Below are 57671 nucleotides of genomic sequence, written 5' to 3' on the forward strand. Positions count from 1 at the left end.
CGGAGGCATTTATGGATCACGATTTTGCGATCATCGGCGCCGGTGCTGCGGGTATTGCGACAGCATGCCGGCTGGCGGCAGCTCGCCGTTCAGTGATTTTGATCGAGGCCAGTGACCGTCCGGGCGGCCGTGCTCGAACTGGCAGGAATGCCACTGGATATGGGTTGCGGCTGGCTGCATAGCGCAGGCCACTTGTGCGGGCGATCTGGTAGACTTGGCGGATGGAGGTGAGTTTCCTGGTCAGCGGGTTCCTTGGCGTTGTCACGCGCAGGAGCGGGCCGCCTCTGTCCTTGAGCAGCAAGAGCCAAATGGGGTTGAGAAACGAGGAATCCTAGGCCAGCACGAAGACGGGCTCGGCGCCTTCGCGTATCTTCTTGCGATATTGTGCCATGCTGCAAGCCGGCAGGTTTTCCAGTCAACCGCCGTCGGCACGGCGGCCGATTTTCTGGATCGGTTCGGCACAATCGACGGATTCAACCAGCATGATGCGCCCCCGTTGCCATCGATCTGTCTGTAGCGGTTGCCGGTTCCCTTGAATTCACCCCAACCGGCATGACAAATTATCGAGATCACAAACGAGGTTTTGATCAGGCGAAGCTCTTCGCGGGCTGGTTCTCGGCGTGGTGCTGTTTTAGGCGGCGACTGAGATGGAGCGTGCCGGTCGCGATGACGGCGAAGGCCAGCGTGATCAGGCCGAAGCTGACGGTGAGGCTCGAGGTCTGCGCCACGAAGCCCAAAAGCGCGGGACCGAGCAGCAAGCCGCTGTAGCCCATGGTTGTGACGATCGCCATCGCACGGCCCGTCGCGTGCGCGCCGATATGACCGGCAGAGGCAAACACGGCGGGGATCATGTTGGCGACGCCCAAACCGCAGAATGCAAGCACGATGAGCGTCACCGTGACGTTGTTTGCCAAGAGCATGGCCAGGATCGACACGGCGCAGACTATGCCGCCGAATTTCAAAAGGTTCGCATGGCCGATCCGCTTGGTCGCAAAGTCGCCGCACAGGCGGCCGATCGCCATGGCGGCGGCAAAGGTGGCAAAGGCATAGGCCCCCTGGCTTTCGGATGCATGGAGGATGTCCACCATGTAGATCGCCGTCCAGTCCAGCATCCCGCCCTCCGCAAGAAAGGCGAGAAAGCCGATCGCGCCAAACATATAAATGAGCCGCCTTTGCGAGAGACTGAAAGAAGCATTTTGAGCGGCCACCGGTGCAGCGTTTGCGGATGATGCCTGTGTGGCCGCTCCATCGACGATCAACAGCGTCGAGAATGCCGTCAGGAGCACCACGAGACCGCCGCCGCCCAGGCATTCCAACAGTGTGCCGCCATAGGCCACCGCCTTGCCGACGAAAAAAGCGCCGATGATGTTGCCGATGCTGAACATCGCGTGGAAGGAGGACATCAGATGATGTCCCGTCGCGCGCTCGATCGCGGATGCTTCGGTGTTCATCGACACGTCCAGAGTCCCGAAAGCTGCGCCCGCCACGAACACCACGGCGCCGAGGAGCCAGATGTTGCCGATAAAGGGGATGATCGCGACGGCGATGCCGAAAGTGACGCTGGAGACCAGACTGACCCGATGAATGTTTTTCGACCGGTCGAGATATCGCCCGGCGTTGACCATCAGAACGATGGCCCCGAGCGCGAAGCACAGGAGGAGGGTTCCCAGTTCCCCCTTGTCGAGGTCCATTTTGGCCGACAACAGCGGCAGGTTCGATGCCCAGGCGCCGATGCCGATGCCAGCAGCCAGGAAGAAAAGGCTGGATCGCAGTCGCTTCGAACTAAGGATGCCACCGAGGCCGAGACGATTGTCTTTCATGTTCGCGAAAGCCCTTTGTATCGAAATGCACGGATGCCAGGCTGCGTGTGATTGCCGGGCCGAATGTGAGCAGCGCCACGGCCGCCGCCATCTGCGATGAATAGTACGCGGGGTTTTGAACGCAAGATCGCACCTTGCGGAATAGTGAAGCAGACTGACGCACCCAACTGAATAGCCGATGTGAATGTGGTCCGGTTCCGGCAGTTCAACGGACGGTTTTTGCGGCCAGCCCATCTGACTTGGGTAATCCCGGCTGGTTTTCATGAATCAATCCCACAGTAGCGTATTCGTGCATATTGATGCATAAAAACGCATACTCAGACAACCAGCCACAAAAGATTGCCATGACCTCTGTCCGACGCCTTGCCTACAGCACGCTTTTCCCGGTCACGAGGGAGCTGGAACTCTCTGTCGAAATGGTCGCATTCCTCGAAAACGGCGGACAGGCAATCCTCTCCGGCGAAGACGGAACCGAGGATGCGACCGGTATCATCCGTCCCGACCGGATCCGTCGCGAAACGGCTGATGCCTGGCGCGCGGTAACCAACCGTGCCCGCCGGATCGCCGGGCCCGCCGTGCTGGCCCTCGACGCGGATATCTCCGCCGTTCACCGTCTACACCGGCTGACAGCCGCCTTGCCGACTCGGCAACCGCTCCCTTGATGTGATCGTCGTCGAGGCGCTGATCGCAGGTGCTGAACTCCTGCTAGTCTCGCCGGCGGCGGTGCCGCATCTTGACAGGCTGGCACGGGCCATCGAGACGGCGGTCGAGGACGGACGCCTGCCTCTCGCGCGACTGCAGGCCGCGTCGGCTGCCATCGATCGTGTTTCAAGCTAGATATGGCTGCAGGTTCAAGGAATGAAAGGCCCGCCGGATCGCTCCGGCGAGGCCTTTCGAGTTAAAGGCACCCGTTTTTCGTCAGTGTCCAGTGGCGTTTTTCCGAACGCGTGCAGCTGCATCCGCCAGGCGTTCGGCCGACAGCGCGCCGGCCTGCGAGGCCGCAACGAGACCGTCGCTGAGGGCGTCGAGATGCGGACCACCGGCAACAAGCAGGAGATCCGCGCCAGCATTGAGCGAGGCAATCGCCGTTTCCAGCAAGGATTGGCCGCGCAACGTTGCGGGTGAATCGAGGTCGTCGCTGACAATCAAGCCCTTGAAGTCGAACCGCTCTTTCAGAAGTGCAATGATGGTAGCCGATGTACTGGCGGCGTTCCTCGCGTCAATCGCGGCAACCGGTGCCGGTCCGGTCATGACCGCCTTCGTGCCGGCCGCAATCGCCGCCGTGAAGGGCAGCGCGTTCGCCAGGATATGGTCGCGGGTTGTCTGCAAGGAGACATCGACCAGCGCCGGGTCGCCATCGAGATTGTTGAAGCCCGGAAAGTGCTTCGTGACCGCCGTGATCCCTGCCCTCTGGACGCCTTTGATATAGCCGGAGACCAGCCGCGCCACCGTTTCCGCGTCCGGACCCATTGTCCGGCCCTGCAGCCAAGAATTCCGGCCATCGATCACGTCCGCGATCGGCGCGAGGAACATCGAGACGCCCAGTTTGCGGGCCGCATCAGCCGTGGCGAAGCAGTGGTCGGCAAGCGCGTCATCCGAAAGCCGGGTGGCATCCTCCAATTCCGGGAGATTGGGAGCGAGGCCCTGCAGGCGTTGGATACCGCCCATTTCCTGGTCGACGGCGACAATCAGGTCCGGGCAGCTTGCCTTCAACTTTTCGATGACCGCCTGGAAGACAGCGGGCGTTTCAGCGGCCAACCGCTCCTGCGACATGGCCCGCGCCACATATTCGTCTCGCGTTTCCCCGATCAGGACGGAGCAGCCACCCTTTTCCAGGAACGGCTCCATCACATCTCCAAAATCGAGGCCGTCGAATGCGGGCAAGAGGATAGCCCTGGCGTCCTGGTCCAGCGAATAGGTCATCATCATCTCCTAGAGACAAAAATCTTTGTCAGCTCAGCTCGACATCGACGCCAAGTTCCTCAATGCGCTTCAAGATGGCGTTGTCGTGATTGCTGGTGAACAGCGTCGACACCACGGAAACCGGCGCGACTTCATAGGTCGCGATCTGGCCGAGCTTTTCGGCTGTGGCCAGCAACAAGGTCTTGTTGGAGGCCTTGATCATCGTCGCCTTCAGATAGGCGTCGTCAAAATCATCGGCGCGAACCATCAGGTTGTTGTCGACGCCACAGGTTCCGAGGATGCAGTAATCAGCTTTCAGGGCACGAATAGCCTCGATGGCGCCGGCGCCGGTCGCATTGCGGGTCAGCCGCCCAAGCCGCCCGCCGATCATGATGACCTCGGCAAGCGGATGATCGAGCGCTGCGGCCGCCACATCTACGGCCGTCGTGATGATGCGCACGGACAGCGTCGGCGGCAGGCTGCGCAGGAAATGGATGACGGTGGTGCTGGAATCGACCAGCAACGTCGCTCCCTCGGGGATCGCTGCGGCGGCGGCCCGGCCGATCAGCTGCTTTTCACCGGCACCGACGGTTTCCCGGCGATGGAAGTCGAGGGCCGGCGTCACGAGGCGCGACGCACCGCCGTGGAAGCGTTGAACCAGCCCGGCCTCGGAAAGGTCGCGCAAGTCGCGGCGGATCGAATCCTCCGAAACCCCGAATTCCTGCGCCAGCGTCGCAGCAACCACGCGGCCGGTCGCGTTGACCTTCTCGACGATGATGGACTGCCGCTCCTCGGGCGAGAGGGACGCGAACTCCTGTTTCTCGGTCGTCATGCCTCCACCTCTTCACTCTGCGACAGAAGGCCCATGGCGGCCAACCGCTGCTCCAACGCCTCGGCCGTCCGGAAAAGCTCCGTCTGGAACCCGAGCGATGCCGCAGCCGCGATGTTTGCGGGATTGTCGTCGATGAACAGGCAGTCCTCGGCCGGAGCCCCTGCCCGTTCCAGGAACAGCTTGAAAATAGCAATCCCCGGCTTCACGAGCTTCTCCCGGCCGGAGACGACCAGAATGTCGAAGGAATCAAGAAAAGGAAAGCGCTCCAGCGCCCGCGGAAAGGTTTCGGCCGACCAGTTGGAAATCGCATGCACCGGGACGCCGGCTGTTTTCAATCGCTCCAGGATCTTGGCCGTGCCGGGTATTTCTCCGCCCAGCATCTCATGCCACCGGTGCCAGTAGGCCTCAATCAGATTGGCTCTTTCCGGATGATGTCCGGCGAGATCGGCGATGCCGTCCGCAAAAGGCACTCCGGCGTCGAACTGTTCGTTCCACGCACCCGTGCAGATCTCTTTCAGGAACTGCGAAACACTCGCCTCATCCGGCAGCAACTTTCGATAGAGATAAGCAGGATCCCAGTCGATCAGAACCCCACCGATATCAAAGACGACCACGCGCGCGCTCATTCCAGCCTCATCTTGCTTGCTATAAATTTCTTATGCACGAATGCGCCCAATCGTGCAACTAAAACCGCATATTCATGCAATATTTATGAGACGCGGCAGAATTACACACAACTGAGGCTAAACGCGCCATCGTTGACCATGGCTCGGCTCCTTTTGGCGATTTGATTTTGGACAGTTGCAACCATCCACGACAGCTTGGCCTCGCCCACGCCAGGGCAATGCTTTACCTCCCGCCCGTTGCGGGAGGTACATAATTCCGCCGGTCTTGCACCCGGAGGAATTCGGCCGCGCGTTCGCCGATCATGATGCAGACGGAGTTCGGATTGCCGGAGATCAATGTCGGCATGACCGACGCGTCGGCGATACGCAGCCCGTCGACGCCCCTCACCCGCAGCTGTGGATCGACGACGGCCATGTCGTCCTGGCCCATTCGGCATGTCCCGGACGGATGCAGGGCAGCATGCGCCGTCCGCTGGCAAAACGTCCTGATATCCGCGCGCGAATTGAGATTTGGCGCTGGCGCGTGTCTTGTTTCGACAAAGGACACGATGGCAGGCTGCGCCATGATGTCGAGCGCGGCCATCGTGCCTTCGGTGATCGCATCCAGATCGTGCGGATCGGAGAAATAGCGCGGCGCGACGCGTGGATTGGCAAGGGGATCGGCGCTGGCAAGCGTGACTTCGCCGCGGGAACGCGGCCGGATCTGTCCAAGGTTGACCGTGCAGCCATTGCCTCCGGGAACCGCATCCACGCCCTCTTCGATACCGGCGCCGACCACCATAAAATATTGGATATCTGGCACCTTCTCGTCTTTGTTGCCCCACCAGAAGGCGCCGCCTTCGATCAGGTTGGATGACGCCGGGCCGTTGCGGAACAGAGCATAATTCAGGCCCGCAGCCGCCTTCCAGTGCAACTTCTTGTACTTGTCGTAGCTGTGGGGACCATTGAGTTGATAGACCAGAGAAATCTCGGTGTGGTCCTGAAGGTTCTGCCCGACGCCGGGCATGTCGGCATGGACGGTCAGGCCCTGCCGCCTGATCTGCTCCGCGGGGCCGAGCCCCGACAGCATCATCACCTTCGGGGTCGCTATCGCACCGGCGGACAGGACGACTTCCTGCTGTGCCCGATAGACGATCTTGCGCGTGCTCTTGGCGCATTCGACGCCGACCGCGCGTCCCTTCTCGATGATGACGCGCGTCACCGTGCAGCCGGTTTCGATGCGCAGGTTGCTGCGCTTGCTCGCCCCGCTGAGATAGGCAACGGCTGCCGAGCTGCGGCGACCGTCACGGGCGGTGATCTGGTACAGGCCGCAGCCCGTCGGATCGCCGGAATTGAAGTCCGGATTATAGGGAAGACCCGCCTGCTGGCAGGCCTGAAGCCAGGCTCGTGTCAGGGGATGGATATAGTCGACGTCGGAAACGCCGAGCGGGCCACCGACACCGTGGACATCGTTGCTGAACCGGTTGTTGTCCTCGGCACGTTTGAAATAGGGCAGCACGTCGGCATAGCCCCAGCCATCGGCGCCCATCGCTGCCCACTGCTCGTAGTCCGACGGGACCCCCCGGATGTAGATCATCGCGTTGACCGAGCTGCCGCCACCGAGAACCCGCGCCTGCACCATGGTCGGTGTTTCCGTACGCTCTTGCTCCGCCATCGGCTCCCAGGGAATGCGCTTCAGCAGCGGTCCCTGGGCGGTCTTGTAGTAGGCGCCGGGGATGTGAATGTACGGGCTGCGATCGCGCGGCCCCTCCTCCAGCAGCAGCACGCTGACAGCTGAATCTTCCGAAAGCCGGGACGCCACCACGCAGCCGGTGGAGCCGCCGCCGATAACGATATAGTCGAACGTATTCAGTTCAGCCGATTGAGCGGGACGAATGCCAAGGCGTGCCGATCCGAGGTTGCGAAAGGTCATCATGCTTGCCTCGCGATGGAGGCGCCGGCCTTGATTGCAAGCGCTGAAACAGTCAATGCCGGATTGACGGCCGCCGAGGTCGGCAGGACCGACGCGTCGGTGATGTAGAGATTCTCAACATCGTGGCTGCGGCAATCGAGATCGACCACGGAGGTCTTTGGATCACTGTCCATGCGTGCCGTGCCACACTGATGCGACGTCGTCTTGCGGCCGAACGTATGCGTCAGCACGATGGGGAACCCAGCTTTGCGCATGACGGCGCGGGTCTTGGCGATCAGGGCTTTGTGTGCACGCATATTCGATCTGATCCAGTGCATGACAATGCGATCATCGCGCACCGTGACCCGGCTCTGCGGGTTCGGCAGGTCCTCGCTCGTCAGGAACCAGCCGTAGGCATGCCGCGCAATCAGGCTGGTGAGCCAGCCCGGTGCCGGCACCGGAAAATTCGCCTTCAGGATATTGCCGGTGATATGCCCGAGCAGCTGGACGTTCCCGAGTGGAAAACCGTGCTCGTTGTTTTCGTTGTAGAAATCGTTGAAGGCAATGGTCTTCTGATAGACGCTGCTGTTGCGCCTGAATGGATCGATGGCGAGCATCGCCGTCGTATTGTGGTTCATGAAGTTGCGGCCCAGCTGGTCGGAACTGTTGCCCAGACCGGTGGGATGCGCCGTGCTGGTCGAGCGCAGAAGCAGTGCCGCCGACTGCACGGCGCCGGCGGCGACAGCGAAGCGGCCAGCTGAAATGCGCTGCTCGACGCCATCCTTGATGTAGACCGCGGCGACGACCCGTCGGCCGCTTTCGTTAATGTCCAGCCGCGTGACGCGGGCACCCGTCACCATGCGGACATTCGGATAGTCGAGAGCGCTCTTCAAAGGCCCAACTTCCGCATCGATCTTGCCCTCGCCCGTGTTGGGAAATGCGTCCCAGCCGGTGGGAGCACGACCAAGCCAGGTATCGAGATCAATCGCCAGCGGAAGCGAGGACGGGTGAATGCCGACCTTTTCCAGCCGCTTGCGCACGGCGGCGATCGCCGGTTCGTCCGGGACGGGGGAGTAAGCATAAGGCTTGGCATGCGCCGGCTCGGTCGGGTCCTGCTGCGTCGAGCCGCGAACCCGGAAAATCGCTTCCGCCCGGTCATACCAGGGCGAAAGTTCGTCATAGGACATCGGCCATCCCGGCGAGGCACCGTCCATATGCGGCCGGGCTGAAAAATCCTCGCGTCGGTAGCGGTACATCACCGCTCCAAAAAACTTGGAATTGCCGCCGACATAATAGTAGTTGCCGGGCAGGAAACTCTCTCCATCGGTTCCCAGCCATTCCTCCGACGAGCGGTAAAAGCCCTTCTGGAAGATAGCGACATCGTCGCGGGCCTCCGGTGTATCCGTCAGGTGCTCGCCCCGTTCCAGGATGACAATGTGCAGCCCCGATGGCGCCAGGCTGTGCGCGAGCGACGCGCCGCCGACGCCCGAACCGATAATTACAATGTCCGCTGTCTCGGCCATGGTGTCACCTCAATCGATCCGGGTTTCAGTATCGGCATCGAAGATGACGACCTTGGACGTGTCGACCGACAGGATTGCCTCAGATCCGGCACTCGCCTGCTTGGGCGGCAGCCGCGCCGTTACCTCGACACCGCCACAGTTGAAGACAACCAGCGTATCGGGGCCGGTCGGCTCGACGACATCGATGTCGACGGCGAGCGCCGATCCCTGATGGCCGGTGGCAATGGAGAAGTTCTCGGGGCGGATGCCGACGAGCATCTTCTTGCCCGCAAATTTCCGGGCAGCGTCCAGGGATACCGGAATGCCAGAAATGCGTGCCGGCTGGCGGTGGGCGATACCGACAACAGCGCTAACGGTCGAGCCCTGGACTTCGAGCACACCAGGGATGATGTTCATCGACGGTGATCCGACGAACTTGGCGACATAGACATTCGCCGGACGGTCATACACCGCCTGCGGTTCGTCCAGCTGCTGCACCACGCCGTCCTTCATGACGGCCACGCGGGTCGCCAGCGTCATCGCCTCGATCTGGTCATGCGTGACATAGACGATCGTCGTTCGGAGCCGGGCGTGCAGGCGCTTGATTTCCGTGCGCATGTCGACGCGCAGCTTGGCGTCGAGATTGGAGAGCGGTTCGTCGAACAGGAACAGTTTCGGCTGGCGCACGATCGCCCGGCCCATGGCCACGCGCTGGCGCTGGCCGCCCGAGAGCTGCGCCGGCTTGCGATCGAGCAGATGCGACATCTGCAGCAGGTCGGCCGCCGTCTTCACCGCCTTGTCCCGATCGGCCGGTGTGACGCCACGGATCTTCATCCCGAACTCGATGTTCTGGCGCACCGTCATCGTCGGATAGAGCGCGTAGGATTGAAACACCATGGCGATGTCGCGATCCTTCGGCGAGAGGTTGTTGACCACCTTGCCAGCGATGCGGATCTCGCCGCCAGTGATCGTATCGAGACCCGCGATCATGTTGAGAAGCGTGGACTTGCCACAGCCGGATGGACCCAGCAGGACCAGAAAGTCGCCGGCACCGATGGAGATCGAAACCTCCTTCAGGACCTCGTGGATGCCGTAGGATTTACGGACGCGATCGATTTCGAGTGTAGACATGTCTTAGCCTTTCACAGCACCAGCAGTCAGCCCACGCACGAAGTAGCGGCCGGCAACGACATAAACGATGAGGGTGGGGAGAGCGGCGATCATGGCTGCCGCCATGTCGACGTTGTACTGCTTGCGTCCCATGGAGACGTTGACGATATTGTTCAGTGCCACCGTGATCGGCGCGTTTTCGCCGGCAGTGAAGGAGGCGCCGAACAGGAAGTCGTTCCATATCTGGGTGAACTGCCAGATGCAGGACACAACGATGATCGGCAGCGCCGTCGGCAAGATGATCGACACGAATATCCGAACAAATCCCGCGCCGTCGATCTGTGCCGCCTTGACTAGCTCGTCAGGGATGCTGATGAAATAGTTGCGGAAGAACAGCGTGGTAAAGGCGATCCCGTAGACAGTATGGACGAGAACCAGGCCGGGAATTGTGCCCGCCAGGCCGAGCATTCCAAGTGTTTGCGCCATCGGCAGGATGACCGCCTGAAATGGCAGGAAGCAGCCGAACAGCAGTAGCCCGAAAATCACGTTGGAACCGGGAAACCGCCATTTGGTAATCACGTAGCCGTTGATCGCGCCGATGCCGGTCGACAACAGGACTGCCGGGATCGTCATCAGCAACGAATTGATGAAATAGGGTTTCAGGCCCCGGCAGGCCGTTCCGTTGCAGGCCTCGGACCAGGCGGTCTGCCAAGCCTCGAAGGTGATCTGCTTCGGCAAGCCGATGAAGGATCCGGCGTAGATTTCATCGAGGTGCTTTACCGACGTGGTGATCATCACCCATAGCGGCATCAGATAGAACGCGGCCATGAACAGCAGGCCGCCATAGATGATCGCACGACCCAACAGCTGTTGCCGTTGATGAGACAGGGCTTTAGTGGCCATCGCCGGTCTCCCTCAATTCAGAGTACAGGTAAGGGACGATGATGGCCGCGACCGTCATCAGCATCATCATCGCGCTTGCAGCCCCTACCCCCATCTGGTCACGCCGGAACGTGGCGGAATACATGAAGGTCGACGGCATTTCGGTTGCGGAGCCAGGACCGGTGTTTGTCAGGGCGAGAATGAGATCGAAGCTCTTGATGGCAATGTAGCTGAGCAGAACAATCACGCTCAGAAATGCGGGGCGCAGCATCGGAATGACAATCTGTCTGTAGATTAGGGGCAGACTTGCCCCTTCGATCTGGGCGGCCTTGATCACCGAATTGTCGATACCGCGCAGGCCGGCGAGAAAGAGCGCCATGGCAAAGCCGGTGGATTGCCATACGGCCGCGATCACAACGCAATAGATTGCGAAGCTTGGGCGCGCGATCCAGTCGAAGACGAAGCTGGTCCAACCGAGGTCATGGACCACTTTTTGAACGCCAAGAGCCGGGTTGAGTATCCATTTCCAGGCCGTGCCGGTGACGATGAAGGAGAGCGCCATCGGGTACAGGAAGATCGCCCGCAACGCCCCTTCACTACGTATCTTCTGGTCAAGCAGAATGGCCATCAGCAGGCCGAGCGCGGTCGTGATGCCCAGGAACAGCACCGAGAAAATGACGAGGTTGAAAACCGCCGTGTGCCAACGCGGCGTCGACCACAGCCGGACATACTGGCTCAGACCGACAAAGTCGTATTTCGGCACGATCGTCGAGGATGACAGCGAGATCCAGCCCGTCCAGCAGATGAACAGGTAGACCGCGACTAACACCATGAGAAGGCTAGGAGCCAGGACAAGCCGCGGCAGCCATTTTGCAATACGATCCGAAAGTGAAATGGATCCAGTCATTTAACTCGCCTCTTGGCCAATTTGCTTCGGTTGAGGAGGAAAGCGGTGCTGCCGGGCACACCCGAGACGGTCCCCGGCAACGACACGCTTGGCTCAACGTGCGTTGTTGATGCCGTCAACCAGTGCCTGGACCGCGTCTTCAGCACTCATGTCGGTGACGAAGAACTTGCCGACGACATCCTGGAACACGCCGGAAAACCGCGGCTCGACGGCAAAGCCATCCGTCAGCGATCCGTAGATCGCGTTGTTCTTGATGGCTTCGACGCGATCCGAGAAGCTGCGCTTGGCGCAATCGTCGAAGGCATCCATGGAGACATCGAGGCGTGCCGGGATCGAGCCCTTGATCAGGTTGAAGTTCTTCTGCACGTCCGGATCCATGATCGCTTCGGCGACCGCATCCTGGCCCTTGACGATATCGGTATTGTTGATCGTGAATCCACCGAACGTATCGAAGACGAACTTGTAGTTCGGAGTGGCTGTCGGGGTCGGGAAGCAGAGGAAATCGACGCCGGGCTTCATGCCCTTGGCGAGGAATTCGCCCTTTGCCCAATCGCCCATCACCTGCATCGCGGCTTGGCCGTTGGCAACCATGTTGGTGGCGGCGGACCAGTCACGACCGGTAAATCCGGCGTCGTGCATTCCCCGCAGCTTGCCGAGTGTCTCGAAGGTCTTGATCATCTCGGGGCTGGACAGCGCGGTCTCGTCGAGATCGATGGCAGCCTTCTTGTAGAAATCGGGACCGTTCACGTCGATCAGGATCGACTCGAACAGTTCCTCAATCTGCCAGCTTTCATCGCTCATCGCGATCGGGGTGACCCCGATGGCTTTCAGCTTCTCGCCGCTGGCGATCAGTTCATCCCAGCTGGCGGGGATCGAAATCCCGGCCTTGTCGAAGATCGCCTTGTTTGCCCATACCCAGTTTTGGCGGTGCATGTTGATCGGCGTCGAGAAGAAATTGGCGTCCTGCTCGAGGAATTGCAGCATGACGGGCGGCAGGTCCGCCTTCCAGCCGTTCTTGGTGTACAGGTCGTTCAGGGAGCGCAGCGCGCCCTCCTTTGCCCAGCCCAAGCCCTCAAAGCCCAGAAACTGCATGACGGCAGGAGGATTGCCTGCAGCAACGCGCGTACGCAGTGCCTGCTGGGCGTTTGCGCCATTGGCGCCGCCCACCGCGCTGTCCTGCCACTCGAACCCCATCGTCGCGAGTTTGTCGGTGATAACCTTCAAAGCCTTCACTTCGCTTGCCGAAGTCCAGACGTGAAGCCCTTCGATCTTCGTTTCGGCCACAGCCTGTCCCACCAATGGCAGTGCCGTCGCGGTGGCCATCAAAATCAACTTGAACTTGTTCATTGCTTGTCCTCTCTGGTGACGTCTAGTGCCCGGTCGCGTTTCGCTGTTATCGGGCGGTGGCAATCAGCTTGCGTCTGCCGGCATGGCGTAGCCGACGTTTTTTCTCCCGTAGCGGCGGACGCGAATGTTTGCCTGCTCGGCATGTCCGGCGAAGCCCTCCATGAGGCAGAGCCGGGAACTGTAAGCGCCGATCAAAGCCGACGCTTCGTCAGTCATGATGCGTTGGTAGGTGCAGGTCTTCAGGAATTTCCCGACCCAGAGCCCGCCGGTGTAGCGGGCGGCCTTGTTGGTCGGCAGCGTGTGGTTGGTGCCGATGACCTTATCCCCGAAGGCGACATTGGTGCGGGCGCCAAGGAAGAGCGCGCCGTAATTCCGCATGTTGGTGAGGAAGTAATCCGGATCCCGGGTCATGACCTGGACATGCTCGGAGGCGACGCGGTCGGCTTCGCATACCATCTCGTCGACCGTGTCGCAGAGGATGATCTCGCCGAAATCCTCCCATGCCTTGCCGGCAATTTCGGCCGTCGGCAGGATGGTCAGTAGCCGCTTGATCTCGTTGAGCGTGTCGCGCGCCAGCCTTTCCGAATTGGTGATCAGGACGGCCGGCGAATTGATCCCATGCTCGGCCTGCCCCAGAAGATCGGTGGCGACGATTTCGCCGTCGACACTGTCATCGGCAATTACCAGCGTCTCCGTCGGTCCGGCGAACAGATCGATGCCGACCTTGCCGAACAGCAGACGCTTGGCTTCCGCCACATAGGCATTGCCCGGCCCCGCAAGCATATCCACCGCATCGATAGTCTCCGTCCCGTAGGCCATTGCGGCGATCGCCTGGACGCCGCCGAGGCAATAAATTTCGTCGGCACCGGCCAGCGCCTGAGCGGCGACAATCTTCTGGGAGATCTGCCCCTTGAATGGCGGTGCGCAGGTAATGATGCGCTCGCAGCCAGCAACCCGTGCCGTCAGCACGGTCATGTGTGCCGACGCCAGCAACGGATATTTGCCGCCTGGGACATAGCAGCCGACATTCTGGATTGGGACATTGCGATGACCGAGCACGATGCCCGGCAAGGTCTCGATCTCCAGATCCTTCAGGCTGGCCTTCTGGGCCTCCGCAAACTTGCGCACCTGATCTTGGGCGAAGTCGAGGTCTTCCCGTTCGAGTTTGGTGAGCGCATTGATCGAATCGTCAATTTCGCTCTTCGTCAGGCGATAGGAGTCGCGGTCAAGCTTGTCGAACTGGACGGAAAGCTCGCGGACGGCCCTGTCGCCGCCGCTTTCCACCTTGGCGAGGAGCACCTCGACGGCCTTGGTGACCGATCCGTCATTGCTGTCAGCAGATGCAGCCTGGGCTGTTTTGATGTGCCGTATCATGGGTATGACTCTTCGCTTGCGGAAGCGACGCGCTCCGCACTCCAAGGGGATAGAAAGGATGAGCTAGGAGCCGGCTGAAACCGGCTCTCAGTTAGAGATGCTGCTCAAGCACACGCATCTCGGCATAGGCGGCCTGTTCTTTTTCGTAATAGGCCGGCGACGGGAAGTCCCACCAACCGGTGGCAAACGGACCCGCCGCGTCGCGCGAGACCATAACCTCGACCAAGGCCGGACCACCGCACTCGAGCGCGGCCTTCAGGTTGCTTTCCAAATCTTCGTCCCTCTCGACCTTCCAGGCCTGCAGGCCGAAGGCGCGGGCGGATGCCGCGATATCCGCCGAATAGGGTGCGCCATTGCCGGCATGATGGCTGAACTCGGAGGCGATATGACGCCCCATGAACTTGCGCTGGCCGCCGCGGATCGACATGTAGCCCTGATTGTTCAAGACCAGGAAGACAACATTAATGCCGTTCATCACGGCCGTGCCCATTTCAGGCAGTGACATCATGAAATCACCATCGCCGACGATCGCAACGACCTGGCGATCAGGTTTTGCCAGCTTGGCGCCCATGGCCGCCGGTACCGCCCAGCCCATCGGCGAATAGGAGCCCGAGGTCAGATGCGTGCGCGGCTCATAGATCGGGAAGCTCTGCTTGACGGACCCTTGCGTGTTGCCCGAACCAACGACGACGATGCCGTCGCGATCGAGAACCTTGCGCAGTGCGATGAGTGGCCGCTGCGAGGTGAAGGGCGTTTCGCGGCTGTTCTCGCGCGGCTCGACCTGGGCGCGCCAATCGGCTTTCACTTTCTGGACATCGGCAAGGAAGGTTTCGCGTCGTGCGAGCATCTTCTTGGAGTCGGCATCGGAGAGAAGCGACAGGATCGCTTCGAGCGTGGCCTTGGCATCGGCGACGATGCCGACCTCAGTTTCGTAGTTCTTGCCGATTTCACGCGGGTCGAGATCGATATGGATCAGCTTGGCGGACGGAATGGAGAAGGACACGCCCTTGGCGTAGGACGAAGCCGACCAGTCGGTGAAGCGGCAGCCGACGGAGACGACGACATCGGCTGACGCGGTGATCTTGTTGCCGCAGGTCGTACCGGTCTGGCCGACCGCGCCGATAAACAGCTCGTGATCCTCTGAGATCGCTCCCTTGCCGTTCCAGGTGATGGAAACGGCGGCGCCGAGCTTTTCCGCCAGGCTAGTCAATGCCGCCGATGCGCCAGCCGTGATCGCGCCACCACCGGCGACGATCACCGGGCGTTCGGCAGCAAGAAGGACCTTCAGCGCTGCTTCGATGGCCGTGGGGTCCGGATAGGCGACGCCAACCGGCAGACGCTTGCCGAGCGGATGGATGGTGACATCCGCCGCCTCGACCTGAACATCCATCGGGACTTCGACATGAACCGGACCCGGTCGGCCCGTCAGCATTTCGCTGAAAGCACGGTGCATGATGCTTGGGAGGGTCTGCACCGAATTGGCCTGCCAGGCACGCTTGGTCACCTGCTCGGTGATGCGCGGGAAGGCATTGTCCTGCTGGCGCTCCAGCTCCTGCATGGTGCCGTGGCCGTGCATGTAGGTTTGGGGCGAGCCGGAGACGTAAAAAAGCGAGGTCGAATCCGTATAGGCGGTGGCAAGACCGATGATCGTGTTGGCAGCACCCGGGCCGACCGAGGTCGAGCAAGCCATCGGCTTGCCGCAAGCGCGGTAGTAGCCATCAGCCATGTGGATGGCGCTCTGCTCGTGCATTACCTGGATGAAGGGGATCTCGGATCCCTCTTGCAGGAAGGCGTCGAACAGTGACCAGATGCCATGACCAGGCACGCCGGCGACATATTCAACGCCATAATCCTTGAGCGCTTTCGCAACGACTTGGCCACCTGTCAGTTTCATTTGATCGACCCTCTAAGCTTGTTATGATTGCGGTGGATGCAGATCACTTGCCTGCTCCCTACGGTGATGATGTCATTCTTCGGCGGATCGCCATGCGCATCAAGTTCGCAGGTGCGCAATCACTGAAGCAACATGACGCATGTTTCGGATCACATCGCATCATCTGCGGGTGCCAACCGCCGAAATCGGCCGACCTTATGAATCGATGGCAATGATTATGAGCGATGCCAAATGGACGTCGGCTCATTAAATGGGACCTGGCTCGGACCTCCAGCCTTCGCAGTCTGAATGTTGCACTGCGTCACTTTGCGAATAAATAAATTCGCGCGCGCACTGTCTTGCTTCTATGCCTTGTGGCTTTCTGCGATCGGATACAATTGCAGGCTACAGGAGTGCCGACGTGCAGAATCTGACGAGAGATCTGGCCTTTGCGGATGATTTCATTTCCGCCAAACTGGTTGAAAATGTTGTCGACTATGACGTCGAGGACGCCGTCGTGGTCAACATCAGCCCGTCGATCATGGTGACGGGAGCCGAGCATCCGGCGATTGTCCCTGCATGGAAATCCACATGGCTGAAAGGCGGACGCATCCGTTCCGCCGAGCGTGCCGCAATCATCAAGGTCGTCAACCCGACCAATCTCGGCGGCTGCATGTTCCGCGGGTGGGACTGGCTTGGCAACCGCATTCGCAGCTTTCCCCGCGATACGCCGCTCTATATCTCGGCGCGAGATGAAATCGGCACCGTCAGGCTTGATCCCAGGGTTTTCACCAACGAGCGGGTACACCCGGAAGCGCCGCAGAGCTTCACGCTGAAGCTGAACCTCTGGTGGTCGCCAGGCGATACGGATTGCTTCATCCACAACGAGCACCCTTTCCTTGAAACGCATACGCAGATTCACGGCTCGGGTCGGATGCAGAAGTTCAAGCAGCGCGACCCGGCAACGCTCTACGAAGACGTCGTCATGCCGATCGGCTATTCGCACGATCCCTTCTGCCGCGTCACGGGCGAGAACCAGTGGACCTATCCCTGGCACCGCTATTACGCCGACAGCGACAGTGTCTGGCTTGCCGTCGAACTGCACCCTTGACTTGGACTGCGGTGGCGGCTGAGCCTCAGCTCATCTGGATCATATCGGAGCCGTCGCCAAGATACTGAAGCGCCTCGCGCGGGATCGCGGGGTCGTTGCGGTCCATCACGGTCAGATCCTTCAGATGGTCGCGGCGCAGCAGGCCCGGCCCCCGGTAATGCAGGACGACCTTGGTCGAATAGGGCTGGCGAAACACAGTGGCGGCGATGCCGCTGGAGATACCGAACATGAATTTCTTCGAATTGCGCTTCACCTGGGCATAGACGCCGAAGGTCAGTTCGTTGGACTGGATGCCCTCGAAATCTGCCGTAAACAGGCGGTCGGCGACCGGAAAGCAGAAGCCGTAATATTTGAAGACATATTCCGTTTTCCTCGGATCATCGAAGCTCGGGAACCTTTCAACGTAATAGTGCTGAAGGAACTCCTTGTTCTGATAGATGCAAAGCGCCGAGCGAAGCACGAACCCCTTGTAGATCGACGAAAACTGATAGCGGTCATAGACACCGACGATGTCATTGTGGTCGGAATTGTTTTCGACGATCATGTTGGACACGAAACGCGAGAATTCCGGCAGTTGCCGCGCCGTTGCCATCGCATGGAAGAAATTGCCGTCGACAAGGGTTCGAAACTCGTCGGGATCGGCAAACAGGATAGGTACGCTCAGGCCGAAATAGTTGGCGATGATCCGCAGGTTCGTTGCCGACGGGACATGCGCGCCGGAGAGATATTTGTTGAACTGCTGCCGGTTGACGTTGATCTTGCGGCAGACGGCCGCGACCGAACCATGCCGCTCGCAGAGTATTCTTAGGTTCATCGCCAGAGATGCGCCGTCCCGTCCCAGATGTTCCATGCGTTCCCCACGACTGAAGTTTTAAAAATGAATCAATATAACTGAAGCAATGTGAAGCTGACACTACTTCACTTTGCAAAGGACTTCAATCGTCTGCGAAATTGTGCCGCTACCTAGAACCGGTCAATCTGCCGGTATCGAGTGGAGAGGATCGCGCGGTGAATTTCAGGGGAGCAATGGGATGGTTGATGATGGGGACAGGCTCCATTGCGGCCGAGCACATGGTTGCGGCGATCCGCTCCGTCGGTCACGCGCCGCTCTGGGTGGTCAGCCGCAACAGGGAATATGCCCGGTTCTTCTCCGAGGATCTGGATATCCCGAAAACATCCGTCGAGGCGCGACAGGCGCTGCGCGATCCGCTCGTAAACTTCGTCTACATCAGCGCTCTTCGCGAGCGGCGAAAACACTACATCTCGACCGCTGCCAAGGCGGGTAAACATATCCTCTGCGACGGGCCGATCGCCACAAGCAGCCGCGTTGCCGGCACCTTGGCCGCGCAATGCAAAGATGCGGGTGTCGCCCTTGTCGTGAACCAGCCGGCCCGCGCCTCGACCATCCACCAGACCATGCGCCGACTGCTTGCCGAAGGTGAGATCGGCACGCTCCAGTCCCTGTTGATCATTCGCGGCGCCCCATTTCGGCCCTCGCCCACTCGCCGAACCGAACAGACGACGGAACGCGGCGACCTTCATCTCGACCTGACCGCCGAGGACATCGACCTTGCCCGGTTTCTGACCGGCCAGGAGCCGCTCGGGGTTTCTACCCTGCGGCTCGACGTGACGGATGCGGATGTCGATCAGGTTTCTTATGCCATCGGCATGTCCGCAGGCGCCCTGTTCCAGGCCTATGAAAGCTTTGCCATCGCCGAGATCGAAAGCGTCGTCATGCTGGCCGGCGATCACGGCGCACTGACTGCTCATGGAACATTGAACGGCAAGGGATCCGGCACGTTGATCCGGCGCCTGAACGGCCGCAACGAATTGATCCCGGTGCGCGAGAGGGACCAGCATTTCGCAACGGTCGAAGGCTTCCTCGCCACGCTTCAACGACAAGCCAAATGGATGTGCCGGGGAGACGACAGCGTCATCGCGCTTCGCACTGTGGAAGCCATTGTGTCCGCATCCCGCAAACGCCGAACCGTCTGACACGCGTCCCACGAAATCGAAAGAGACCCGAACCATGGCAAGCACATCCAACCAGATGATCTTCCATTCGATGGCGTCCAGATGGAACACGCTATCGATCGATATCGATATTGCCAGGAGCCTCGGTTTCGACGGTCTCGAGACCTCCGGCACGAAAATCGCCGCCTTTCTCGATGCCGGCTTTACCCACCAGGATTTGAAGGCGCGGCTCGGCGACCTCTTCCTGCCAGGGATCGGCTTCCTGATTGACGTGGAACGGCAGGGCGAACAGCGCGACGACATGTTGCGGGAAGCCGAGAGGCTTTGCCAATTGGCTGTTGCAGCCGGCGCAAAGGGCATCGAAGCGATCACCGGGCCGCTTGACCTCCGGGTGTTTGAAGCCGGATCAGCCGCGCGCCATCCCATGCTTTACCGGGGTCTTATCGATTTATCCCGTGATAAACAGACGACGCTGACTGCCGACAACCTGCGAGCCGTCGCCGATATCGCCGCCAGTTACGGGCTCATCGTTTACCTCGAAGCCCTCTCCTGGACGCCGCTGAACACGATGGACGACCAGTTGCGCGTCATCGGGCTCTGCAAGCGCGATAATGTGAAACTCGTCATCGACTTCTGGCATTCCTACACATCCGGCGACACGCCAGAACGGATTTCCCACCTGGATCGCGACCTGATCTACGGCGTCCATCTCTGCGATTCCCTGCCCTTCACCGGCGGCATCCCGAACGAAGCCATCCTGCGCGATGTCCCGACCGGCTCCGGTGCCCTTGATCTGCAAAGCTGGGTGGATGCGGTGAAGGCGACCGGATTTACCGGTTGGTGGAGTTGCGAACTCTTCTGCAATCGCCAGCATCAGGACAACAGCTACTGCGTGGCCAAGGACCTGAAATCCCTGATGGAGCGGCTTATTCTGAGTTGAAGCCTAGGACGATGCCTCGGTTCGCGTCAATTTTCTTATTACTACGAAAACGGCCCTCCCCACCGTCGCATATTGACTATTGGCTCGCTGACCATATCGCAACGGGGATTTCGTGTCCCAAGACACACGCATAATTCAAGCGCAGAAGAGGAAGAATTCGATGCATTGCTCGTCCATGACCGCACCAGGCGCGTCCGCACTTTCTAGCAATCGCGGTTTCCACGGGGAAAGCAGGGTCCGGATCGGGAACGGGCAACGATCTCTTGTCGGTGTTCTCAATTTGCCGGCTGGTTTTAAAAACCCTCCAGTTGTCCTCTTGCTGCATGGCTTCACCGGCCAGAAAGATGAATTTCCGATTGCAGCAATCGATGCTGGGCTTTTTGCGCATACTGCAAAGCGCTTGGCCCAGGATGGCATCGGTAGTCTTCGCATTGATTTCCACGGCTCGGGAGAAAGCAATGATTGTTGGGAGGAAACAACACTAACCGGGCAGATACGAGACGCTGCCGTAGCGTTTGACTACTTACGGGCCTTGGCGTCAGTGAACGGTAGCAAGGTTGGCATACTTGGCTACAGTCAAGGCGGTCTCATCGGCGCGCATCTAGCCGCGATGCGCCCAGAATCCTCGGTCGTTGTCCTTTGGTCGCCTATCACGGACCCATTACCCACATACGGTATAATCATGGGACGCGAGACAGTCGAAAATGCCCTTTTAGAATCCGACGATCGTGTTGTTGGTGCCAAATTGTGCTGGGGCGGCGAGACAAAGCTAAAATGCGCCTTTTTCAAAGAACTGCCGCGCTTAAGCCCAATCCCGGCGATTGGCAAGTATACTGGCCCCCTCAGGGTGATCGTTGGCTTGCGGGAAACGATCGTCACCCCTCAGCCTGCCGCAGGCCAAAGCCTCCTCGACTGTCACAACGGAATACATGACTTGGTCGAGATCGACTCGGATCATGACTGGAACGCGAGCACCACTATCAAAACCATCGACGATTTGTTGATTCCTAAAACAGTCGACTGGTTTAAATCTCATTTCTAAGCGGTGAGCATCATTGTCGCGCGGATCACGTCGCGCCTTGCTCATCGCCAACGAAGTACAGGGACAAAAGCAGGAGTATGCCGACAAAGACGGCCCACGGCAGCAGTTCCTGCGGGGAGATTGGCAACGGGCATGGTGCGGAGTGGACGACGATGTGGGTCATCGGAAGATTCCTTTGTGAGACATGAAAACTCCTGACATCAGACCAGATGCGAAGCACGCCGTTTATCGAAACCGTCCGATGGCGCGCATTGCCCCCGTTCGGCTTCAGCTTGTACCAGTCGGGCGGCAGCCCAAGGACCGGCCGCGGATAGCAGGAGCAGAGCGTACAGACGATGAGGTTGTGGACCTTCGGCGTGTTCTCCAGCACGACAAACTCGGTGGAGTCGTCCGTTTCCGGATGGAGCGGTGATCGCTCGGCTAGCCTACGTCTATAAGTCGTCTGTTGAGAACGATGCCGTGTTCCCAGCGCCGCAATCCTTCGTGGCCGGCGACCCGACAAACGTGCAGATCAGCGTGAAGACTCGAAAAGGTTTGGCGATAGCGGCGGCTGGGGTTACGGGCAATTCGAAAAGGGAATTGCAAACCAAAGCGAACCACTTCTGAAGTCCGGTTTGGCGTGCCACACGAAACTGGATCGCTCGAAGGGCTTCGGGTTCAGCCACTAAGCGGCGCCCTTGTGAGGCTTCTCCCGGAATACACGAATACGCAACTGACAATTTACCCCGTCTATCCCACCCGGAAATTCTGGATGCCCAAAGTGCCGCACTCGAGGCGGCCATCACGGCATCTTCGAAATGCATGAGGGCCAAATCATACGCAGAATGATCCTATACGAACAGATCTTGATGATGATCCGGACGATCGGCGGAGTGAACCTACTGCGTCTACCTAGCCGTGCCCTGCGTCAATGAGTTCATTGCAAAGCGCAAAGGTTGGACCTACATGCGATTCAGTCAACGCGGTACCTCCCTCCCCATTTTCCGCGTTGGCTGTTCCCCCTCTGGAGGTTTTATTAGCCTTCACAATTAGGCCGGGCTTTTTGGTCCGGCTCTTTTTGTCTGTCCCGGCACCGCTCCTATCCAAAGCCCCTCGACCTAGTTTCGATATCGATGGTCAGCAAAAATTCGTGTAAATTATTGTCTGTTCTTCTATTCCCTTGCGCCATCTCGCGGCTATAATATCGCTTAAAGTTTACAGACCGAGCCCGGCAACAACATAAAACAGCGCTGCAATAAATGCCGCTGCCGGCATGGTGATCAGCCAGGCCATGACGATATTTCCCGCCAGTCCCCAGCGTACCGCCGAGACGCGCCGCGCCGCGCCAACACCGATAATCGCCCCGGTGATGGTGTGGGTCGTCGAGACCGGAATACCGAGCCATGTCGCTGCGAAAAGCGTAATTGCACCCCCGGTTTCGGCACAGAAACCCTGCATCGGATTGAGCCTGGTGATTTTGGATCCCATGGTATGCACGATGCACCAGCCTCCGAAAAGTGTGCCAAGCGCCATCGCCGATTGACACGCAACGACGACCCAGAATGGCACACTGAATTCTGTCCCGAGATATCCCTGCGAGAACAACAGCACCGCGATGATGCCCATGGTCTTCTGCGCGTCATTGCCGCCATGACCGAGGGAATACAGCGAGGCGGAAATAAATTGCAGGCCGCGAAATGAGCGGTCGACGGCAAAAGGAGTTTGCCGGACAAAAATCCAGGAAACACACAGGATAAGCAAAAGCGCGAGGAAGAACCCGATCATCGGCGACATGAAGATGGCAGCGACTGTTTTCAGCAGCCCGGTCCAGACGATCGCATCAAAACCCGTCCTCACCAGTCCCGCACCGACAAGACCACCAACGAGCGCGTGCGACGAACTCGATGGCATGCCGAATAACCAGGTCACGATGTTCCAGACAATCGCTCCCATCAGCGCGGCAAAGATCAGTCGGGGCGTAACGATTGTGGGATCGATAATCCCGGTCCCCAATGTCTCGGCAACGTGCAAACCGAAGAACAGGAAGGCGATAAAATTGAAGAAGGCAGCCCACAGCACGGCATATTGCGGGCGGAGCACCCGCGTGGAGACGATAGTCGCGATCGAATTGGCCGCATCGTGCAGGCCATTGAGAAAATCAAAGATTAAGGCAATCGCGATCAGACTCACCAGCAGGGAAAAGCTGAGCGCTGAATCCATCAAACGTTCTCTATCACGATGCCGCTGATTTCGTCTGCAACGTCCTCAAAGCGGTCGACCACCTTTTCGAGTTCACCGTAAATCTCGCTGCCGATAAAGTAAGCCATGGGATCGGATTTGCCATAGAGTTTGAAGAGGTCCTTCAGCCCCTCATCGTGCAGATCATCAGCTCGACCTTCGACGCGCACGACTTCTTCCGAAATGGCACTCAGACGGGCCGAATGCGATCCCACGCGATTGAGAAGTGGAATTGCTTCTGCGATCAATCTGGCGGCTTCTACGATGAGCAGGCCCATTTCTCGCATGCGAGCATCAAAGCTCGTTTGCTCGAAAAGCTGGATGGTCTTGACTGTCCTGTGCATCGTGTCGATGGCATCGTCCATCGACTGAATCAGATCCTTGATGTCTCCGCGGTCGAATGGCGTAATGAAGCTGCGTCGCACGGCAAGCAACACTTGGCGCGTGATCTCATCGGCTTCATTTTCAAGTTCGATGATGCGATTACAATGATCGTCAAGCTCGCCCTCGCCCGCCAGGAGATTTTTCAGAGATTCCGCTGCCTCGACGACGACGCGCGAATGCTGTGCAAAAAGATCAAAGAAGCGGTCCTCGCGAGGCAACAAAGCGCGAAACCATTTCAGCATGACGTGCACATTCTCATTAGCGCGCTTCCAATCAGCTGGCGACTTAGCTCGTCATACCTGGATCAACCTGCCACTTCAACTGGGCCGACTGTCTGAGTTTAACAAGGACTACGGATCCGTAACGGCATCTCTGGAACTAAAAGTGCCGAAAAATGATTAGACGGATAAAGAGAATCTGACGATAGTTAACCTTTCGCCGGGTGTTACCAACCAAGGAAAGAGATGTCGTCGAAACGAGAACAGCGTAGTGTCCAAGGCCCGGAGAAGAGGGGCCCATGCCGCAGGTCGCCGCCCTACCCTATCGCATCGGGGATGGCGGACAGGTCGAGATTCTCCTCGTTACGACCCGGCGCACCAAACGCTATATTTTCCCTAAGGGATGGCGAATGAAAGGGCGCAGCGACGCCGAGGCGGCCGCACAGGAGGCCCAGGAAGAAGCTGGCGTTCTCGGCACGATCTCAAAGCATCCTATCGGGCAATACTTCTACTGGAAAGAGCTCTCCAGAATGTCGATTCAAATTCGGGTTTCCGTTTATACCCTGGCGGTTGTCGAGCAATTGTGGCAATGGCCTGAACAGGACGAACGCACGAGAATATGGGTGCATCCTGACCGGGCAGCAGTCATGATCAGCGATCGGGCTCTCATTCCATTCATCAAAGAGGTGCAACGGTTTTCACAAGTATTGGTGAACTCAAATGAAATCGCTTAGATACTCGTTATCGCCTCAGCGCACCAAAGGAGTCTCATATCGACGATCTTCTGCCCTTCAACTTCGCCAAAACCGCCACTGCCTGATCAGACCAGATGCCGTTTTCAATTCAGGGGCGATCAGTCGAAATCGCAGGCGTGAACGTGCGGGGATATGCAGCATCGGTGAGGGTCAATGGACCAAGCACGCTGCTCCAATGGCTATGGCGAAACATGAAGCCATCCGGCCTACCGTCAGGGTCTCCTTTAAAAAGAACTTTCCCAGTAGGGCCGCAAAGAGGACACTGGTTTCCCGCAAAGCGGAGACTACACCCATAGCATCATACTGCATGGCCCCTATTACGATTCCGTAGCCAAACAAGGAAACGACTCCCCCGGTCATGGCCACAACGGTTTGGCCCCTGGCGTAAGTTGGGGCCTTCGACGTAACATAAAAGAAAAACATGCTCGCCGTATACGAAACACTGTTGCCGAGAGCCGCACGTCGATCCCATCAACGACAGTATACGCTCCGATTAGAACGCCAGTTGTTAGAGCTGCAGGCAGAAAATCTTTGCGCACGGACAGCGCGACAAGCTACACCACCATGCTGCGGATGTTCGTTTGCGCTGAACGCTAAGCAGGTCGATAGACAGAGCTAAATCTTTGAGGACGGATCCGGCTTCGCTATGCCCCCTACCTAATGTCTCAAGCCGTCATCACGACACGCCCGAACGGGCGCCCCTCGATCAGATAGCGGACGGCATCCGGCGCCTGGGAGAGCGGGAACGTCTTGGCGACGGTAGGCTGGAGCTTTTTTTCGGCCAGGTAGTCCCGGAGTTTCGCCTGGGCCGCGCCCAGCTTTTCCGGAGTGAACAGTCTCATCGTAAAGCCTCGGATCGTGGCAGCCTTCCAGATGATGTCGGTCACGTCGACTTCCGCCTCGCGGCCTCCGGCATAGCCGACAACGGCGAGCAGTCCGCCTTGGTCGAGTGACCCGACGGAGTCTTTTGTGAGCTTACCGCTTACGCCGTCGACAACGACGTCCACGCCTTTGCCGTCGGTAATGCGCATCACTCCCTCCTTCATGCTCTCCACCGAGAGATCGATGACGTGCTCGTATCCCGCTGTCCTGGCCTGCTCGGCCTTGGCCGTGGTGCTGGCCGTGGAGATCGCCTTCGACGCTCCGAACACCTTAGCGAGTTGCACTGCTTCCATGCCAACTGCACCTCCGACACCCGGAGCAAGGATGGTCTGGCCTTCCTTGAAATGGGTGAATTCAGTGAGTACCAGGTAGGCGGTCAGATATCCCGCGCCTGCCAGGAGGGCAGCAGCGTGCGCGTCGTCAACATGGTCCGGTACCTTGGCCAGTCCGGCTGCGGGAGACGTATTCGCACCAGGTGCCATCGGCGACGAGACCAAAGCAACGTCCGGTCACGAACACCCGGTCACCCACTGCGAATTCTGCGGATTTGGATTCGGCAACAATGCCCGCACCCGTCTGGCCACCAATTCGCGGCAGGTTTTCAGGAGTTGCCGCATAGAAGTGGCCGGATCGGAATGTGTTGTCGAGAGGATTTATACCGAAAGCCATCATTTCAACGAGAACCTCGCCGTCAGCGGCCCCGGGCTTCGGCAGGTCCACTATCCGGTTCTGATGGTAGTCACCGTAAGCCTGGTACTGGACTGCTTTCATGTCGTATTTCCTTCTGTTGGAATAAGTTTGGTTGAAGCCTTCAGGCCGACTTCCGGGCGAAAAAAAGCCTTGGCTGCGTGAGCGGCGCCCCACAGGGATCCGGGATTGATCCGATCGGGGTAAAGCTCGATCATTTGGTCATACAGTTCCTGTGCGGTGGCCGTCTGGCTATCGAGCCGATCGAAGGTCTCGATGTATTTCCGGGTAGCGACGAGATGCGCCGCTGCATGGTCTGGATCCAGCGGACCATGACCAACAACGACATGGCGCGGCTGGAGCGCGGAGATTTTGTCGATGGCGGCAATCCACTCCAGGCGTCCAGCATGATCGGACTCGCCAAGATACGGATGTGTGCCGTTGTAGGCAGCATCTCCCGCAACGACGAGACCTATCGATGGCACGAACAAACTGGTCGTGTGATCGGTGTCCGTGTGGCCGACCTCGATGGGAACGAGCTTGTCACCTTCCAGCTCGAACCCATCGGGGCCGACTTCTTCGGCGGCGACAAGCGTTTCAGGGATCTGGCCTGGAAATCGCTTCTCCCAGTTCTCAGCAACGAATTCGGGCGTAATGATCTTGCGCATCAGCGCGACGACCTGCGGCAGGGCGATCGCGCGGGCGGTTGGAAACCGTTTCAGAAGCAGTGCAAGCCCAAAAAAATGATCAGGATGGGCATGGGTGACGTAGATCCAGCGCAGGGTCTTGTGACGCGCCTCTATCCAGTCCGCGAGTTCGCTGTTTTGCTGGTCGCTGAGCAATGTGTCAACGAGAACTGCATCGCTGTCACCGTAGATGAATGTGACCGCGTTCGATACCCATTTGAGCTCGTCTTTGCCGGGCGGAACTCCTTGGGTTGCGCTCGCGCGCTTGCGGATAAACACTTCCCATTTCAGAGGTCGGGCACTCTTGTTTTTCGCCATGATTGCACTCCGACAAACAGTTTAAGTTTGCAACCAGATTAGCTTTACGCGTTTGGTTTAAATTTGCAACTCGTTTCTTTCGTGCTATTGTCTGTGAAATCGCAGGGGCGGCCGCCGCCCTCGTGTTGAAAGGAACGGACATCTTGAAAGGAAAGCGCACAAGTTTCGGGAAGAGCGCATGCGCCATAGCGCGCTCTGTGGGCGAAATCGGAGACTGGTGGTCTCTGCTGATCGTTCGCAACGCTTTCTATGGCACGCGTCGATTCAGCGATTTCCAGAAAAGACTAGGTCTAGCAAAGAACATTCTTGCAGCCCGCCTCAAGAAGCTGGTGGACGAACGAATCCTTGAGATGGTCCCAGCTTCGGATGGAAGCGCTTATCAGGAATATGTGCTGACCGAAAAAGGCAGGGATCTGCATGTGATCATTATCGCTCTCTGGCAGTGGGGGCAGAAGCACACATTCGAACCTGGGGAACTCAAGGCAAGCATCGTGGACAGCAAGCGGCACGAGGTGCTGCCGCATCTGGTACTCAAGGCGGTGGACGGACGTGAACTCGACGGCTACGGATTCGAGTGGCAACGCTACGATGGAACGCAGTAGGCCGGCTTCTTCCCAGGCCTCTATTGCAGCTGCCTCTCGGGGTTTGCGCCCCTGACGCGAAGCGCGCAATGGAACTTTTCGGGTACGTTGCCAGTCGCCTCTATCTCTGACGAAAATACGGCCGGCTCATGATGTGTAGCAAAGCAATTGGTGTCGCCATCAGCGCCGCGCCAAGGTGCAAAGCTTGAGAAAGATTGGGGCGGTGTATCCGGCGTCGTGGGCTACGATTCAAATGTCGAGGAATTTGCCGGCAAGCTCCGGCTGGACGTCACGATCAACGACACGTTCTCGGTCTTCATCATGGGCGGCTATCAGTCCGGCTATGACAATGACTTCGATCCCGCGACAGGCGATGTCGATCAATTTAACCGTAATTGGTTTGGTACTTGGGAGGGCGATTGGGCTGCGTGGGGTGGTTTCACCGCGAAGGTCGCCGAAAAGGCAACGCTCAATGGCCAGGCGGCATGGGAAGACGAAGGTACCTATGCTTTTGCACTTAACGTCGAATATGAACTCGTCCCCGGTTTCGTAATCACACCGGAGCTCAATTACACCAAATTCGATGGCGCTCGCGAAGCCTTCTCCATTGCCAATGGCGGCGACGACGACGCTTTCGGCGGCACCATCCGCTTCCAGAGAAATTTCTGAGCCTACGTACGGTAGACTGCTTCATTTTCACAGGTCCAGCGACTTCAAGTCAAGCGCAGGCTTTTGGGGGCTGATCCAACGGTGGCAACCCGACTTGCTCATTTGAAGACCGCGGCGCCAACATTCCGCCCGGAAGGCTGGGACCCATCAGGGGATTGGTTCTCCAGTACTGATCGTTTGCGCACCGAATATGAGAGTGCTCAATTTGCGCAAGTTCATTGGGAGGAGGAGGCGGTCCCGCTCTAGCGCAGACGGATGCCTGCTTCCGTTACTGACGCTTGCCACGCTGCTGCCAGATCAGGGCAGGAGACAGCGAACGGTGGCTATCCCGTGGTGGTACTCCAAAACCCGTTAGTCTGGAATCGGCCGCCAAGCGGCAATTGCCTGCTTTTTGAAACCGGTTGCAAAGCTGTGCGTCGCTCGTATGGGTACATAGTAGTGGTACACAAGCGCGGTCGTTCCGCGATGAAATTATTGTTTTCATTACATAAATTCCGATACGGTTAGTCCCCGCAGTAGTCTCTCGCCCGTGCCCGAATTCTAACAAACGTCGGTGAAGCCCCTCAGTCCGATTGATCGCTATGGCTACAGTTTCGTGCTAAATTAAAGCATATACGGGGTCTGGGCGGACATCTGGGAAGGGAGATTCCCAATGCTTACTCTCGATCGGCGAGATTTTCTACAAACAACAGCCGTAGCTGCATTTACTGCCGCCGCTACCGCCTACAGTAGCTTTGACGATGCGCGTGCGGCTACTCCGGGATCTTCTGCGGAAGCTCCGGGATTCTATCGGTTCGCCCTTGGTGACTTTCAAATTGCTTTACTCTGCGACGGGGTGTTCGTCTCACCCACCGACAGCTTTGCAACAAATGTCAGACCGGAAGAAAAGAAACCATATTTCGACGCCCATTACCTTGCGCCTGACATGGTCCAGCTCCAGGCTAGCCCCCTCCTAATTGACGCCGGGCAGAAGCGCATTCTGGTCGACACAGGCCTTGCTTCGGGCACGGATTGGGCAGCATGGGCCGGGCGATTGACCAAAACTCTTACAGCAGCCGGCATCGGCGCGCACCCTATTGGCACGGTCGCGCAATTGGGAGTTCTTCAATTGTGAGCATTGGTATCGCGTTGTAGGCAAATTAGATGGATTGCCTACAACATATCAAAGGAGTATTGCGATTGTTGTAGGCAATTAATGAAAGCTGCCTACAACAAGCACATTACCCGCGCCTCGGTCGACAAGCTCTTTGAAGGCCGGCAGACGGGCAGCCAGATTTCCAGAGAATTGATTCAACTGGTAACTCGCGAGGGAAAACAAGCATTGCGCACTTTCTCAACCGGGTCTGGAACTGACTCATGGGAGATGCGGACACTCATTTGAATGTCCCGCAGAATAGGCTTAAAAGCGCTCTGTCCTGACCTTCTCTTCGAGCCCCGGTGTGGGCGGCGTTTTCAAGTAGCACTCGTCGGCCAAGTGTCAATGACAGAACGTTATACCGTAAAGCGGGAGAATTAGCCTAGCGCCGTCAGCAACGCCAAAGTATGGCGAGCAATCATCAGTTCCTCATCAGTCTTCACGACATATATTTCGATGCGACTGGTTTGCGCGGCGATCGAGGTCGCACCTGCCGCATTAGCATCCGGATCAAGCACGGCCCCAAACAATGCGAGCCTTTCCACGATACGCGAACGCATGGTGGGAGAGTTCTCGCCGATACCCGCCGTGAACACGAAACCGTCAAGCCCTCTCAGCGCCGCGGCCAGCCAGCCCGAATGCAAAGCGACCCGATAAGCAAAATAGTCGAGTGCAAAGCGTGCCTGCGGATCAGAACTCTCCTGCAAGTCGCGCACATCGTTGCTGATGCCCGAGAGGCCTTTCAGGCCGCACTCGCCATAGAGCAACTTCTGAATTTGGTCGGCGGTCATCTGCTTCTCTTGGAGAAGATAGAGTATAACACCAGGGTCGAGCTGGCCAGGGCGTGTGCCCATCGGCAAACCGTCGAGCGCAGTAAAGCCCATCGTGCTTTCAACACTGCGGCCGGCCGAAAGCGCGCACATGGATGCGCCGCTACCCAGGTGAGCGACGATGACGCGCCCAAGTGCGATCTTGGGTGCCAGTTGCGGCAGACAGCTCGCGACAAATTCGTATGACAGACCGTGGAAACCATACCTCCGCACGCCCTCGTCGTAAAGCGAAACTGGAAGTGCGTAATGATCTGCAAGCGCGTCGTGGTCATGATGGAATGCTGTGTCGAAGCAGGCAACCTGAGGGAGCTCTGGGGAGTGGGCGAAAAGGGCGCGGATCGGCGCGAGGTTATTCGGCTGGTGAAGTGGAGCCAGAGAAACATACCGCTCGAGCTCGGCGATCACATCCCTGTCGACCAGCACTGGACTATTAAACCGAGGACCACCGTGCACGACCCGATGCCCTATGGCGACAGGTTCGAGTTTCTGCGTTTCGCGCAGCCAGGTCGCTCCAATGCCGAGCGCTGCCGCGACGTCGCTCATGCGATCCGGCGCATAAGGCTGATCGACCAGGAGCGTGCCGTCAGAAGTCGTCGCCCGTAACTTCGGTCGTACACCGATACCATCCATCTGCCCTTTAATCAGCCGCTTGAGACCGCTTTTTTCAGACGTCTCGAACACCTGGAACTTTACGCTTGAGGAGCCGGCGTTAACGACCAGAATTGTGTCCACTGGACTACGTCCCCGGTAACGCAGTTGTGGTGCGTCGGGCATGCGCACAAAGCACAGCGACCGCACAGGAGGCCATGCGCGCCCGGACCGAATCGGCGCGCGAGGTCAAAATGACGGGCGCGCGTGCGCCCAGAACGAGTCCGGCCGCGTCGGCTTTGGCGAGGAAAATGAGATTTTTGGCGAGCATATTGCCAGCCTCGAGATCGGGCACCACGAGGATTTGCGCACGGCCTGCCACCTCGGATGTGATCCCCTTGATTCTCGCTGCCTCCGGGTCAATCGCGTTGTCGAAGGCGAGTGGCCCATCGAGGATGCCACCAGTAATCTGCCCACGGTCAGCCATTTTGCAAAGCGCAGCCGCTTCTATTGTCGACGGGATCTTGCTGGTGACGGTCTCGACGGCGGAGAGTATGGCAACCCTTGGCGTGCCGCGACCAATCTGCAACCACAAATCAATCGCATTTTGGACGATGTCTCGTTTGACATCGAGATCGGGGGAAATGTTGATCGCGGCGTCGGTGATAACGAGCGTCTCCGCGTAGGTCGGCACATCCATGATGAACACATGACTGATTCGCCGTGCGGTGCGTAGGCCTGTCTTGCTAGACGTCACCTCGCGCATCAGTTCGTCCGTGTGCAGGCTGCCCTTCATTAACACCTCACCTTTAGATTCGTGGATGAGTTCGACAGCTTTGGCTGCGGCGGCTTCACCGTGCGGAGCGTCAACAATCGGGTATTTGGCAATCTGGAGATTGAACGCGCTGGCGACCTCAGTAATCTTCTTAGTCGGGCCAACCAGGATTGGCTCGATGATTCCGATTTCGGCGGCCTCGATTGCGCCACGCAATGAAGTCTCGTCGCAGGGATGCACCACGATAGTCGTCGCCGGCTTCACCTCTTTCGCGCGCGCGATGAGATGCTCGTATTTCGAAGGAGGTGATGCTTGGCTCGATGGCATTGCTCTTGCTCCTGCGCTTTTTAATCTCGCCGTTTGTTCCTATGTCGGATACCGCCGGCTGCCATTCACATCTTTCCCGACGATTTCTCTGATAATCGTCAAGGTTTCCCTGGCCGCTTCCTTGGGCGGCAAAGCCGTATCCGCGACATTGCTCACAAGTTTCGTCATGTCGTGATCGATCTTCTTCTCAGACCATCCCTTGCCCTTGGCGACAGTGATATAGACCGAATAGGCGTGGTGCATAGTTCCAGGCCGTTCGCCTATGACGTGGAGAATCCCTCTGAAACTGTTGGGATCTGCGTTCGCGAAGAGCACCTCGCCGATTCGGTAGCCTGCCCGGACCCTTCCGCTGGTGACCAGGATGTTTTTGTCGCTCATCGGAACGCCGGCTTCGTCAAGCAACCTGCGCATTTCCTCGAGATATGGCGCAAGATGTCCGTCATCCATAATGGCCTTGGCGTTCAAGCCATCAGAGATGACTATCTGGCCCTTGGGAAGATCGTTCCCCCACGAATCCCTTATTCTTTCGATCTCCGCTATCGCTTCAGGGCTCAGTATTTCACCTGTGCTCGGATGGGCGATAAAGTCATTGCGGTTCTTCGACAAGGTGCGGACCGGCACGACATCGGGGATAGCGGCGATGAATTCGGGTGTGAGCTCGGCCCAGAGAGACTGCTTGGCATCGTCGTATAACCCCTTGACCTTGGTTGCGAGCTTTGGATTGAGATCCCAGATGTTCTCGCCGTGCCCGATCGCCAGGTCGACGCCTCTCTCCTCAACTTCCTTCATCTTCTGCCGCCCTTCCGAATAAACGGCTTCCTTAGACCGCTTTTCACCCTTGGCAAGGCGGTACTGGTAGTACACCCAAAGAGGGTCGCCATAGTTGTTGGTGTAGTTGTTGTTCTGATCAACGATCCCCAGCCGTTTGTAGAATTTCCACATCGCATCATTGACTTTGAAGCCGAATTTTTCCCTCAGGCGAACATGATCCTGGAACGAGGTGGTGAGATAGCTCAACATCGGATCGTTTTTCGTGGGCAGGGCTATTAGGTAGACAGGATTGGCCGGCATGATCTGATCCTGGCACCAATCCAGATCTTCCAGGCTGACCGTCATGTGCAGGGTCGTGCATATATCCAGGCCGATGGTCAGCCCATGAAGTTTGCCCATGACGATATCTTCGAGGCAGCACCGCACCAGTTGTTCGCGGCTCTTGAAAACTTCCGGTCCAATGAATCCTGCAACATCGTTGACATGAAGCCACGCGCCCCTGGGCTGCACCTTTGCGAGTTCTATTCCCACGGCCCTACTAAAGCCATACTTTCGGGACTCGAGTACCATCATGTCGACGCCGCTTGCTGCGCCATTTGTGAATTCTGAACCCTGCCCAGTTTCGAAGTAGAGCCCATATCTTTCGCCCTTCCTCGCGCTCGCATACTTCAGGATTCTCTCAATCGTAATATCAAAGATCTTGTTGCAGTTATCTGTTCCAGCAAGGCTCTGGAACATCGTGGCAACCGTTCCCGGATATTTTTCGCTCACCTCTGCCTGGACATCGATATGGGCAAGCACACACCATGGAATCGCCTCGTTCAACTTGAAGGTATCGACGATGTCCTTGAGCGCCCGCTCAACCGTGACGACGCTGTTGACCGTGCTATCCACGGGATTAGTCCCGATGACAATGTCGCCCGTTGCATATGAAAACGCGTTGAAGACCTGCCAAGCCACGTCGTCGGGATGATCTGTGGGAGAGTTGGGCTGGATTCGAGCACCCATGTATCCCTTTGCCCCCATCTTGGTGCCCGGCAGCACATTGAAGATTTTCTGACCCAAGGTGATGAGGTCTTCATTGCTCATCAGTTTCGGAACACAGCCGATCGTGTCGCTGGTCAGGCCGTTCATGACGCCTTTGATATTGACCTCCGATTCAGCTAAGAGAAATTCCTTCAGTCGGCCCATGGTCCAGTCACTGATCTTTGCATATTGCTCCTGGTCAGTGGTTTGCCAGATCAACTGTTGTAGGCCGTCCTCAAGCAGCGGGTGCTCGTAAAGATCTTTGATTTTCGTGTTTGTCAAAAGGGCGCGAGCATTGTTCCGTGTTGCCTCGTCCACAGCCCCTACTCCGATGGTCTGATCGCCCTCCTTGAAGTCATTCGCAGCGCCGATCACCTGCTGGTAAATTGTTTGATCAAAATCCCCTTTGACTCTGCTTATATACGCAAAGACGTCCTCGCCCGGCTCGACCTCCCTAACCGCAATGGTGCCCGGAGCCGCTCTGGCGGCATCGCCAAAGCTGGCAAGGGTGCCGGTAGCAGCTCCCACCATTACGAGGAGCTCTCGTCTGGAGAGCCCTTCATGTCCTTTCGACGACAAGCCCTTATCCATCGCTATTTCCTTTGGCAGAAGATCGAGCCACTAGCCGATCGGCAGACAGGCGATTTCGCGTTGCTACCGGGCACCACGATCTCGCTTCGAGTCACTTCCCAATCCTCTCAAAAAGGCGATTGGTCTTGCCGTGGCAAGACTAAGCGTATCAAGTTCAACTCACACTGGGCAGCATGTCAATGAAACTTAAAAACGCTTCAGGTCGAGCCTTGTTTAGATTCTCATTACAACACGACCGTCCAACTTATTTTCACGCATTCGGCCGAATATACTGTTGATATCTTCCAGACTCTCCACCGAATAGTGAACCTTCACCTTGCCGCCTGCGGCGAATTGCAGACATTCGGCAAGATCCAAACGAGTTCCGACGATTGATCCGCGGATAGTCTTGCGCATTAGTACGGTGTTGAAGATATCCAGCTCGAACGAGCCGGGCGGCAAGCCTACGAGAGACATGGTCCCTCTCTTGCCGAGCATGCCGAGGGCCTGGCTGAAGGCATGGGGCGATACGGCGGTAACGAGCACGCCCTGCGCCCCGCCGCATAGTTTCTGCACCTCAGCAACTGGATCGGTCGTCTTGGCGTTGATAACGGCATTCGCACCCATGTCGCGAGCAAGCGCCAGCTTTTCGTCAGAGATGTCAACGGCGATCACGTCGAGCCCCATTGCCTTGGCATACTGCACGGCAACATGACCGAGCCCGCCAATCCCCGAGATCACCACCGTGTCGCCCGGCTTCGTATCCGTCTCCTTCAACCCCTTGTAGACCGTCAATCCCGCACAAAGGATTGGGGCGGCCGGTTCCCAATCGAGGCCATCGGGCAGGTGACCGACATAGTTAGGATCGGCGAGAGCATATTCCGCAAAGCCGCCATTAACTGAGTATCCGGTATTCTTTTGCAAGTCACACAAAGTTTCCCAGCCAGAGAGACAGTGCCTGCAATGCCCGCATGCGGTATGCAGCCAAGGCACGCCAACCCGGTCTCCTTCCTTCACAGCGGATACGTCAGCGCCCACCGCGGCAACGGTCCCGACACCTTCGTGCCCGGGAATGAACGGCGGATGAGGCCTCACCGGCCAGTCACCGTCTGCGGCATGAAGATCCGTGTGGCAGACACCCGAGGCTTGGATTTCAACCAGGATCTGGTCGCGCCCGACCTCCGGTATCGGAACCTCCTCTATCGACAGTGGCTTTTTGAACTGTCGCACCACGGCCGCCTTCATCGTCTTCGCCATCGCCCACTCTCCTCAATGTGGATTTAAGCTAGAATCCGTTCAATTGCGCTAGTGACAGGCATCGGTCGTAACCTAATAGACCAGTTACGGCCTCGCACCCCAGATATAGCCGCATACTCAGCAATGGTGCGTCGTTAAAGAAATTTCCCGGAGCTGACGCGTTGACAATAACCCTACACGCCGGGGATGTCACGTTGTTTGAAATCGCAACTCTAAACCATGGGAGTAAATGCAACCGCGGTTGCCCGGTCGTGCTATTATCGTCATGACAACGACCGCTTTCTGGTATTCCTTCGCGCTCTTCTTGCGGTGGTTCACCGCCGTGTTGCCGTTGGTAATAGTCGAGAAAACGAGATAGAATCAAACTCAGTTGAATAGTTGTAATCCGTCACGAACGTCGGACATTTGCGATGAATAAAACTAGGCAACAATCGGTTTCGAACTATTGCTGGTCGCGGACCTGACCAAATTCAAGATGAGGTGCCCGGTCCGGTGGTCATTAGGATATACTGAGACCGCCAGGACAGAAGTCGGGTATCTTGGGGGATAGCCACATCGCGAGCATACTGAAGCGACCATCATCCCAGGCACGCATTCCACTGTATCGACGGCGCGCCCCCGGTCCAGTGAATTTGGCGGGCTAGTTCGAGGCCAACGGACTTTTCGTCCGCCCGCTTCGCGTCCTCACCGCCGGATGCACAGTGTGCAACTTAATTCATAGGCCGAGGGATGTCATGGACAAGCAGCAGGAAACTCCCCTCAAGATAACAGCCGTTCGCTTTGTACGCGCGATCAAGATTTTCATGAGCTCCAAGGCCGGAGTGAAAGCAAAATGGATGCTCGCCGGCCTGGTCCTTCTGTTATGCGGGATCAATGCACTGAACGTCGTCAACAGCTACGTAGGCAGGAACTTCATGACTGCCATCGCGGACCGAGACACGGCAGAATTTTCCCGGCAGGCGATCTTCTACATTGGGGTCTTCGCAGCATCCACCGTCGTTGCAGTCTTTGCACGGTTCACCGAAGAGCGTTTGGCGCTTCGCTGGCGCGAGTTCCTCACCCGCCGGGCAATTAGCCTCTATCTGTCCGACGCCACCTATTTCAATATGGAATTTTCGGGGCAACTCACTCATCCCGATCAGCGGATCGCCGATGACGTTCGTGCCTTCACGATCACCACGCTCTCATTTATCATCATGATATTCAACAGCTGTCTCACAATCCTGGCCTTTTCGGGCGTGCTATGGTCGATCAGCCCATTGCTGTTTGTCGTAGCTGTCGTCTATGCCGCCTGCGGCTCTTATCTGACAGTTATCCTCGGTCGCCCTCTCATCAAGCTGAACTATGACCAACTCGACAAGGAGGCCGGCTTCCGCTCGGGCCTAATTCATGTTCAAGAGAGAGCTGAAGCCATCATGGTGGCAGGCGCTGAGGAACAGCAGAATGCACGTCTACAGCAGCGCCTGGACGAGGCGATCGGCAATTTTCGCCAGGTCACTGCGATCAATCGGAACATTGGGTTCTTCACCACGGGCTACTACTGGCTAATCCAGATTATTCCTGCCCTTATCGTCGCTCCCGCCTTCATACGCGGCGATGTGGAATTCGGCGTCATCACGCAATCTGCAGCAGCCTTCGCTATGCTTGTGGGTGCGTTTTCGATAATTGTCACGCAATTCCATTCCATCTCACACTTTGCTGCGGTGGTTGCCCGGCTTAGCTCCTTGCTTCAGGCAATCGAACAATCGCATCAACCGCCGGTGCCCTTGGGAATCGAGATCGTCGAAGATGAGGGCCGGCTGGCTTTCGAGCATTTGACCCTTCAACTGCCGGCAGGCGGCCCGCCCGTCCTGAGCGATTTTTCAGCTTCTGCCGAATTGGGAACGAGAGTGATGATCACGGGACCTAATCAGGCAGCAGGCGTAACATTGTTCAAGGCGATGGCGGGAATTCCGACCGCAGGTAGCGGCCGCATCTTCCGCCCTGGCGCTGGTGGCATCCTGTTTATCCCACAGCAACCCTATCTGATGCCAGGTACATTGCGGCAGACTCTCCTGCGTCCGGATAAATCGGGCGACATCTCCGATGACCGAATTCTGCACCTTTTACATGAATTCAATCTCGATGTCGGCCAAACGGGCGGGTTAGACAAAGAAAGCGACTGGGACACGGTACTTTCGCTGCGCGAGCAACAGCTGTTGGCCTTGATCGGTATTATTCTCGCGAGGCCCCGGTTTGTCTTCCTTGACCGGCTCGACGCAACGCTCGGGGCCGAAGAATTCCGCAAAATCCTCCACACGCTTTCCGAGCATTCAATCGCCTATCTCAACAGCGGGGCAACCATCTGGGCTGAGGATCTGTACGACGCGATCTTGACCTGCAGCCAAAAAGGCGAATGGACCTGGACAACGAATCCGCCTGAACACAAACTTATGTCGTGAGAGCCTGGAAAGCTGCTTCAGTCACTGAATTATAAAATACATATCGAACGCGACGAAGTCGTTTAAGTCGTGTATGGTTCATAGCTGCCATGTACACGAGGGATTGGAGTGCATATGGGCACGCGCACACGTTAAAGCGCTTCAACGCTAGCAGCGAAAGCGCAGCCGAATTTGATTGCCGGTCAAGTTTCCGGAACGTTTCACATAAAAATAAAAGCGCAGATCGATATTGAGCCACGGGACCCCCGCCACCGTCGGGGTCCTCATCGGGAGGTAACAATGGTTTCGCTTAAAGCTGTAAGTAATGCTCGGGTCTCGAGTGAAGCGCCTTCAGCGGGTAAAAATCCACTCTCTGCCCAAGAACTGAAGTCAATGGACGCTTATTGGCGCGCCTCGAATTATTTGTCAGTAGGCCAGATCTATCTTCTGGACAATCCGCTGCTGAAAGAGCCATTGAAGCGCGAGCACATCAAACCACGGCTGCTCGGACACTGGGGCACATCGCCAGGCTTGAACATGCTCTACGTCCATCTGAATCGCGTGATCAAACGTGATGATCTCGACATGATCTATGTTATTGGACCCGGACACGGCGGACCTTCGCTTGTCGCACACGCTTATCTCGAAGGCACCTACAGCGAGTTCTACCCCAATATCAGCCAGGACACTGAAGGCATGAAGAAGCTGTTCAAGCAGTTCAGCTTCCCCGGCGGCATTCCCAGTCACGTGGCCCCGGAAACACCTGGCAGCATGCACGAGGGCGGCGAATTAGGCTATGCCCTCAGCCACGCTTACGGGGCGGCGTTCGACAACCCGGATTTGATTGTTGCGTGTGTTGTGGGCGATGGGGAGGCGGAGACAGGTCCGCTCGCAACGGGCTGGCATAGCAACAAATTCCTGAACCCTGTGCGCGACGGATGCGTGTTGCCGATCCTGCATCTGAACGGCTACAAGATCGCCAACCCGTGCTTTCTTGCCCGCATTCCCAAGGACGAACTGCAGAAATTCTTCGAGGGAATGGGTTACGCGCCATATTTCGTCGAAGGCGATGATCCGGAGAATGTGCACCAGCAACTTGCCGGCGCACTTGATGCCGCCGTCGAGGACATCAAGAGGATCTGGACGGATGCCCGCACCAAGGGCAATCTGAAGCGTCCGGCTTGGCCGATGATCGTTTTCCGCACGCCAAAGGGTTGGACCTGCCCGCCCGAAATCGACGGCAAGAAGTGCGAAGACTATTGGCGCGCGCATCAGGTACCGATGGGTGACATGGACAAGGCAGAACACATCAGCATTCTCCAGGAATGGATGAAAAGTTATAGGCCCGAGGAATTCTTCGAAGATGACGGCCGGTTCAAGCCCGAATTGGCGGCGCTCGCCCCTACCGGGCATCGTCGAATGAGCGACAACCCGCATGCGAACGGCGGTTTACTGTTGCGCGATCTGAAGATGCCCGACTTCCGCGACTATGCAGTATCGGTGCTTAGCCCAGGTGCAACCATAACGGAGTCCGCGCGGGTGATGGGCAAGTTTCTCCGCGATGTCATGAAGATGAACTCGGGTAGTAAAAATTTCCGCCTATTCAGTCCTGACGAAAACAACTCAAATCGGTGGCAGGATGTTCTTGAGGTCACCGATCGTTGCTATATGGCAGAGATTTATCCCACTGATGATCATCTGTCACCGGATGGCCGGGTGATGGAAGTGCTCAGCGAGCATCAATGTCAGGGCTGGCTGGAAGGCTATCTGCTTACCGGCCGACATGGTTTCTTTTCCTGTTACGAAGCCTTCATTCACATCATCGATTCAATGTTCAACCAGCATGCCAAGTGGCTGAAAGTGTGCAACCATATCCCCTGGCGGCGGCCAATAGCCTCGCTCAACTACTTCCTGAGTTCACACGTCTGGCGGCAGGATCACAATGGTTTCAGCCATCAGGACCCAGGATTTCTCGATCATGTGGCCAACAAAAAGGCAGAGGTCATTCGCATCTATTTGCCGCCGGACGCCAATACGCTTCTATCCGTCACCGATCACTGCTTGCGCAGCCGCAACTATGTCAACGTCGTGGTGGCCGGCAAGCAACCTGCACCGCAGTGGCTGACAATGGATCAAGCGGTGAAGCACTGCGATGCGGGCGTGGGTATCTGGGAATGGGCAAGCAACGACAAGGGCGGTGAGCCCGACGTGGTGATGGCTTGTTGCGGCGATGTACCAACGCTTGAGACCCTGGCCGCAGTCGAGCTGATCCGGGAGCACATTCCGGAATTGAAAGTCCGCTTCATCAACGTCGTGAACCTCATGAAGCTCCAGCCGACGAAGGAGCATCCGCACGGATTGTCGGATCCTGACTTTGATGCGCTGTTCACCAGGAACAAGCCAATCATCTTCGCCTTCCACGGCTATCCATGGCTGATCCACCGCCTCACCTACCGCCGGACGAACCATGGTAATCTGCACGTTCGCGGCTACAAGGAAGAAGGAACCACGACGACGCCGTTCGATATGGCGGTCCTGAACGAAATCGACCGCTTCCACCTGGTCGAAGACGTTATTGACAGGCTCCCGCAATTGGGCGCTCGCGCTGCCTATTTCAAACAGGCAATTCACGAGAAGCTGGTCGAACACAGGCAGTATATTGAGAAATTCGGCGACGATATGCCAGCAATAAGCGGCTGGAAATGGGGCTTGAAAGGCGGGGACAGAATGTCGGCCAGGACCTCGACAGAAGGGGATAACGCCTGAGCTAAGCCGCAAACAGCCAAATGGAGGTTCCTGTGCCAGCAAGCGCGTCCGAGACGGTACGACACGAAGGAATTCCGGATCTGGCGGAAACGAATTCCGACGTCGTCTTGCTGTCCAACGGCCTTTATAGTGTCTTCGTTACTGCAGCGGGGGCAGGCTACGGGAGCTGGCAGGGCATTGACGTTACTCGGTGGCAAGCGGACTTCACGCGCGATTGCTGGGGACAGTTTTGCTACGTCCGGGATCTCGCCGAAAACAACCTGTGGTCCATCGGAAGGCAACCGATCGTTGAGCCAGGAGTGCTCCGGGAACACGCCTTTCATGGAGACAGGGCGGAGTTTCGCTGCCATTCGCGCGACATAGAGACTTTCTGGAAAGTCTGTGTCGCAGGAGATGCCGACGCCGAGGTTCGCTTGCTGACGATGATCAATCACGGCGCGAGGGAGCGAACCCTTGAATTGACAAGCTACGCTGAAGTCTGCCTCAACAATCGTCGTGCCGACCAGGCACATCCCGCGTTCACCAAACTATTCGTCGAAACGACGTACGACCGCACGACGGGCGCTTTATTTGCACGCCGCAGGCCCCGTGATATGGACGAGAAACCGACTTGGGCAATCCATGTATCGTCATCAAGCCAGCAAACCCACCAAGAACTCGAATACGAGACTGACCGGCTCCGATTTCTCGGCCGAGGACGCACAGCCGCCAATCCTGCGATATTTGACGCCCATACATCGCTTGCCGGAACGACCGGCCCTGTCCTCGATCCGATCGTCTGCCTACGACGGACAGTCCGTGTTGGTCCGGGTGCGGAAGCACACGTCGCCTTTGTGACGGGAGCCGCGGATAATCAGTCGGCCATACAGGCAATCGCCGAGCAATACTCGAAGTTCGGTGCGGTCGAGCAAGCGTTTTGCGGATCATTGGAGAGATACAAGCGCGAGCTCGATGAATTCAGGCTCACACCCGGCGACGTTTCGGTGTCCAACTTGTTGGCCGGATATATGGCAGTTGGTAATCCCAGCCAGCGGCAGGAGGTGGCGCACCCACAAGCACGATTTGACCCAAATGTGCTCTGGGCTCAAGGCATCTCCGGCGACTTGCCAATCGCGTTGGCGAGTGTCGATGCAAAACGAGATGAAGCTCTCATTCGCCAAGTGATGGCGGCCCACGACTTCTGCCGGCGCAGAGGCTTGGTATTCGACCTCGTCCTATTTGATGAAGGCGGTGGTATCAGGGAACTGGCCCAGACTTTTTTCTCGCCGCTGCAAACGGAAATGACCGGCAAGTCTGGAGGGATTTTCGTTGTCTCCGACAGCGGTACTGCAGGGAACGACCTGGCGACAATTACCGGTGCGGCGCACCTCGTTCTAATGGGCAACGGCGGGTCTCTTGCTGATCAGCTCCTCCCTAGAGTATCTTCCCCTGCTTTGTTACCTCCAGGGGAGTTCGCCGCTCGAATGAGTGACGCTACCGCAGGCCCGTCACCCGTCTCGCCAGAAAATTTGCATTATTGGAACGAATTCGGCGGCTTTTCCGATGGTGGGCGCGAATATGTTATAACGGTAGGGAGGTGCAAATCGGGATCCACGACCTTACCGCCGGCGCCGTGGACAAACGTCCTCGCGAATCCCAGTTTCGGCTGCCTGACGACCGAAGCTAGCCTTGGCTATACGTGGTCGGGCAACTGTCAGATGAACCGGCTTACACCGTGGTCGAACGACCCAGTTTCAGATCAGCCGGGAGAAGTCGTTTATCTACGGGACGACGAGACGGGAGAAATTTGGACACCCACACCCCTGCCGATTGGCCCTTCCGCCCCAGTGTCCGTGCGTCACGGTCAGGGTTATACACGCTACGCCAGTCAGAGCCGACATCTGAAACAGGAGATGACAGTCTTCGTTCCACCTCAGGACACGATCAAGATCATCAGCCTAAGACTTCATAACGGGGACGCCCGAAGCCGCCAGATAACGGCAACCTACTACGTCGAATGGGTACTGGGAACCCAACGTCAAAAGGCTGCAATGCAAGTGGTGTGCGACCACGATGTCGATTCAGGTGCCATCATCGCGACAAATCCCTGGTCAGGCGATTTCGCTGGAAAGATCGCCTTCGCAGCCGCCAGTCCGGCGGCGAGGTCAACGACATCCGACCGCACGGAGTTTCTTGGCAAATACGGTTCCGTATCTCGTCCCGCCGCCTTGCAACGAGCTGATCTGGGGGAACGGTTTGGTGCCTCGGTCGATCCGTGCGCCGCTCTAAAAGTGGAAATCGCCATACCCGCGGGCGCAACCAGGGAAGTTATCTTTGTTCTCGGGCAGGCTGACAGCCTGGATGAAGTCCGAAGACTTGTACACAAATACACCGACCCCGCCCATGCGGGTGAGAGCCTGTCAGCGGTATCCCGGGATTGGGACAACGTTCTGGACAAGGTACAAATCTCGACGCCAGACCTCAGCATGAATTTGATGATGAATAGATGGTTGTTGTACCAGATACTCGCGTGCCGAGTATGGGCCCGCACATCAAACTATCAGTCCGGCGGGGCATACGGTTTTCGCGACCAGCTTCAGGATGTGATGGCGCTAATCCATAGCGCACCCGGTGAAAGCCGCTCGCAAATCTTGCGCTCGGCAGCACGCCAATTTGAAGAGGGCGACGTTCAGCACTGGTGGCACCCCCCATCCGGAGTTGGAGTGCGTACCCGGATCAGCGACGACCTTTATTTCCTCCCCTATGTTGTTCACCACTATGTCTCGACGACCGGCGATTTTGAGCTGCTTGATGAGGTCGTACCCTTCCTCAAATCAGCGGTTCTTAGGGACGATCAGGAGGAAGACTTCAACACACCAGCCATCAGTGAGGAAACGGGCACGATTTACGAACACTGCGTCCGCGCGCTGAAGCACGGTTATCGACTTGGAAGCCATCAGCTCCCCCTGATGGGGACCGGGGACTGGAACGACGGAATGAACAAAGTCGGTGCTGAAGGCAGAGGGGAAAGCGTCTGGAACGGGTGGTTCTTTTTGTCGGTCTTGAGATCGTTCGCGACAATCTCGAGGTCTCGTGGGGACAAGTACCGTGCCAAGTGGTGTCGTGATCGAGCCGAGGCTTTGCGCGTAGCCCTGGAGGCTAACGCCTGGGATGGTGCATGGTATCGCCGGGCATATTTTGATGATGGCACGCCGCTTGGTTCGGCTATGAATGATGAATGCCAGATCGATGCCCTTCCGCAAGCCTGGGCTGTCATTTCGGGCGCTGCCGATGCCGGGCGCGCGGCGCAGGGGTTGAGAGCGGTCCACGACCGGCTCGTTCTCCAAGAGGACAAGTTAATCAAGCTCTTCGATCCTCCTTTTGACAAAGGGGTGCTCCAGCCGGGCTACATCAAGGGCTATGTTCCGGGCGTTCGTGAGAATGGTGGGCAATATACGCACGCGGCAACCTGGGTCGTCTGGGCCACCGCATTACAGGGGGACGGTGATTTAGCCTTGACCCTTTGGAATCTCATCAATCCGATTTGCCACGGAACGACAAGAGATCTGGTTGAACGCTATAAGGTAGAGCCATATGTCGTCTGTGCCGACATATATGGCGCGCCTCCCCACACGGGCCGAGGCGGGTGGTCGTGGTATACCGGCTCTGCTAGCTGGCTTTATCGTGTTGCCATGGAGGCGATCCTCGGTTTGCGCCGGGAAGGTAGATTTTTGCGGTTTGAGCCCTGCGTTCCCACGAGTTGGCCCGCCTATGAGATCACATATAAGCATGGTTCGGCTACCTACTGCATCCATTTCGACAATTCCAAAGGGATCGGCAGAGGCGTCCGGTCGGTGAGGCTGGATGGCAAACACGTCACAAACAAAAGGGTCCCGCTTGTTGCAGATAGTGACACGCACGACGTCCAAGTTACGATCGGTTAGTGATCATGATCGAGCTCCCCTCTACTGATGTTGACCTCGATCGCCTGCCAACGGACGATGACCTCGGCCGGCTGCAGTTCACTACCCTGCTCTATTACCTTCATTGTACGAATCCGGACAATGGTCTGGTACGCGACAAGACGGAACCGAACGCGCCGGCAAGCATCGCCGCCATCGGCATGGCGCTGGCCACCATTCCGGTCGTTGTTGAACGCGGCGTCATAATACGCGAATTTGCGGTAAAGATTACCCGTAAGCGATTGCGTTATCTGATGTCCTGTCCGCAAGGGCCGGAACCAGATTCATCTGGCTACAAAGGGTTTTTCTATCATTTTCTGGATATCGAGACGGGACGCCGCGTGTGGCAGTGCGAGTTGTCGACGATCGACTCGGCTTTTTTGTTCGCGGGAGCTTTAACTGTCGCGACCTACTTTGATCGCGATACCCAGGACGAAGCGGAGATCCGCCAGCTCGCGATGGCTCTCTATGAGCGCGCGGACTGGAACTGGGCGCGCAACGGTGGCGCAACATTGACACACGGCTGGCGTCCGGAAAGCGGCTTCATCCCTTATCGGTGGCGTGGCTACGATGAGGGCTTGCTACTTTATATCATCGGTCTTGGCTCTCCGACCCATCCATTGCCGTCCGAGAGCTTCGCGGCCTACACCGAGACATACGACTGGAGAAATATGTATGGCCGCGAACTGCTCTATTCCGGACCTCTGTTCACCCATCAGCTATCGCATATGTGGATAGACTTTCGCGGCATTCAGGACGACTTTATGCGTGAACATGACAGCGACTATTTTGAGAACAGCCGGCATGCGACTTATGTCCAGCAGCAATATGCGATTCACAATCCGATGCAATATGCCGGTTATGGAGAGCATTGTTGGGGATTTACCGCCTGTGACGGCCCCGGTTGGGCCACTCGCACGATAGATGGTGTCGACCGGGCGTTCTTCGATTACAACGCCCGCGGCGCTCCCTTTGGCCCGGATGACGGCACGGTCGCGCCTTGGGTGGTCGTGGCATCGCTGCCGTTCGCGCCGGAGATCGTCGTTCCGACCATCCGTAATTTTGGCCGGATGAAAGTTGGCATGAAGCGCCTCTACGGTTTCAAACCGTCATTCAACCCGACTTATGCGGTCAAGGACAATCCAACGGGATGGTGGGTAAGTCCCCATCACTTTGGCATCGACCAGGGGCCAGTGGTCCTGATGATCGAAAACTACCGCAGCGGCTTGCTCTGGAACGTCATGCGTCGATGCAAGCCAATCGTGACTGGATTGCGCCGCGCAGGATTTTCAGGCGGGTGGCTTTAAGCGCAATCGAAATTCATCGACGCTTTGCCAAACGTTGAATCCCTGATTCAAGGGTTCAGCGTTGTAAGTAGAATGCTTGACCCGCCGACCGCAGCTGCTCAAGTGTTTTTCCTGAACAGCTTCCTGGTCCCTCTCCACCCATTGCCGGTTCGGCAGCGCCATTTATGGTCACTGTGCCGGCCAGATTGTCAGGGGAAATGTAGACGGCTACTCCGTCGGCAGTGATCTTCGACAAATAGTAGGCGCGATCCGCGCCGCCGGACTCACAATGGACCAAAAACGGAAAATCCACGAAAGACACATCCTTGGCGTGCGCCTGGAAGCTAAAAATTGTAGAGAAAAACAACAACCCAAGACTGGGCATGGAAATCACAACAGCCGTTAAATGCGACTTTTCGCGAAGATCTATCTTGGACTGCAAGTATTTCATTTGTCGAACCCCTTCCCAGCCGTTGAATCTTTCTATGAACGCATCGTCAGCATTTGAAGGTTTAGTTTAACGCTGACGCTTTGACCATACAAGCTCCCCGGCCGAGTTGCCAGCTGGCAGGCGCGTCGGTCTTGGCTTTGGCGGCAAGACGCTTCCTAACACTGAACTTACGCGCGCACTGCCCTGTCTCTCTTCGACGGTAAGCCCGGCAGTCTAGACTCGGCGGCTCATCCCGTAAAACGCGACAAGTTGGGTGATGGTGAGGGGGCGGGAGAAAAGCCAACCCTGACCGCGACAACCCGGTAAAGCTCTTGCAAAGTAATCACGCTGTTCAGCTGTCTCAATCCCTTCCACAACCACTCCAAGGTCTAGCGTCCGAGCCATTTCGAGTATCAGCGGAGTGATTGATACTTTTACAGAATTGGTCCCGACTGTGTCGGTAAATGCTTTGTCGATTTTAACTGCATCGACACCAAGGTCCTGAAGGTAGGACAGGCTGGAGTATCCCGTCCCGAAATCGTCGAGGTACACGGGATGGCCTACCCTGCGCAGTCTTGCTATTGCCGGAATGGCGATTTCGCGAACAACCGTGGAGCGTTCGGTCAGTTCGATGCCAATTTGCTTCGCTGGGAGGCCCGCTTGCACGATCCCATCCAGAACCTCATAGAAATTGTCGTCGTCCAGATCCGCGGCGGCAATGTTGATGGTCACTACCAGCTCTGGATTGGCCTGCAGCAGTGATCCAGCGCTGCGCACAATTTCTCTCAGGACGTAGACGGTGATTTCTCCAGCCAAACCTTGATCCTCTGCGGCGGAGACGAAAACGTCTGGAGGAATAGTCTCACCATTTCTATCCGTCCATCTCACCAGAGCTTCCGCCGAAACCATTTTTCCTGACGCCAAATCCACAATCGGCTGATAGACAACTGTGAGCTCCTTTGCCCGCAACGCTTCCAAAAGACGCGACATCAGTGTGCGTGGTTTGCGCGAAAGCAATGAAGCGCTCAACGCCAGCAGAAGTCCGGCAGCACTACCGACGCTGGCAAACGCGACAGTGAAGCCGGACTGCCGTGCGACAGCTTGGGTGCGGGTTAGCGCTGCAACGGCACAAATTGGATGGACCGCTGAACAATGAATCCTGATCAGATCCGTGTTACTCTCCACGATGCGGTTGCCACCCTCGAACACAACATCATCGCTCACTACTCTGTTGCCCCACGAGCGCATAATTTGTCGGTCGCTCGAATTGACGATGGCGATGGAATAGCGAAATGGGCGAAACTCCAAATCAAGGAATGCACCGGGGGAAAGCACGACGTTCGCATTTCCGCTTTCAATGACCGTCCCAATAAGCCCAGAGGCAAGAGCCAACGGTACCTTCACCCAAATTCTTCGTCCACGCTCGTCGATGAAATCGGGCTCACCGACCAGGAGCGGAGGATCAATAGCCCCTATCGATGTTGTGCACGTCAATCGTCCGTCTACCACACGTCCAACGTCTTTCACGTAACGCGCGTTGAAGGCAATCCTGCGAAGACTCCCAAGATCAGGCTGTGAGCAGGGAACTCCGACAATCTGGTTTGCCTGTTCCAAAGTCGCATCAGTTTCTCTGGCAATAGCTTCGGCACGTCGGGCCAGATTATCCACATATGACGTGACTTCGTCTCGGGCAGAATTGAGTGCAAGCACTCTTGCGCCAGCGAAAGCCAGGACAGCACCCAATACGCCCGCAATCAAGCAAGCTGCCACGATCAGGTATCGATATCCTATCCGGTCCAAATCATTCGTCCCGCCTCTGACCGTCAGAACGTTTGTGGCAATTCACGTAGCTAGGAGGAAAAAAATGAAACTCGAAAGTACGTTACTGTAACAAACCCGTAATTCGCAATAAAGGTATTGATATCATTGAGTTTTTGTAAATTCTTGCTCGACCCCCAAAGCCATCTGTCACGCGACCAGAAGTCCTGTCACATGATCGTGGAAGAAACTAGAGAAGACGTTCCGCTGCCCCGCCTGCAAGCGCAAGGTCAAGATTGAGACCGAAGCCGGGTGTCGGCCGGGATTAATGCTTCGATCATTTCACTGCTCCGGGTCCCAGTCCATTCCCTTTTTTCGCAACGCTTCCTTGAGTTGCTCCTTGATGTACTCCTCACAGCGGTGCGGGAACTGCGCATGAATGTCCCTCACTTCTTCCGAAATATACCGGATATCGAGATCAGCAATCTTGGCGCGTTCTGCCCGCCTGCTGATCTCTGCCAATAATTCTGCATTTTGGCTCATCGCTCGTTCCTCCCTGCGGAAACCATAGCACACTTCGCGTGGAGTTCCGACGGCCAGCGGATAGCAATCACGCCAGGGGAAAAAGGGGAAATAGTGCACGGCTGTATCTTCCCCAATCCTCCGCAGGAAGCACTCGCTCGCCATGTCGCGCATATCATGTGAGGACTACCCAACATATTGCTTTGACGTGTGGTTCACCGAATGGGACCAAGGAAACGGATGACGGCAAGAATTACCAGTCCGAAAAATTATCGGGATTTCCTTCAATATCCTTTCAAAAGGTTCTGATCTGTTGCCAAGGACGCGAGGGCCTAGGAGAGCTATCCTCATTGCACTCGTCATCAGCTATTTCTGCGGCTTGGCCACCTATCACGGCCTTCTGACACAACAGATCGCGCTCTTCGACGAACACAGTATCAGCGAAAACGCGGCTGTATGGATTGCCGCAGTTGCGGGGCTGGTAATCTTCCGGTGGCGGCTATTGTCAGGGTGGCTCTGTGACAGTTGGGGCCCCGGACGCGTCATGGCGATCGCTGGTCTCGCCGCATCGTTACCTTTGGCGCTCTCGCGTTGGTCTTGCTGCCGGTAGCCCGACAGTTCTTTTCATTTACCTCTTGTCCTGGGCGTTGCCTTCGGTGGACAACAGGTTCTGCTTGCCAATGACGCCCGCCTCATCGTCCCGTTATCGGCGCTCGCAAGTATCCTCAGCATCTGTCGCTTCGCCGCAGGACTGGCATGGCGAGCGGCCCGGTGATTGCGGGATATCTTCACGATTGGACAGGCGGTTATGCAGCGTCCCTCATCGTCATAGGCGTACTGGCCGTGATGCATTTTTTCTCTCATTTGCTGTTATTTCTCTTGGACAACGACCGGTGGTTGCCGGCATCGCAGGACCAAGTGTTTAGCGACGCCTTTGCTCATTCTCAAATGGCAACGTCTTGTTGACGCATTTGCCAAGGCGGCAATTTTTATCAGCGCAAGAAAGATGTATGAAAGCAGTCTGGTAGAACATGAGATGAAAACGCAATTCCGACCGACGATTTCAGCGTAAATTAAACTTAACTTGTTTAAATTCGCCAGCCGTTAAAAACCGTTCCTTTGAAAATGCCGATAAGGCAAATTTAGGGCATTTTGGATTGTTAAACGTCTACAATTCACGTCGATACTTCATTCTATAACGAAAGGTAGCCAAATAAGCGGCTGCTTCGCGCCCTCATTCGGCCGTTGAGGTCAGTTTTGCCACCGCCTGAAAGAAGACATTGCCGACGATTACGCTGAGGTCGCGGTTGCGCCAAAACGAGACGCCAGCCACATTTGGCTAAACCTCAGATATGCTTTGTAGACTGCGTACATTACGCCGAAGTCGAGGTGCTACGTTGACGAAATGGATAGTGCCAGCCAGACAACGCAGCCAATCACAACGTGCCATGTACAGAGACCGTCGCACGCTCCAAGGTGATGAAACGTGAGCTCTCGCAAAAAATCGCAACCGCGAGGCGGCACTCGGCGGAGGCACGGGTTCAGTCTCTTGGTGAAACCTTCGAAAGCGGTCCACTGATAACGCACCGCAGGCCGGTAGGATCAAAAGTCACAAGGGGCTTTTCTCCAAAGACGGCAGCCAGCGCCGCACGCACGTATCTGGTTCCGTAACCCGCCCTCGTCGGCGGCGCGACAACCGGTCCCCCGGTCTCGGCCCACTCAAGGGTCACCGTCGGTGTGTCGGTGGCAGAAATTTCCCAGACCACGCTTACCCTCCCCTCCAGGGTTGAAAGCCCACCATACTTGATGGCGTTTGTCACAAGTTCATGCAGGCATAACGCCAGGGTTGTCCCCGCGTCGCGGGTGAGGATCAGATCAGGCCCTTCGACATCAAACCTATTAGTCCCGTCGGCACGATAAGGCTCCAGAGTGAGGTTTATTATGTCTCTCAGTGCGACGGCGTCGCCTCCTGCTTCGAATACTGCGGAGTGGACGTTGGCTAGCGCGCTCAGGCGGCCTTCAAAATCTGCGGTAAGAGCGTCGATCGTGTCCGAACCGCGGCGGGTCATGCGAAAAATCGATGTCACACTGGCAAGGATATTCTTGACGCGGTGGTTGAGTTCGAAACGAAGTTCCCTTTCCCGCTCTATGGAGTCTCTGACTTCCCGCTGGCGCAACCGGACAAGGAGAGCCGACTGAATGCCGCTCACAAGCTCCAGGGAAGCGACGGGTCTTTGAATGAAAAGTTGGCGTGACCGTGGCCATCGCCTGTCCAATTCCGCTCGGATTCGCGACTGCTGGGCGGATCGATCCAACAGCACAAAAATTGGCAAGTCCGACCAGTTTGGCTGGGTGGTCAAATGGTTTGCGATGGCCTCGATCGTCGGGGGATTCAGCGACTCGTGGGTGGCAATGATCACGCCGGGCGATTCCGGAAGCTTCTGGACCAGATCATCCGTATCGCCACAGACCTTGACGACCATGCCATGCTCCACGAGCAACATCTCGATATAGGCTGCGTCTTTCCTGTAGGGCGCTAAGACGAGCACCCAGTCCAGTTCGCCGTGATTGCAGGTGGCCATTACGCCTCTGGCAGCGGGTTGTACGCAACAACGGTAACACCAGAGCTCTCAATCAAGAGCTCCCTGACGTCCAGGTCATGTGGGCCGTGCCGCTTCTTGACGACCGTGATGCTGCGTCGGAGCTTTCCTTCGTGCTCGGAAATTCTGAGAAGCAAGACCGTGTCTCCAAGGAAGCTGACATCGACGTCAATGCCAACATTTTGTCCGAGCAAACCGTGTTGCGCGACGATCAACATGGTCAGTACGCCCGATCGGGCGAGATATTTCAGCAAAGACTGGATATCGCGCACGGCCTTCTCGCGGTGCGGCAGCGAATTCAGATATCCCGTGAAGCTGTCGATCACCACGACGCGCGACTTCTCCCGGGTGACCACCTCTTGCGCGATCTTGCCAAATTCACCGGGCGATATCTCGTTGGGGTTGAAATCCCGTATGATCAGCTGGCCATCCTTGTGGAACTGGCGCAGGTCCATACCAAGTCCCTCGGAACGCCGGAAAAACGTTTCCAATCTTTCCTCAAACAGAAAAAGCGCAACGCTCTCGCCCCGTTTCAATGCAGCTGTCGCGTAGAGCGATGACATGGTCGATTTGCCGGTCCCCGACTGGCCGATAACAAGCGTCGTCGTTCCCGACTCCTGTCCGCCGCCAAACATTTCATCGAGGGCTGTAACGCCCGACTTGATCAGCTGCGGTTTGACCGTTTCGGATGCGGCGCCGGGAATTATCCTTGGGTAGATGATAACCCCCTCTCCTTCCCGTATGGCCATATCATGATAGCCGTCGGCAACGGGAACACCGCGCATCTTGCTTACCTCCACCCGGCGACGGACCCCGCCATATTCCTCGAGCGATTTGTCGAAGCGGATGACACCATGGGCAATCCCCTCGACCTCCTCGCCACTGCGCTCAACTGAGCCGTTCGTCTGTGTATCCAGTAGCAAGGCCACCACCTGCCGCTGCGCCAAAAAAGACTTAAAACCCAACAGTTCTCGTCTAAAGCGGGGGGAATCTGCTGTGATGAGGCGGATTTCCAGAAGCGAGTCATAGACAAGCCTGTGGGGCTTGTGATCTGCAATTGCCTGCTCGACGGCTTTCCGGGTTTCGTCGAGCCGGAGCTCCGTGGTTTGAAAGATCGTTTGATCCGAAGCGCCATTCACAGCATCGGACGCCGACAACTCTTCAACTCTGATACCCTTGAGGCTCCAGCCGTGAGAAACGGCGATCGATTCAAGCTCTGCCGCGGTCTGGGAGAGACTGACGTAAAGGCAGCGTTCCCCGGCATCGAGGCCCGCGAGCAGGAACTGTAGCGCTGCAGTTGTCTTGCCAGATCCGGGAGCACCTTGCAGGATGTAAAAATTGGAAGAAGGCAAGCCGCCTCGGAGGATTTCATCCAGCCCGGCAATGCCGGTTTTCACGACAGATTGTTTCTTATGCGTGACCATGTCTATCGAATCCATTCCGTTGACTTCGAGTAAGGGGAGACGCCAGACGGCTGACTGCAAACGCTTCCCGCTTTATATTCCACATTGACCATCGTCAACATCGCGATCGGCGGCATCGGGATTCACACGACCCTCAAGTCGCTATACAACCACCTCCATTAATTCACCATTCCCATTTCTCGTACGGCCTTTATGATGTGTTTGTGGTGGTGGCTTTCCAAAAAAGCGGCCCTCGACCGGAAGTGTGTCGTCGGACATGTACCTATGTCCCGATGTAACGATGATCTTTATCGGTGGCCACCTGTCCCGCACCGGGGCCGCCAGTTTCAGTCCGTCCATGCTTCCGGGCATGTCGATATCGGCGCACAGCACCCGGATGTCATCGCGTTCACTCAGGATAGCGATTGCCTCGTCGGCGTCTCCCGCTTCCAACACGCTAAAGCCGGCGGCTTCAAAGCGTGGGCAATGTCCATGCGGACGATTACCTCGTCTTCCACAACGAGGACTATGATCGAGTTTTCCTTCATACGAAGTCCCTTTCGTAGCGCTGTCCGTCTCATCGTGGGCTGCTCTCCAACGCGCGCGCTTTCAAATCGATCCGAAGAAGACAAATCGCGGACCAAAGCACGGTAGCGTACGACCACAGCCACAAGTGTGGAATGGGCGCAAACTCTTGCGAAGAACGAATATTTTCACTTGTCCTGTCCCGACCTGCTCGCCTGCGATTACAGTGCACCGACCCTGCAATCGCCCTCCTGAAAATCCTTGGACGACAAAGGTGCAAAAGCGAAGCATTGGTTCGCCTTGAATGATGCGCGCTTCTTCGCGACCGTTGTGCGCGCGGGAGAGGGCCACCATCCCCCAACCTTATGATGCTGACAACGACACCGCGACCGGACGGGGGCACCGCATTGACATCTTGGTGTGTTGGGGGGTACACGTCTAGCGTTGATGTTTGCTAGTTTGACTTTTGTTATCGCGCGCTGGCAACGCGCCCTGGACGAACTTCCCCTCAAAGATCGAGATCATCATCCGCCAAGTGCTATTTCGGCGGATCGTTGCAATTGCTATGAAAGGGTTCGTTATGACCACTGGCACAGTTAAATGGTTCAATTCCACCAAAGGCTTCGGCTTCATCCAGCCTGACAACGGCGGCACCGATGCGTTCGTTCATATCTCTGCGGTCGAGCGCGCCGGTATGCGTGAATTTGTCGAGGGTCAGAAGATCGGCTACGAACTGGAGCGCGACAGTAAGTCGGGTAAAATGTCTGCCTGTAATCTGCAGCCTATATAATCCTGTAACCGCTTTCCCTTGTGCACGGGTATACTGATACTGTCGAAGGCAAGTCAACCAAGTGGGTCAGGCATCTGCTTGGCCTTGTTTACGTTTACGAACTGTCGGAAGCCTCCGAGCCGGATGGCATTGTTCGCGGCCAGCCGGCGCATATTCGGAGATTTGAATGACAGAGCAGAGCAATGAGCTCCAGGCGATCAATACGGCCTGGCAGATTGCCATTCAGGAAATCCTACGGATGGTCGTGCGGGATATGTACAAAACGGGCGATGAAGCTGTGTTCAAGTCGCATATAAAGCGCATCGAGGAGACAGCCGTCGACAGCATTTATTCGGGTCTGATGCTGCGAGGGACAAACGAATGGACAGAGGTACTCGTCAAAGAGAAAGCGAGTAACTTCGTCACCACTCTGCTCACCTCCTTTACCTTCGATCGTGCATAAGATTCCGGCTAACGTGCGGCCCGGCGGGCCTGCCGCCGCATACGAACGCACGAATTCATGATAGACCTTGATTGAATAGCGCTGCGTTGTTCTCGGCAGAATGGATGGCGCGATTCTTTGCTGCCGCGCGCTGTGGCTCACAAGAATGCCGTCGACGTTTCTAGTGTCCCGCTTTTCTATGAACGCGACCAAATCGGACCAATTCCTGGCGCTGTCGCAGCGCCATGAGGAAGGCTGACTCCTAGTCTAAACCGCTTTATTCGAGCTTTTCGGAATTCAAACTCGATGTTTGTAATTATCCAACATCGCGCCAAAAACTTTGACGCGATGTCATAATACCCGGAGAACTGGGATTAGTATCCGGTACTTCTTGGGTCATTCATTCCGAGTGCCGCCGATGGTGAAATGTCGGCTATCATGGCTTCCGCTGTGATCAAAAGCCCGGCAATCGAGCCGGCATCCTGAAGGGCTGTGCGGACCACTTTGGCCGGATCGACGATGCCAGCCTCAATCATATCGACATAAAGTTCGGTCTGCGCGTTGAACCCCTGATTGGGTTTCTTGCTGTCCAAAAGTTTGCCGACAACGATCGAACCTTCGACACCGGAATTTTCGGCTATCTGTCGGATGGGCGCTTCAAGCGCTTGCAGTACAATCGAAATACCGGCGGTCACGTCGGCATTTGCTCCGGTGAGGGCAGCCAATGATGCCTTGGCACGCAACAGCGCGACACCGCCGCCTGGAACAACGCCCTCCTCCACCGCAGCACGCGTGGCGTTCAGCGCATCGTCAATGCGGTCCTTCTTTTCCTTGACCTCGGTTTCGGTTGCACCACCCACGCGGATCACGGCAACACCACCGGCAAGTTTTGCTAGTCGCTCCTGCAGCTTTTCCTTGTCATAGTCCGAAGTGGTTTCCTCGATCTGCGCTTTGATCTGCTGGACACGCGCTGCGATGGCGGCCTTGTCGCCTGCACCCTCGACGATCGTGGTGGCTTCCTTGTCGATGAGGAGGCGTTTTGCCCGTCCGAGCATGTCGATCGTGACATTCTCAAGCTTGATGCCTAGATCTTCGGAGATCAGCTGACCGCCGGTAAGGATCGCAATGTCCTCCAGCATCGCCTTGCGACGATCGCCAAATCCGGGAGCCTTGACCGCTGCGACTTTGAGACCACCGCGCAACTTGTTGACGACGAGGGTCGCCAAAGCTTCGCCTTCAACATCCTCGGAGATAATCAAAAGCGGTTTGCCGCCCTGGACCACCGCTTCGAGGATCGGCAGCAACGCCTGCAGGTTGCCGAGCTTCTTTTCGTGAAGGAGAATGTAGGCGTCCTCCAGTTCGACCCGCATCTTTTCTGCATTGGTAACAAAATAGGGCGACAGATAACCGCGATCGAACTGCATCCCCTCGACAACTTCGAGTTCGGTGTCAGCGGTCTTTGCCTCTTCAACGGTGATGACGCCCTCATTGCCGACCTTCTTCATGGCCTTGGCAATCATCTCACCAACGGTGGCATCGCCATTGGCGGCAATTGTTCCGACCTGAGCAATCTCTTCCGAAGTTTTGACCTTCTTCGCCCGCGCCTGAATGTCGGTGACAACAGCAGCCACGGCAAGATCGATGCCTCGCTTTAGATCCATGGGGTTCAATCCGGCCGCAACTAGCTTTACACCCTCACGCAAAATGGAGGCGGCCAACACCGTCGCTGTGGTGGTTCCGTCACCGGCGAGATCATTGGTCTTTGACGCGACTTCGCGGATCATCTGTGCGCCCATGTTCTCGAACTTGTCGGCAAGCTCGATTTCCTTTGCGACAGTTACGCCGTCTTTGGTAATGCGCGGCGCACCAAAAGAGCGGTCAATGATGACATTGCGCCCCTTTGGGCCCAGCGTCACCTTGACGGCGTTGTTCAGTATCTCGACACCACTAAGGATGCGGTCGCGGGCGTCGGTGGAAAATTTGATTTCTTTGGCAGACATTGCTTGTTCGTCCAGTTCGTTTTGAAATTGATAAGTGCGGCAATTGCCCATAGGGCATTCTTCGTTCCGCCTACTGGGTCTCGACGATGCCCATGACGTCCGTCTCCTTCACGATCAGGAGATCGTCGCCGTCAATCTTGACGTCGGCACCGGACCATTTGCCGAACAGAACGGCATCCCCTGCCTTGACATCGAGTGCGATCAGGGCGCCGCTTTCATCACGGGCTCCCTGTCCCACCGCAATAACTGTGCCTTCCTGCGGCTTTTCCTTGGCAGTGTCGGGAATAATGATCCCTCCCTTGGATTTGATATCGCCTTCAGCGCGTCGAATGACAACGCGGTCGTGAAGTGGCCGGAATTTCATGAGGAACTCTTTCTGCAGCCAGACAATGTGGCTCACATGCCTTCATACCCCCATTGGCACTCGAATGATAGGAGTGCTAAAGCTGGCAGCGTCCGAATCGGGATAATATGATGACTCGTTGGCATCGGTGCACTCAAGGCCGCAAAATATCTGATGAAGTCTGAACGGTCTCTCCCTGGGTCAGCCTATCAGCGATTTTAGGAATGTCGGCTTGGTTCAAGATCATCCGCCGCGTGACGTGCGCCGAAGTCATGACGGCACAGCCTGGACTAAATATTCGCGGCGTAGGGTCATCCTTTGATCAGCGCCAATACAGATAAGACCCTGTTGCTTTCGCCGACCGATAAGGGCGACGCGGTCGTCTTGTTTTTGTACCCCTTTCTAGCGAGGGAAAACACCGGGCGCGCCATCGCGGCGGTACCCAGCCAGTCAGTTGTTTATTTCTCCATCGGAGGACAAAAGATAAAAATCTTCTTTGAATGCATTTCTCTGTCGCGCGAGCATGCATTGCCATGCGAACGAGCCCGTGGAGGCAATGAGGTCCGGTGCGCATGTCCTCCCTTGATACACTGCACCGGACCTCCACCGGGCAGGATTTTCGCCGTCTGGCGCGCCGGAATGGGCAGGTCGGATGAC

At 57.1% G+C, this 57671-nt stretch carries 46 protein-coding genes and 2 pseudogenes; 16 read left to right on the plus strand and 32 right to left on the minus strand.

Features of this window, described 5'->3' with window-relative positions; genetic code table 11:
* Positions 1–11 precede the first annotated feature (11 nt).
* Positions 12–186 (plus strand): annotated as a pseudogene (locus J2X72_RS20455) (FAD-dependent oxidoreductase); the annotation flags it as partial.
* 401 nt (positions 187–587) lie between these two features.
* On the opposite strand, the gene J2X72_RS20460 reads toward J2X72_RS20455, so the two are convergent.
* Entirely contained in the window at positions 588–1820 is a 1233-nt protein-coding gene (locus tag J2X72_RS20460; protein ID WP_310075004.1) for an MFS transporter, read from the minus strand.
* Positions 1821–2164: 344 nt separating this feature from the next.
* On the opposite strand from J2X72_RS20460, the gene J2X72_RS20465 reads away from it, so the two are divergent.
* A complete protein-coding gene (locus J2X72_RS20465) occupies positions 2165–2482 on the plus strand; it encodes a hypothetical protein (protein ID WP_210005128.1) in 318 nt (105 codons plus the stop codon).
* A gap of 256 nt (positions 2483–2738) precedes the next feature.
* Here J2X72_RS20465 and J2X72_RS20470 read toward each other — a convergent pair whose 3' ends face one another.
* The 11 genes from J2X72_RS20470 to J2X72_RS20520 form a co-directional block, all read right to left on the minus strand.
* Positions 2739–3743 (minus strand): glycoside hydrolase family 3 protein, encoded by a 1005-nt coding sequence (locus tag J2X72_RS20470; RefSeq protein WP_210005126.1) that lies wholly within the window; start codon positions 3741–3743, stop codon positions 2739–2741.
* Between the two features lie 28 nt (positions 3744–3771).
* Entirely contained in the window at positions 3772–4554 is a 783-nt protein-coding gene (locus J2X72_RS20475) for a DeoR/GlpR family DNA-binding transcription regulator (protein WP_210005125.1), read from the minus strand.
* Positions 4551–5180, minus strand: a complete 630-nt coding sequence (locus J2X72_RS20480) for an HAD family phosphatase (protein WP_210005123.1) — start codon at positions 5178–5180, stop codon at positions 4551–4553. The genes J2X72_RS20475 and J2X72_RS20480 overlap by 4 nt, the downstream gene beginning before the upstream one ends.
* 223 nt (positions 5181–5403) lie before the next feature.
* Positions 5404–7092: a GMC family oxidoreductase gene (locus tag J2X72_RS20485; RefSeq protein WP_405044753.1), complete on the minus strand. Its 1689-nt coding sequence runs from the start codon at positions 7090–7092 to the stop codon at positions 5404–5406.
* Complete coding sequence (locus J2X72_RS20490) at positions 7092–8594, minus strand: GMC family oxidoreductase (RefSeq protein ID WP_310075011.1); 1503 nt, start codon at positions 8592–8594, stop codon at positions 7092–7094. The genes J2X72_RS20485 and J2X72_RS20490 overlap by 1 nt, the downstream gene beginning before the upstream one ends.
* A 9-nt stretch (positions 8595–8603) precedes the next feature.
* On the minus strand, positions 8604–9704 hold the full coding sequence (locus tag J2X72_RS20495) for an ABC transporter ATP-binding protein (protein WP_210005118.1): 1101 nt from the start codon (positions 9702–9704) through the stop codon (positions 8604–8606).
* A 3-nt stretch (positions 9705–9707) separates the two neighbouring features.
* On the minus strand, positions 9708–10586 hold the full coding sequence (locus J2X72_RS20500) for a carbohydrate ABC transporter permease (protein WP_310075014.1): 879 nt from the start codon (positions 10584–10586) through the stop codon (positions 9708–9710).
* Entirely contained in the window at positions 10576–11472 is an 897-nt protein-coding gene (locus J2X72_RS20505) for a sugar ABC transporter permease (protein ID WP_310075016.1), read from the minus strand. The genes J2X72_RS20500 and J2X72_RS20505 overlap by 11 nt, the downstream gene beginning before the upstream one ends.
* Before the next feature lie 93 nt (positions 11473–11565).
* Positions 11566–12819 carry an ABC transporter substrate-binding protein gene (locus J2X72_RS20510; RefSeq protein WP_210005109.1) on the minus strand — a complete coding sequence of 418 codons (1254 nt, stop codon included), beginning with the start codon at positions 12817–12819 and terminating at the stop codon, positions 11566–11568.
* A gap of 63 nt (positions 12820–12882) precedes the next feature.
* Complete coding sequence (hisD, locus tag J2X72_RS20515) at positions 12883–14193, minus strand: histidinol dehydrogenase (RefSeq protein WP_310075018.1); 1311 nt, start codon at positions 14191–14193, stop codon at positions 12883–12885.
* Between the two features lie 91 nt (positions 14194–14284).
* Positions 14285–16087, minus strand: a complete 1803-nt coding sequence (locus J2X72_RS20520; RefSeq protein WP_310075020.1) for a thiamine pyrophosphate-binding protein — start codon at positions 16085–16087, stop codon at positions 14285–14287.
* A 400-nt stretch (positions 16088–16487) separates the two neighbouring features.
* On the opposite strand from J2X72_RS20520, the gene J2X72_RS20525 reads away from it, so the two are divergent.
* Positions 16488–17177 carry a hypothetical protein gene (locus J2X72_RS20525; protein WP_210005099.1) on the plus strand — a complete coding sequence of 230 codons (690 nt, stop codon included), beginning with the start codon at positions 16488–16490 and terminating at the stop codon, positions 17175–17177.
* A gap of 25 nt (positions 17178–17202) precedes the next feature.
* On the opposite strand, the gene J2X72_RS20530 is transcribed toward J2X72_RS20525, so the two are convergent.
* Positions 17203–18027 carry a helix-turn-helix domain-containing protein gene (locus tag J2X72_RS20530; protein ID WP_210005098.1) on the minus strand — a complete coding sequence of 275 codons (825 nt, stop codon included), beginning with the start codon at positions 18025–18027 and terminating at the stop codon, positions 17203–17205.
* Positions 18028–18215: 188 nt separating this feature from the next.
* Here J2X72_RS20530 and J2X72_RS20535 point away from each other — a divergent pair, with 188 nt between their 5' ends.
* The 3 genes from J2X72_RS20535 (at position 18216) to J2X72_RS20545 (ending at position 21133) form a co-directional block, all read left to right on the plus strand.
* Positions 18216–19172, plus strand: coding sequence for a Gfo/Idh/MocA family oxidoreductase (locus J2X72_RS20535; RefSeq protein WP_310075023.1), 957 nt, complete (start codon positions 18216–18218; stop codon positions 19170–19172).
* Positions 19173–19206: 34 nt separating this feature from the next.
* Positions 19207–20091, plus strand: coding sequence for a sugar phosphate isomerase/epimerase (locus tag J2X72_RS20540; protein ID WP_210005097.1), 885 nt, complete (start codon positions 19207–19209; stop codon positions 20089–20091).
* 175 nt (positions 20092–20266) lie between these two features.
* Positions 20267–21133: an alpha/beta fold hydrolase gene (locus tag J2X72_RS20545; RefSeq protein WP_310075026.1), complete on the plus strand. Its 867-nt coding sequence runs from the start codon at positions 20267–20269 to the stop codon at positions 21131–21133.
* Between the two features lie 262 nt (positions 21134–21395).
* Here the strand turns inward: J2X72_RS20545 and J2X72_RS20550 are convergent.
* The 3 genes and pseudogenes from J2X72_RS20550 to J2X72_RS20560 form a co-directional block, all read right to left on the minus strand.
* Positions 21396–21521 (minus strand): annotated as a pseudogene (locus tag J2X72_RS20550) (nitrile hydratase subunit alpha); the annotation flags it as partial.
* An 806-nt stretch (positions 21522–22327) separates the two neighbouring features.
* Positions 22328–23332 carry an anion permease gene (locus tag J2X72_RS20555; RefSeq protein ID WP_310075028.1) on the minus strand — a complete coding sequence of 335 codons (1005 nt, stop codon included), beginning with the start codon at positions 23330–23332 and terminating at the stop codon, positions 22328–22330.
* A complete protein-coding gene (locus tag J2X72_RS20560; protein WP_210005980.1) occupies positions 23332–23976 on the minus strand; it encodes a DUF47 domain-containing protein in 645 nt (214 codons plus the stop codon). Before J2X72_RS20560 ends, J2X72_RS20555 begins: the two co-directional genes overlap by 1 nt.
* Positions 23977–24251: 275 nt before the next feature.
* Between J2X72_RS20560 and J2X72_RS20565 the strand changes: the two genes are divergently transcribed.
* The gene (locus J2X72_RS20565; RefSeq protein ID WP_210005852.1) at positions 24252–24686 is read left to right on the plus strand and encodes an NUDIX hydrolase; all 435 of its coding nucleotides are present in this window, start codon (positions 24252–24254) and stop codon (positions 24684–24686) included.
* A gap of 171 nt (positions 24687–24857) precedes the next feature.
* Here the strand turns inward: J2X72_RS20565 and J2X72_RS25090 are convergent, their stop codons facing one another.
* From J2X72_RS25090 to J2X72_RS20580, 4 genes are all read right to left on the minus strand, one after another.
* Positions 24858–25130, minus strand: coding sequence for an EamA family transporter (locus J2X72_RS25090; RefSeq protein WP_405044749.1), 273 nt, complete (start codon positions 25128–25130; stop codon positions 24858–24860).
* Positions 25131–25372: 242 nt separating this feature from the next.
* The gene (locus J2X72_RS20570) at positions 25373–26071 is read right to left on the minus strand and encodes a zinc-binding dehydrogenase (RefSeq protein WP_310075033.1); all 699 of its coding nucleotides are present in this window, start codon (positions 26069–26071) and stop codon (positions 25373–25375) included.
* Positions 26010–26360 (minus strand): alcohol dehydrogenase catalytic domain-containing protein, encoded by a 351-nt coding sequence (locus J2X72_RS20575; RefSeq protein ID WP_210005860.1) that lies wholly within the window; start codon positions 26358–26360, stop codon positions 26010–26012. Before J2X72_RS20575 ends, J2X72_RS20570 begins: the two co-directional genes overlap by 62 nt.
* The gene (locus tag J2X72_RS20580; RefSeq protein ID WP_210005862.1) at positions 26357–27280 is read right to left on the minus strand and encodes an MBL fold metallo-hydrolase; all 924 of its coding nucleotides are present in this window, start codon (positions 27278–27280) and stop codon (positions 26357–26359) included. The genes J2X72_RS20575 and J2X72_RS20580 overlap by 4 nt, the downstream gene beginning before the upstream one ends.
* A 143-nt stretch (positions 27281–27423) precedes the next feature.
* Here J2X72_RS20580 and J2X72_RS20585 point away from each other — a divergent pair, with 143 nt between their 5' ends.
* From J2X72_RS20585 to J2X72_RS20595, 3 genes are all read left to right on the plus strand, one after another.
* On the plus strand, positions 27424–27882 hold the full coding sequence (locus tag J2X72_RS20585; RefSeq protein WP_210005864.1) for a helix-turn-helix domain-containing protein: 459 nt from the start codon (positions 27424–27426) through the stop codon (positions 27880–27882).
* A gap of 150 nt (positions 27883–28032) precedes the next feature.
* On the plus strand, positions 28033–28530 hold the full coding sequence (locus J2X72_RS20590) for a porin (RefSeq protein WP_310075228.1): 498 nt from the start codon (positions 28033–28035) through the stop codon (positions 28528–28530).
* 652 nt (positions 28531–29182) lie between these two features.
* Positions 29183–29644, plus strand: a complete 462-nt coding sequence (locus J2X72_RS20595) for a twin-arginine translocation signal domain-containing protein (protein WP_310075038.1) — start codon at positions 29183–29185, stop codon at positions 29642–29644.
* Positions 29645–30042: 398 nt separating this feature from the next.
* Here the strand turns inward: J2X72_RS20595 and J2X72_RS20600 are convergent, their stop codons facing one another.
* From J2X72_RS20600 to adhP, 4 genes are all read right to left on the minus strand, one after another.
* Entirely contained in the window at positions 30043–31227 is a 1185-nt protein-coding gene (locus tag J2X72_RS20600) for an acetate/propionate family kinase (protein WP_310075040.1), read from the minus strand.
* Positions 31228–31231: 4 nt separating this feature from the next.
* The gene (locus J2X72_RS20605; protein ID WP_310075042.1) at positions 31232–32185 is read right to left on the minus strand and encodes a phosphate acetyltransferase; all 954 of its coding nucleotides are present in this window, start codon (positions 32183–32185) and stop codon (positions 31232–31234) included.
* A gap of 39 nt (positions 32186–32224) precedes the next feature.
* Complete coding sequence (locus tag J2X72_RS20610) at positions 32225–34573, minus strand: ethanolamine ammonia-lyase (RefSeq protein WP_310075044.1); 2349 nt, start codon at positions 34571–34573, stop codon at positions 32225–32227.
* Between the two features lie 213 nt (positions 34574–34786).
* On the minus strand, positions 34787–35809 hold the full coding sequence (adhP, locus tag J2X72_RS20615; RefSeq protein ID WP_310075047.1) for an alcohol dehydrogenase AdhP: 1023 nt from the start codon (positions 35807–35809) through the stop codon (positions 34787–34789).
* Positions 35810–36543: 734 nt separating this feature from the next.
* Here adhP and J2X72_RS20620 point away from each other — a divergent pair.
* The 4 genes from J2X72_RS20620 to J2X72_RS20635 all read left to right on the plus strand — a co-directional run bounded on the left by J2X72_RS20620 (position 36544) and on the right by J2X72_RS20635 (position 46243).
* The gene (locus tag J2X72_RS20620) at positions 36544–38250 is read left to right on the plus strand and encodes an SbmA/BacA-like family transporter (RefSeq protein WP_310075049.1); all 1707 of its coding nucleotides are present in this window, start codon (positions 36544–36546) and stop codon (positions 38248–38250) included.
* A 279-nt stretch (positions 38251–38529) separates the two neighbouring features.
* Positions 38530–40995 carry a phosphoketolase family protein gene (locus J2X72_RS20625; RefSeq protein WP_310075051.1) on the plus strand — a complete coding sequence of 822 codons (2466 nt, stop codon included), beginning with the start codon at positions 38530–38532 and terminating at the stop codon, positions 40993–40995.
* A gap of 32 nt (positions 40996–41027) precedes the next feature.
* Complete coding sequence (locus tag J2X72_RS20630; protein WP_310075052.1) at positions 41028–44918, plus strand: GH36-type glycosyl hydrolase domain-containing protein; 3891 nt, start codon at positions 41028–41030, stop codon at positions 44916–44918.
* Positions 44919–44923: 5 nt separating this feature from the next.
* Positions 44924–46243 (plus strand): glucoamylase family protein, encoded by a 1320-nt coding sequence (locus tag J2X72_RS20635; protein WP_310075054.1) that lies wholly within the window; start codon positions 44924–44926, stop codon positions 46241–46243.
* Positions 46244–46298: 55 nt separating this feature from the next.
* Here J2X72_RS20635 and J2X72_RS20640 read toward each other — a convergent pair whose 3' ends face one another.
* From J2X72_RS20640 to J2X72_RS20665, 6 genes are all read right to left on the minus strand, one after another.
* The gene (locus J2X72_RS20640; protein WP_310075056.1) at positions 46299–46673 is read right to left on the minus strand and encodes a hypothetical protein; all 375 of its coding nucleotides are present in this window, start codon (positions 46671–46673) and stop codon (positions 46299–46301) included.
* Positions 46674–46886: 213 nt separating this feature from the next.
* On the minus strand, positions 46887–48422 hold the full coding sequence (locus J2X72_RS20645; protein ID WP_310075057.1) for an EAL domain-containing protein: 1536 nt from the start codon (positions 48420–48422) through the stop codon (positions 46887–46889).
* A gap of 330 nt (positions 48423–48752) precedes the next feature.
* A complete protein-coding gene (locus J2X72_RS20650; RefSeq protein ID WP_310075059.1) occupies positions 48753–48953 on the minus strand; it encodes a hypothetical protein in 201 nt (66 codons plus the stop codon).
* A gap of 1520 nt (positions 48954–50473) precedes the next feature.
* Positions 50474–51514 (minus strand): sensor histidine kinase, encoded by a 1041-nt coding sequence (locus tag J2X72_RS20655; protein ID WP_210005871.1) that lies wholly within the window; start codon positions 51512–51514, stop codon positions 50474–50476.
* On the minus strand, positions 51514–52956 hold the full coding sequence (locus tag J2X72_RS20660) for an ATPase domain-containing protein (protein WP_210005887.1): 1443 nt from the start codon (positions 52954–52956) through the stop codon (positions 51514–51516). Before J2X72_RS20660 ends, J2X72_RS20655 begins: the two co-directional genes overlap by 1 nt.
* Positions 52957–53097: 141 nt before the next feature.
* Positions 53098–53391: a response regulator gene (locus tag J2X72_RS20665; protein WP_310075061.1), complete on the minus strand. Its 294-nt coding sequence runs from the start codon at positions 53389–53391 to the stop codon at positions 53098–53100.
* A gap of 649 nt (positions 53392–54040) precedes the next feature.
* On the opposite strand from J2X72_RS20665, the gene J2X72_RS20670 reads away from it, so the two are divergent.
* The gene (locus J2X72_RS20670) at positions 54041–54250 is read left to right on the plus strand and encodes a cold-shock protein (RefSeq protein WP_310075063.1); all 210 of its coding nucleotides are present in this window, start codon (positions 54041–54043) and stop codon (positions 54248–54250) included.
* 166 nt (positions 54251–54416) lie between these two features.
* On the plus strand, positions 54417–54692 hold the full coding sequence (locus tag J2X72_RS20675; protein ID WP_210005875.1) for a hypothetical protein: 276 nt from the start codon (positions 54417–54419) through the stop codon (positions 54690–54692).
* Between the two features lie 353 nt (positions 54693–55045).
* Here the strand turns inward: J2X72_RS20675 and groL are convergent, their stop codons facing one another.
* Positions 55046–56671: a chaperonin GroEL gene (gene groL, locus J2X72_RS20680; protein ID WP_210005876.1), complete on the minus strand. Its 1626-nt coding sequence runs from the start codon at positions 56669–56671 to the stop codon at positions 55046–55048.
* A gap of 70 nt (positions 56672–56741) precedes the next feature.
* Positions 56742–57035: a co-chaperone GroES gene (locus tag J2X72_RS20685; RefSeq protein ID WP_210005877.1), complete on the minus strand. Its 294-nt coding sequence runs from the start codon at positions 57033–57035 to the stop codon at positions 56742–56744.
* Positions 57036–57671: the final 636 nt, after the last annotated feature.

Origin of the sequence: Phyllobacterium sp. 1468, assembly GCF_031455525.1 — a bacterium.
In the GTDB taxonomy this organism is placed as follows: Bacteria; Pseudomonadota; Alphaproteobacteria; order Rhizobiales; family Rhizobiaceae; genus Phyllobacterium.

Bases quoted from the DNA above. Each gene is read 5' to 3' on its own strand.
- J2X72_RS20460 (WP_310075004.1), bottom strand. From the start codon at position 1,820: ATGAAAGACAATCGTCTCGGCCTCGGTGGCATCCTTAGTTCGAAGCGA.
- J2X72_RS20465 (WP_210005128.1), top strand. From the start codon at position 2,165: ATGACCTCTGTCCGACGCCTTGCCTACAGCACGCTTTTCCCGGTCACG.
- J2X72_RS20470 (WP_210005126.1), bottom strand. From the start codon at position 3,743: ATGACCTATTCGCTGGACCAGGACGCCAGGGCTATCCTCTTGCCCGCA.
- J2X72_RS20475 (WP_210005125.1), bottom strand. From the start codon at position 4,554: ATGACGACCGAGAAACAGGAGTTCGCGTCCCTCTCGCCCGAGGAGCGG.
- J2X72_RS20480 (WP_210005123.1), bottom strand. From the start codon at position 5,180: ATGAGCGCGCGCGTGGTCGTCTTTGATATCGGTGGGGTTCTGATCGAC.
- J2X72_RS20485 (WP_405044753.1), bottom strand. From the start codon at position 7,092: ATGACCTTTCGCAACCTCGGATCGGCACGCCTTGGCATTCGTCCCGCT.
- J2X72_RS20490 (WP_310075011.1), bottom strand. From the start codon at position 8,594: ATGGCCGAGACAGCGGACATTGTAATTATCGGTTCGGGCGTCGGCGGC.
- J2X72_RS20495 (WP_210005118.1), bottom strand. From the start codon at position 9,704: ATGTCTACACTCGAAATCGATCGCGTCCGTAAATCCTACGGCATCCAC.
- J2X72_RS20500 (WP_310075014.1), bottom strand. From the start codon at position 10,586: ATGGCCACTAAAGCCCTGTCTCATCAACGGCAACAGCTGTTGGGTCGT.
- J2X72_RS20505 (WP_310075016.1), bottom strand. From the start codon at position 11,472: ATGACTGGATCCATTTCACTTTCGGATCGTATTGCAAAATGGCTGCCG.
- J2X72_RS20510 (WP_210005109.1), bottom strand. From the start codon at position 12,819: ATGAACAAGTTCAAGTTGATTTTGATGGCCACCGCGACGGCACTGCCA.
- hisD (WP_310075018.1), bottom strand. From the start codon at position 14,193: ATGATACGGCACATCAAAACAGCCCAGGCTGCATCTGCTGACAGCAAT.
- J2X72_RS20520 (WP_310075020.1), bottom strand. From the start codon at position 16,087: ATGAAACTGACAGGTGGCCAAGTCGTTGCGAAAGCGCTCAAGGATTAT.
- J2X72_RS20530 (WP_210005098.1), bottom strand. From the start codon at position 18,027: ATGGAACATCTGGGACGGGACGGCGCATCTCTGGCGATGAACCTAAGA.
- J2X72_RS20535 (WP_310075023.1), top strand. From the start codon at position 18,216: ATGATGGGGACAGGCTCCATTGCGGCCGAGCACATGGTTGCGGCGATC.
- J2X72_RS20540 (WP_210005097.1), top strand. From the start codon at position 19,207: ATGGCAAGCACATCCAACCAGATGATCTTCCATTCGATGGCGTCCAGA.
- J2X72_RS20545 (WP_310075026.1), top strand. From the start codon at position 20,267: ATGACCGCACCAGGCGCGTCCGCACTTTCTAGCAATCGCGGTTTCCAC.
- J2X72_RS20555 (WP_310075028.1), bottom strand. From the start codon at position 23,332: ATGGATTCAGCGCTCAGCTTTTCCCTGCTGGTGAGTCTGATCGCGATT.
- J2X72_RS20560 (WP_210005980.1), bottom strand. From the start codon at position 23,976: ATGCTGAAATGGTTTCGCGCTTTGTTGCCTCGCGAGGACCGCTTCTTT.
- J2X72_RS20565 (WP_210005852.1), top strand. From the start codon at position 24,252: ATGCCGCAGGTCGCCGCCCTACCCTATCGCATCGGGGATGGCGGACAG.
- J2X72_RS25090 (WP_405044749.1), bottom strand. From the start codon at position 25,130: ATGTTTTTCTTTTATGTTACGTCGAAGGCCCCAACTTACGCCAGGGGC.
- J2X72_RS20570 (WP_310075033.1), bottom strand. From the start codon at position 26,071: ATGGCACCTGGTGCGAATACGTCTCCCGCAGCCGGACTGGCCAAGGTA.
- J2X72_RS20575 (WP_210005860.1), bottom strand. From the start codon at position 26,360: ATGAAAGCAGTCCAGTACCAGGCTTACGGTGACTACCATCAGAACCGG.
- J2X72_RS20580 (WP_210005862.1), bottom strand. From the start codon at position 27,280: ATGGCGAAAAACAAGAGTGCCCGACCTCTGAAATGGGAAGTGTTTATC.
- J2X72_RS20595 (WP_310075038.1), top strand. From the start codon at position 29,183: ATGCTTACTCTCGATCGGCGAGATTTTCTACAAACAACAGCCGTAGCT.
- J2X72_RS20605 (WP_310075042.1), bottom strand. From the start codon at position 32,185: ATGCCATCGAGCCAAGCATCACCTCCTTCGAAATACGAGCATCTCATC.
- J2X72_RS20610 (WP_310075044.1), bottom strand. From the start codon at position 34,573: ATGGATAAGGGCTTGTCGTCGAAAGGACATGAAGGGCTCTCCAGACGA.
- adhP (WP_310075047.1), bottom strand. From the start codon at position 35,809: ATGGCGAAGACGATGAAGGCGGCCGTGGTGCGACAGTTCAAAAAGCCA.
- J2X72_RS20620 (WP_310075049.1), top strand. From the start codon at position 36,544: ATGGACAAGCAGCAGGAAACTCCCCTCAAGATAACAGCCGTTCGCTTT.
- J2X72_RS20625 (WP_310075051.1), top strand. From the start codon at position 38,530: ATGGTTTCGCTTAAAGCTGTAAGTAATGCTCGGGTCTCGAGTGAAGCG.
- J2X72_RS20635 (WP_310075054.1), top strand. From the start codon at position 44,924: ATGATCGAGCTCCCCTCTACTGATGTTGACCTCGATCGCCTGCCAACG.
- J2X72_RS20640 (WP_310075056.1), bottom strand. From the start codon at position 46,673: ATGAAATACTTGCAGTCCAAGATAGATCTTCGCGAAAAGTCGCATTTA.
- J2X72_RS20650 (WP_310075059.1), bottom strand. From the start codon at position 48,953: ATGAGCCAAAATGCAGAATTATTGGCAGAGATCAGCAGGCGGGCAGAA.
- J2X72_RS20655 (WP_210005871.1), bottom strand. From the start codon at position 51,514: ATGGCCACCTGCAATCACGGCGAACTGGACTGGGTGCTCGTCTTAGCG.
- J2X72_RS20660 (WP_210005887.1), bottom strand. From the start codon at position 52,956: ATGGTCACGCATAAGAAACAATCTGTCGTGAAAACCGGCATTGCCGGG.
- J2X72_RS20670 (WP_310075063.1), top strand. From the start codon at position 54,041: ATGACCACTGGCACAGTTAAATGGTTCAATTCCACCAAAGGCTTCGGC.
- J2X72_RS20675 (WP_210005875.1), top strand. From the start codon at position 54,417: ATGACAGAGCAGAGCAATGAGCTCCAGGCGATCAATACGGCCTGGCAG.
- groL (WP_210005876.1), bottom strand. From the start codon at position 56,671: ATGTCTGCCAAAGAAATCAAATTTTCCACCGACGCCCGCGACCGCATC.
- J2X72_RS20685 (WP_210005877.1), bottom strand. From the start codon at position 57,035: ATGAAATTCCGGCCACTTCACGACCGCGTTGTCATTCGACGCGCTGAA.